Here is a 57,671-nt window from a genome sequence, read left to right as displayed (position 1 = left end):
CGGTGGTCGCGCCGTGCGATCCGGCCTCCGCCAGCATCTCGACCGTCTCGCGGGTCTGGCCGGTGTGCGAGATGCCCAGCGCGACGTCGCCGGAGCGCAGCAGCGCGGCGCTGGCCAGGCCGTTGTGCACGTCGGGCCAGGTCCACGCGGCGATGCCGATGCGGTGCAGCGAGAACTGCATCTCGGCACCGACCAGGGCCGAGCCGGAGGCGCCGTAGATGTCGACCCGGTTCGCGGCGGCGATGGCGTCGGCGGCGCGCTCGACCTCGCCGAGGTCGAGCATGGCGGCGGTGTCGCGCATGGCCTGGGTGTCGGCGGCCATGATCTGGCCGAGCACGCGCTCCAGCGGGTCACCGGGCTCGATGGCCCGGCCGATGTCCTCGGCCCAGCCCGCCGAGCGGGCGGCGCGGCCGGTCTCCCCGGCGATGGCCAGCCGCAGGTCGGCGTAGCCCTCGAAGCCCAGGGCGCGGCAGAAGCGGGTGATGGTGGCGGGCGAGGTGCTGGAGCGCTCGGCCAGCTCCACGATGGTGGCGCGGGCGGCGCCGGCTGGATCGGTGAGGACCTGCTCGGCCACGCGCTGCAGGGCGCCGGTGAACTCGGGCAGCTGCGCGCGCACCCGCACCAGGACGCTGTCGGGGCGGTCCAGACTGAGCCAGGACGGCGCATGCTCCAGCGTCGCGGCTTCGGCCGCGGCCGGTTCCATGCGGTCACCCATTGACTCGCTCCTACAGCTCAGAGTCTGAACAGTTAGCCGAAAGGTAGTTAACTGTTAGTGGTAAAAGTTCTTACTGATGACCCCTGGTTGTCAAGTCTGCGGGCGAATTTTTTAAGTTCGTTACCGCACCGGAACATTGCCGAAGGTGCCACGGTGGCCTGGCTCACCGCCACTGAGCAGGCAAAATGGCCGCGTACGCCACACCGGCGGAGGCATTTCAGGAACGTGGCGGCATTTAACTCTCGAAAAGGACAATCGACGTGAGGGAGGCGCCGCCGCGCCTCGGCCCGATTGGTCCGTATAACCTCGTCGAGTGCGCCGCCGGGCCGGCCGGGCGCGCCCCAGCCGCCGCCGACGACGAGGGAGAACGCTGCGATGAACGCGGTCGAGGTCCGCGCCGCCGGAGACGCCCGCTGCGGCAGCTGCACCGAGCGGCTCTACCTCACGGCCAGCATCCCGGTCCCCCAGTCCCGGCGCAGCCGCGTCGTGCAGCTGTGCCCCGGCTGCGACGCGGGACGGCCCGAGGCGCAGGGGCTGCTGGCGTACTTCGCCGAGCACCAGCAGGTGCGGCCGGAGGACATGCAGCGGGTCTCCGACCTCGTCGGGCGCTGGCTGGAGGCGGCGACCCGGCCCGATCCGCACGAGAGCTCGCTGGCCGCCGACGTCGCGGCGTGGTGGTCCGGGCGCGGCTGACGCGTTCGGGTAAACGTGTTGCCGACCGGCGGAGCGGCCGATATGAAGCAACCATGGTGACTTACCGCACTGCCGAGCCGCAGGACTGGGCCGCGATCCTCCGTACCGTCCGGCGCACGTTCCTCAACGAGGACGACCAGGGCACCCCGGTCGACGAGGCGCTGTTCGAGCCCGCACGCGCCGTCGTGGCGCTCGACGGTCCGGACGTCGTCGCGCACGCCGGCACCTACAGTCGCGAGCTGAGCGTCCCCGGCGGCGCCGTCCCCGCCGGCTTCGTCACCGCGGTCGTCGTCGCCGGCACCCACCGCCGCCGCGGCGTCGCCTCGACGATGCTCACCCGCCAGTTGGAGGAGATCCGCGACCACGGCGACCCGCTGGCGGTGCTGTGGGCCAGCGAGGCGGGCATCTACCGCCGCTTCGGCTACGGCCAGGCCAGCCATCGCATCGGCTTCACCATCGACCGCCGCGAGGTGCAGGTGGTCGGCGCGGGCAAGCACACGCTGTCGCTGCGCGTCGGCACCCCCGCCGAGCTGCGCGCGGAGCTCGGCACGGTGTACGAGCGCGTCCGCCCCACCCGCCCCGGCTACGCCTCCCGGGACGACCGCTGGTGGACCTGGCGGCTGCACGACGACCCGGGCCACCGGTCCGGCGCCGGACCGCTGCTGGCGCTGGTGTGCCGGGACGGGGACGCCGTGCTCGGGTACGCCCTCCACCGCACCCGCAGCGAGTGGGACAACCTCGGCCCCAAGGGCGAAGTGAACGTCATGGAGGTCGTCACCGACTCCCCCGCGGCGTACGCGGCGATGTGGGACCACCTGCTCAACGTCGACCTGACCCGGCAGGTGAGCTACTGGCTGGCCGCCGTGGACGAGCCGCTGCTGCACATCGCCAGCGACACCCGGCGCCTCGGCGGCCGGTACGGCGACGGCCTGTGGGCCCGCCTGCTGGACATCCCGGCCGCCCTGTCCGCCCGCCGCTACGCCGCGCCCGTCGACGTCGTGCTCGAGGTGGAGGACACCGTCCTGCCCGGCACCGGCGGCCGGTTCCGCCTGGCCGGCTCGCTCGACGGCGCCGCCTGCGTACGCACCGACGACGCCCCCGACCTGCGCCTGGACGTCGCCACCCTGGGCACGGTGTACCTCGGCGGCAACAGCCTCGGCTCCCTGGCCGCCGCCGGCCGCGTGGAAGAACTGACCTCCGGCGCCCTGGCCGCCGCCGACCCCGCCTTCCGCTGGCACCGCGCCCCGGTATCGATCGAAATCTTCTGACGCGCTGGAAAGATGGGGGCATGCGCTTCGCTGAGTTGGCTGCCACGTCCGCCGCCGTCGCCGCCGTGCCGGGGCGCAAGGCCAAGATCGAGCTGCTGGCGGGGGCGCTGCGGACGCTGGCGGCGGGCGGGGACCCGGTCGAGCTCGCGGCGGGGGCGGCGTACCTGAGCGGGGAGCTGCGGCAGCGGCAGATCGGGGTGGGGTACGCGGCACTGCGCGACCTGCCGCCGCCCGCCTCGACCGCCACGCTGAGCGTGCGGGAGGTCGACCGGGCGCTGGCGGCGATGGGCGAGATCGCCGGGCAGGGGTCGCAGGCGCGGCGCCGGGACGCGGTCGCCGCCCTGTACGGTGCCGCCACCGCCGACGAGCAGCGGCTGCTGACCGGCCTGATCGGCGGCGAGCTGCGCCAGGGCGCGCAGGCCGGGCTGCTGGCCGACGCGGTCGCCCGGGCGGCCGACGTGCCGGTCGCCTCGGTACGGCGCGCGCTGCTGCTCACCGGGGAGCTGAAGGCGGTGGCGGTGACCGCGCTGACCGGCGGCGAGGCGGCGCTGGGTGAGCTGAGGCTCGCCGTCGGCCGGGGGCTGGCGCCGATGCTGGCCCAGTCCGCGCCCGACCCGGCCCAGGCCCTGGCCGCGACGGGAGTGCCCGCGGCGGTCGACGCCAAGCTCGACGGCGTACGGGTGCAGGCGCACCGCGACGGTGACGACGTGGTGCTGTTCAGCCGCAGCCTGGACGACCTGACCGGGCGGATGCCCGAGATCGTGGCGGCGGTGCGGGCGCTGCCGGTGCGCTCGGCGGTGCTCGACGGCGAGGTGATCGCGGTGGACGGCGCCGGACGGCCGCGGCCGTTCCAGGAGACGTCGGGGCGGGCCGCGCAGCGGGCCTCGGGGCTGCTCACGCCGTACTTCTTCGACCTGCTGCACCTGGACGGGACGGACCTGATCGACGAGCCGGGGACCGTGCGCTGGGCGGCGCTGGACGCGCTGCTGCCCGACCCGATGCGGGTGGACCGGGTGCTGGTCGACGGGCCGGAGGTGGCGCAGGAGGCGTTCGCGGCCGCGCTGGCCGCCGGGCACGAGGGCGTGGTGGTGAAGGCCGCCGGGGCGCCGTACGAGGTGGGGCGGCGCGGGGCGGGCTGGGTGAAGGTGAAGCCCCGGCACACGCTGGACCTGGTGATCCTGGGGGCCGAGTGGGGCCACGGGCGGCGGCGCGGCTGGCTGTCCAACCTGCACCTGGGCGCTCGTGACCCCGACGGCGGGTTCGTGATGCTGGGCAAGACGTTCAAGGGCCTGACGGACGCCATGCTGGCCTGGCAGACGGAGCGCCTGCTCGGCCTGGCGGTGAGCCGGGACGACTTCATGGTGGCGGTGCGGCCGGAGCTGGTGGTCGAGATCGCGTTCGACGGGGTGCAGCGCAGCACCCGCTACCCAGGTGGCGTGGCGCTGCGCTTCGCGCGGGTGCTGGGCTACCGCGAGGACAAGCCGGCCGCTGAGGCCGACACCATCGGCGCGGTCAGAGCCCTGGGCACACCCTGATCAGTAGCTGTCCTCCGGAATCATGATCCACAGGATGATGTAGACGATGAACTGCGGGCCGGGGAGCAGGCACGACAGTACGAACAGGAAGCGGACGAGCCAGGCGGGCAGGCCGAAGCGCACCCCGAGACCGGCGCAGACGCCGGCGATCCAACGGCCGTGGCGCGGGCGGGTCAGTCGGTGCGACTGGCTGGCCATGCGATCAACTCCTCGGTACGTGGCGGCGGAGCGTTCCGCCGCGGCTGTCTTCGACGGTAGGAGTGCCGCGCACCCCGTCCCTCGGCCGCGGGGACGATTCGCGGCCGACCCCGCCCTACGGGCATCCCCGATGGCGCGGGTGTGCTAACGCGAAAGGACCCGGTGAGAATTTTCACCGGGTCCTCCGAACGTACTATCGCGGCGTCAGTGCTGGGTCGGGAAGCCCAGGTTGACGCCGCCGTGGCGCGGGTCGAGCCAGCGGCTGGTGACGACCTTGCCCCGGGTGAAGAAGTGCACGCCCTCGGCGCCGTGGGCGTGGGTGTCGCCGAACAACGACGCCTTCCAGCCGCCGAAGGAGTAGTACGCCATCGGCACCGGGATGGGCACGTTGACGCCGATCATGCCGACCTCGACCTCGTGCTGGAAGCGCCGGGCGGCGCCGCCGTCGTTGGTGAAGATCGCCGTGCCGTTGCCGTACGGGTTGCCGTTGACCAGCGCCAGCGCCTCGTCGTACGACCCGACCCGGGCCACGCTGAGCACCGGCCCGAAGATCTCGTCGGTGTAGACCGACATCTGCGGCGTGACGTGGTCGAACAGCGTCGGCCCGAGCCAGAAGCCGTCGGCCTCGCCGTCGGCGTCCACGGCCCGCCCGTCGACCACGAGCTTGGCCCCGGCCCGCTCCCCCGCGTCCACGTACGACGACACCTTGTCCCGGTGCGCCTTCGTGACCAGCGGGCCCATGTCGCAGTCGCGGCGGCCGTCGCCGGTGCGGATCCCCGCCACCCGCTCGGCGATCTTGTCGACCAGCACGTCGCCGACCGGGTCCACCGCCACCACCACCGAAATGGCCATGCAGCGCTCGCCGGCCGAGCCGAAGCCCGCGCTGACGGCCGCGTCGGCGGCCAGGTCGAGATCCGCGTCGGGCAGCACCACCATGTGGTTCTTCGCCCCGCCGAGCGCCTGCACCCGCTTGCCGTGCGCGGTGCCGGTCTCGTAGACGTACCGGGCGATCGGGGTGGAGCCGACGAATGACACCGCCCTGACCAGCGGGTGCGTCAGCAGGCCGTCGACGGCCTCCTTGTCGCCGTGCACCACGTTGAACACGCCGTCGGGCAGGCCCGCCTCGGCGAACCACTGCGCCAGCAGCACCGCCGCGCTCGGGTCCTTCTCACTGGGCTTGAGCACCACCGCGTTGCCGCAGGCGATCGCGATCGGCACGAACCACAGCGGCACCATCGCCGGGAAGTTGAACGGCGAGATCACCGCCACCACGCCCAGCGGCTGCCGGATCGAGTACGAGTCCACCTCGGTCGACACGTTCTCGCTGAAGAAGCCCCGCTGCGAACTGGGGATGCCGCAGGCGAACTCGACCACCTCCAGCCCGCGCTGCACCTCCCCGGCCGCGTCGGAGAGCACCTTGCCGTGCTCGGCGGTGATCGCGGCGGCCAGCTCTGCCCGCCGCTCGTGGATCAGCTGCCGGACGGCGAACATGACCGCCGTCCGCTTGGCCAGCGACGCGTCCCGCCAGGCCCGCGCGGCCCGGTCGGCGGCGCGCACGACCGCGTCCACGTCGGAGGCCGACGCGAAGTCGACCAGGGCGGCGACCCGCCCGGTGGCCGGGTCGAAGACCTCGCCCTGCCGGGTGGCGCCGTGCTCCCACGGCTTGCCGTCGACGAAGTGGGTGATGTATCCGAGCTCGCTCATGTCGTACCCCCTCAGGCCTGGCGCTGCGCGGCGGCGATGGCGCCGGCCAGGATGTCCAGGCCCTCCTTGGCCTCGGCCTCGGACAGGGTCAGCGGCGGACCCATCCGGATCACGTTGCCGTAGAGGCCGCCCTTGCCCACCAGCAGGCCGTTGGCCTTGGTCTCCTCCAGCACCCTCAGCGCCAGCTCCGGGGCCGGGTCCAGGGTGCCGGGCCGGACGAACTCCAGGGCCAGCATCAGGCCCTTGCCGCGCACCTCGGCCACGATCGGGCTGTGCAGCCCGCGCAGCCCCGCGTGCAGCAGGTCGCCCAGCCGGGCCGCGTTGGCCTGGAGATCGTGGTCGAGCACGTAGTCCAGCACCGCCGACCCGGCCGAGGCGCTGACCGGGTTGCCGCCGAAGGTGTTGAACGAGATCGCGCCCAGGCAGTCCATCACCTCGGCGCGGGCGACCACGCCGCCCAGCGCGAAGCCGTTGCCGACGCCCTTGGCGAAGGTCAGCATGTCCGGTACGGCGTCGTGCGCCTGGTAGCCCCAGAAGTGCTCGCCGGTACGGCCCCAGCCGGTCTGCACCTCGTCGGAGACCCAGAGGATGCCGTACTCGTCGAGGACCTCCTTGACCGCGGCGAAGTAGCCGTCGGGCGGGGCGACGAAGCCGCCGACGCCCTGGATCGGCTCGGCGATCAGGCAGGCCACGTCCCCGGCGGTGGTGGTCGCCAGCACCTCGCGCAGGTCGGCCACGGCGCGCCGGATGTACTCGGCGTCGGGCAGGCCCGCGAACACGCCGCGCAGCCGGTCGCCGGAGTGCAGGTAGCTGACGTTGACCGGCGACAGCGACGTCGCCGACCAGCTGCGCTGCCCGGTCACGCCGAGCGCGGCGAAGCTGCGGCCGTGGTAGCTGTTGCGCATCGCCAGGATCTGGTTGCTGCGCCGGAACTGGGTCGCCAGCAGCAGCGCGGTGTCGTTGGCCTCGGTGCCGGAGTTGGCCAGGAACACCTTCGGGTTCGGGATGCCCGACACCTTGGCGATCTTCTCGGCCAGCTCGACCTGCTTGCGGATCAGGTACAGCGTCGAGGAGTGCGCGATGCCCCGGTCCAGCTGCCGGCGTACCGCGTCGGAGATCTCCGGGATGTCGTAGCCGATCATCGTGGTGAGCACGCCGCCGAAGAAATCAAGGTACGTGCGTCCGTCGGCGTCGGTTACCCGGCAGCCGGTGCCCGAGACCAGCTCGATCGGCTCGGCGTAGAGCGGGTTGATCCAGTTCGGGAGCACCGCGCGGTGCCGGGCGAGCAGTTCTTCGGTGGTCATCAGCAGACACGTCCTTCAACGGTTTCCGCGATTGTGCGCCAGGTCACCACGACGTTGTCAGCCCGCCGCCGACCGATCAAGCTACATCCTGCCAGGTGCCGCCGCGCCGACCTGACAGGTCGTCAACCCGTCACCACATGTCGCCGACAGTTGACCTACGAATCGAAGGTACGGGCTCAGTCCCGCAACGCATCCCTCGCCAGCAGCGCCACGTGCAGTGACAGGCACGACTGCACCGAATCCAGGTCTACTCCGAGAATCCGCTCGATGCGAGCCAGCCGCTCGTAGAACGCCGGGCGGGACAGGTGCGCCGCGCTCGCCGCGATCGACTTGTTGCGCCCGCACTCCAGGAACACCCGCAGCGTCGGCAGCAGCACATCCTTCGGATGCGCGTCGTCGTAGGCCAGCAGCGCCCCGAGCTGCCGCTCCACGAACGTCTGCAGCCGCGGCTCGTCCCGCAGCAGGTGCAGCAGCCCGGCCAGGCCCAGGTTCGGCAGCCGGTGCACCAGCGCCCCGCCCAGGTCGTGCCGGGCCGCCTCGGCCACCTGCCGCGCCTCCACCAGCGAACGCCGGGCGTCGCGCGGGCTGTCCACCCCGGTACCCGCCGCGACCAGCAGCTCCGGCCGCCCCCGGTGCAGCGCGGTCGCGAACGCCTCCAGCGCCTGCTGCTCCTCGCCCCGGATCGCCAGCAGCGCCCCGACCGCGTGGTCGTCGATGGTGCTGGTCAGTGCGGACAGCTTCGCGTCCCGCAACGCCTGGGACACCGCGTCGGCCAGGTCGCGCAGCCGCGTCTGCGCCGCCTCGGTGCCCGCCGGGAACGGCTCCTCGCGGTGGCGTACCACCACGCCGACCAGGCGGCGCCGCTCCAGCGTCACCCCCAGCGCACCCGCGCGCAGCGCCACCTCCGACACGGGCAGGCTGTGGTCCAGCAGCGCCGACAGCAGCGTCGCGTGCAGCTGCCGCGCCAGCCCCTCCGCGTCGCGCCGGATCAGGCGGCCCAGCGCCAGCGTCGATGCGGCGCGCTCCAGCAGGATCACCAGCCGCGTCGGCGGCTGCGGCCGGGCGGCGGATGCGACGGGTACGGCGTCCGGAGCGCCCGCGTCGTCGCGTACCCCCGCCTCGTCGACGGCCCGGTCCCCCTCGCTGCCGGAGGCGGGCCAGCGCAGCATGAGCCGCCCCCAGTCCTGCCCCCGCGCGCCCACGGTCGTGACCAGCCACCCGGTGTCCGGGTCGTAACCGGTGCGGCCCGCGCCCGCCTGCTGCGGCCGGACCCGGCGCGAGTGCTGCTCCCAGCTCTCCAGCAGCAGCTCCGCCCGGTCCCCGGCCGCGTCGTAGGCCAGCACCTGGCGGGCCAGGTTCTCCAGCACCACCGGGCAGCCCGCCAGCTGCGCCGCCTGGTGCACCACCTCGGCCGGCTCGGCACCCTCCACGCTCAGCTCGGTGAACCGCTGGTGGATCTCCTCGGTCGCGCGCAGCTCCGCCAGCTGCGCGTCCACGATCAGCGCGTGCACCGCCTCGGTGATCCGCACGAACGGCGTGGGGCGGCGCAGCTCGATCAGCGGCAGGCCCGCCTTCTGCGCGGCGGCCGCCATCACCCGGGGCACGCTCGCCGTGTACCGCCGCCCCAGCTCCACCACCAGGCCGGACACGCCCACCTCGGCCAGGTCGTTGACGAACGCGCGCACCCCGGCGTCGTCGGCGGGCAGGCCGATGCCGGTGGTCAGCACCAGCTCGCCGCCGCGCAGCAGGGTCGCGATGTCGGGCACCTCCGCCGAGTGCACCCAGCGCACCGGCCGGTCCAGCCCGGCCTCCCCCGCCACCAGGCGCGGCGCACCCACCCGGACCGGATCCAGCGCGATCACCTCGCGCACGGTCGGGAAGACAGCGGCCACCTCAGCCCCGGTCCTCGCCGCCGAGCAGCAGCTCCCGCCCGCGCCCCGGCTCGGCCTCGGCCTCGGCCCGCCACCTCGTGGCGAGCAGGTGCTCGGCGTCGGCCGCCGCGATCCGCTCCGCCCGGTCCTCGTCCGGCACGCGCCAGGCCGCCCTGGCGGCCGCCTGCCGTGCGTCCTCGGCGGCCGCCTCAGGTGCGGCCCCGTGCCGCCCGGCGGGCATCTCGGCGCCCGCCTCGTGGCGGCCCTCGTAGGAGTCGGCCGGCATCGCGTGCGCGCCCGCCCCCCGCGGTTCGAGTTCGTCCTCACGGCTCAGCTCCCAGCAGGCCACCGCCGTCGCCGCCGCGACGTTCAGCGAGTCGACGCCGCGCCGCATGGGCAGCTTCACGCGCAGGTCGCTGGCGGCCAGCGCCTGCCGGGAGAGGCCGGGCCCCTCGGCACCCATCAGCAGCGCCGGACGCATCCGCTGGTCCGCGGTCAGGTGCTGCATCGGCACGGCGTCCTCGGCCGGGGTCATCGCCATGATCGTGTAACCGGCGTCGCGGACCTGCGACAGCGCGTCCGGCCAGGGCTCCAGCTTCGCGTACGGGATCGCGAACACCTCGCCCATGCTGACCCGCACACTTCTCCGGTACAGCGGATCGGCGCAGGTCGGCGACAGCAGCACGGCGTCGACGCCGAGCGCCGCCACCCCCCGGAAGATCGCGCCCAGATTCGTGTGGTTGTTGATGTCCTCGAGGATCACCACGCGGCGCGCCTGCGCCAGCACCTCCGACGCCGGGGGCAGCGGGCGGCGGTGGAAGCTGGCCAGCACGCCCCGGTGCACGTGGAAGCCGGTCACCTGCTCCAGCACATCCGGGTCGGCGCCGTACACGGGTGCGCCGGTGAGGTCGGCCACCTGGTCGGCGCGCTTGGCCTCGACCAGGAACGAGCGCGGGCGGTAGCCGGCCCGCAGCGCCCGGCGCAGGACCAGCTCGCCCTCGGCGATGAACAGCCCGTGCGGGGGCTCCCACCTGGTACGCAGCTCGACATCGGTCAGCGCCCGGTAGTCGGCGATGCGCTCGTCCCCCGGATCGGTGATCAGCTCCACGGTGTCGATTCTGCCGGACGGGGTTTCAAGGTCATTCAAGTTGCCCGGCAATCGCGCGTAACTTGGACCGTCTTCCCCCCGATTGCCTGGCAACTCGAACGGCTGAGGGCCGGAGCGCGTAGCGCTCCGGCCCTCAGCCGTCGAACCCGTCCGTCACTCCTTGGGGAGGCGGCTGGCTTCCATCTCGATCTCCTTGGCCGCCTGGGCGGCCTGCTCGGCCACCCGCCGCACCTCGGCCTCGACCTCGGCACTCGAGTCCTTCGCCGCGGCGGCCGCGCTCGGGTCGGGCACCAGCCCGCCGAACGTGGAGGCGATGCCGTCCAGCGCCCGGGTGAGCTCGGCCGGGACGATCCACAGCTTGTTCGACGCGCCGGCGGCGATCTGCGGCAGCGCCTGCAGGTACTGCCACGCCATCACCTTGTTGTCCGGCGCCGACACGTGGATCGCGTCGACGACCAGCTTGATCGCCTTGGCCTGACCCTCGGCCTGCAGGATGCGGGCCTGGCGCTCACCGTCGGCGCGCAGCACGGCCGCCTGCTTCTCGCCCTCGGCCGTGAGGATCTGCGACTGCTTTTGGCCCTCGGCGTTCAGGATCGCGGCGCGGCGGTCACGCTCGGCGCGCATCTGCTTCTCCATGGAGTCGCGGATGCTCGGCGGCGGCTCGATCGCCTTGATCTCGACGCGGGTCACCTTCACGCCCCAGCGGCCGGTGTTCTCGTCGAGCACCGCCGACAGCTGCCGGTTGACCTCCTCGCGGCTGGTCAGCGACCGCTCCAGGTCCATCGAGCCGATGACGTTGCGCAGGGTGGTGACGGTCAGCTGCTCGATCGCCTGCAGGAAGTTGGCGATCTCGTAGGTGGCGCGCACCGGGTCGATGACCTTGAAGTACAGCACGGTGTCGATCGAGACCACCAGGTTGTCCGAGGTGATCACCGGCTGCGGCGGGAAGCTGACCACCTGCTCGCGCAGGTCCACCTTGGTACGGATGGCGTCGATGAACGGCACCAGGATGTTCAGACCGGGCGTCAGCGTGCGGTTGTACTTGCCCAGTCGCTCGACCACGTCGTTGCGCTGCTGCGGCACGATCTTGACCATCTTGATCAGGGTGATCAGGACGATCAGCGCCACGATGGCGACGAATGCCGTGATGATTGGTTCCATCAATCCCTCCAGACCAGCGCCGTGGCGCCGTCCACTTTCACTACTCGGACCCGGTCACCCGGGACATAGGACTTGGTGCCGTCGTACGGCCGGGCGCGCCACAGTTCGCCCCCGATCTTCACGAGGCCGTTCTCGCTGTCGACCCGCTCGACCACCAGCGCGTCGGCGCCTTCGATGGCGGACAGGCCCATCGTGACGTTGTCGGCGTCGCCCCGGAACCAGCGGGTCTTCAGCCAGGGCCGCACCACGACCAGCGACAGCGTGGAGACGACGATGAAAACGATGCCCTGGACCCAGCCCTGCAGTCCGACCAGGCCCGTCAGTGAGGCCGCGAACGCTCCGGCTGCGATCATCAGCAGCACGAAGGTCATCGTGAACAGCTCTGCGATCACGAGCGCGGCGGCGAGGAGGAGCCACCACATCCAATCTTCCACGTGCTGATCGTGTCACGTTCGCGCCAGTGGTGGGGGGTGTGGATCAGGTCGTACGTTCGGACACATCGAGACGTCCGTAGGGCCGACGGCGGTAACGGACCCAGCGGGGCGGCGTTGTCCGGATAGGTTGGCGAGCACCACTGACCGCCGGAGGTTTAGCACGTCATGTCACTGCTGGCACATACCGCGGCCCACGTCGACGAGCTGGTGGCCCGAGCGCAGGCGCAGGGGCGTACCCCCTGCCTGGCCGCGGCCGTGCTGCGCGACGGCCGGTCGCTGCACCTGGCCGCCGCCGGGACCGACCCGGCGACCGGCGCCGTGCCCGGCGCCGACACCCAGTTCCGGATCGGCTCCATCACCAAGACCATGACCGCGGTACTGCTCCTGCAGCTGCGCGACGAGGGCCACCTGTCCCTGGACGACCTGCTCTACCGGCACCTGCCCGGCACGCCGGTGGGCAGCGCGATCACGCTACGGCAGCTGCTCGGGCACGTGTCGGGCCTGCAGCGCGAGCCGGACGGCCCGTGGTGGGAGCGGCACGACGGCGGCGACCTGGACAGCCTGCTGGCGGCGCTGACCCCGGACAAGATCGCCTACCCGCCGCACCGGAGCTACCACTACTCCAACCTGGCGTACGGCCTGCTCGGCGGCGTCGCCCAGCGCATCACCGGCCTGAGCTGGCCGGAACTGGTCACCAAGCGGCTGCTGGAGCCGCTGGGCATGCGCCGCACCAGCTACGCCGCGACCGAGCCGTACGTACGCGGCTACGTCGTCCACCCCTGGACCGGCGTGCTGCGCGAGGAGCCGCGCACCGACACCGGCGCGATGGCCCCCGCCGGGCAGCTCTGGTCGACCGTCGAGGACCTCGCGGTATGGGCCGCGTTCCTCGCCGACCCGGACCCGGACGTCCTCGCCCCGGCGACGCTGGCCGAGATGTGCGCCCCGGTCGTCATCAGCGATCTCGACGCCTGGACCACCGGGCACGGCCTCGGCCTGGAGCTGATGCGCCACGGCGAGCGGGTGTACGTCGGCCACGGCGGCTCGATGCCCGGCTACCAGGCGCACCTCATCGTGCACCGGCCCAGCCGCACCGGCAGCGTCGTCTTCGGCAACGCGTACACGCTGCACGGCACCAGGACGTCGGAGCTCAACCAGCGCCTGCTCAGCGGCGTACTGGACGCCGAGCCGGTGCGCCCGGCGCCGTGGCGCGCGGCGGTGCTCGCCGAGCCGCACGAGCTGGAAGGCGCCTGGTGGTGGATGGGGCGCGAGTTCGCCGCCCGCTACGACGCGGTCGCGGGCGAGCTCGTCGTCAGCCCGGTGACCGTGCCCGCGACGCCGTGGCGCTTCACCACCGACGGCGCCGACCTGTGGCGCTGCCACAGCGGCAGCAACGACGGCGAGCTGCTCCGGGTCCGCCGCGACCCCGACGGCACCCCGGTCGAACTCGACATCGCCACCTTCCTCCACACCCGCCGCCCCTGACCGCGGCCCGGGTTCGAGTTGCCGGGCAATCGGGCGTATCTTGGCCGCCCGAGTGCCCGGCAACTTCAACGCGATCTTGAGGGACCGGGACCGGCGGGTCAGTCCTCGGCGGGGGTGGTGACGAAGTCGATGAGGCGTTCCACCGAGTTGACCAGCGGGGTCTCCAGGTCGTGGTAGGTGTTGACCCGGCCCAGCAGGCGGCGCCAGAACCGGGCCGGGTGGTCCACGCCCAGCGCGGCGCAGACGCCCTCCTTCCACGGCTGCCCGTGCGGCACCACCGGCCACTCCTCGATGCCCAGCCGGGACGGCTTCACCGCCTGCCACACGTCCACGTACGGATGCCCGGCCACCAGCGCGTACCGGCTGTCCACCGCCGCCGCGATCCGCGCCTCCTTCGTGCCGGTGACCAGGTGGTCCACCAGCACGCCCAGCCGCCGCCCCGGCCCGGGGGCGAACCGGTGCACCTCGGCAGCCAGATCGTCCACCCCGTGCAGCGGCTCCACCACCACGGCCTCGGCCCGCAGGTCGTCGCCCCAGATCCGCTCCAGCAGCTCGGCGTCGTGCACGCCCTCGACCCAGATCCGGCTCGCGCGGGCCACCTGGGCGCGCGTCGGCGCCGCCGCGACCGAGCCCGAGGCGGTACGCCGGGGTGCCACCGCCCCGGCGGACGGCTTCGGGCGGCGCAGCGTGACCACGGCGCCCTCCAGCAGGAAGGCGGCCGGTTCCAGCGGGAACAGGCGGCGCTTGCCGTGCCGGTCCTCCAGCACCACCAGGCCGTGCTCGAAGCCCACGATCTCGCCGCAGAAGCCGCTGTCGGCGTCCTCCACCACCAGTCCCGGCTCCGCGTCGTGCTCGGGCACGACCCGGCGCGGGGAGTTGCGGTGGAATCCGGACAGCACATCGTCGCCGTAGCGCATGGGTCGGCACCTTAGCCGCAGCGGAGCGGCCGCGCGGCATGACGCGCCGGTTCGGGACAAACCCGTGGTGCTGCACGTACGCTGGTCGGCATGTCCCCCGCAGCGCAAGCGGTGACCCTGACCGCGCGCCGGTCCGCCCGGTTGGTGACCTGGGCCCGCGCGTGGCGCGCCGGCCTGGTCTCCTTTGACGAGATCGTTGACGACCTCACCGCCGAGGAAGAGCAACACGTACGCGACCTGCCCGGCACCTGGCGGGAAGAGGTCGAACTGCGCGAGGCGCTGCCCGTGCTCGCCAAGCTGCACCCCGACGAGATCCGGCTGGTCCTGCCCGCCCCCGGCGACCCGCGCGGGCTGCCCGGCCCCGGCCCGTTCACCAGCCACGCACTGCTGGCCGGGGAGGGCGTCATCGCCAGCAGGCTCGGGCTGGTGCCGGAGGCCCGCCAGCACGTGTCCGGCTCCGGGGTCAGCTTCACCACCGTGGTGTGGCGGGCCTTCGAGCTGCCCGAGGCACCGGCGGGGTACCAGATCGGGGTACGGGAGGCCGACGGGGCGCTGAGCATCGCGCTGACCGAGACGACCAGCCGACTGGTCCGGCTCGACGTGGCGCAGTGGCGCCCCGAGCTGGCCGGGGCGCTGGCGGCGCTGCGCAAGCCGGACTCGGAGACGGACCTGCCGCCGGGGTACGACCCGCGCGCCCGGCGCCTGTACGCCCGCGCCTGCGTCGTCGACCGGGTGCTGTCGCTGGCCGGGCAGGCCGCCCCGGGCGGGGCGCTGAACAGCCACGAGGCGCAGCAGCGGGACGAGGCCCTGCGGCCGCTGGCCGTGGCCTGCCGCAACGCGCTGGTGGCGGCCTGCAACTCCCCCTTCGGGGCGTGACAACGCCGCCCAGCTGCCCTGGCCCGCCCCGTTCCCGCTCCGCCTTGAATTGACGCTGGCCTATCTAGAAGACGGATCCCGACGATCCGTGCTCTGGATAGGCCAGCGTCTATGCCAAGCCACTGGATAGGCCAGCGTCTATTACGGGCGGCGGCGGCGGGGGCGGCGGCCCCGTCGGTCAGATCTCGTCGGTCAGGTCCGCCACGGAGTTGACCACGCGGGACGGCAGGTACGGGTAGCGCTCCAGGTCCGACTTCGTGGAGATGCCGGTCAGCACCAGGATGGTGTGCAGCCCGGCCTCCAGGCCGCAGAGCACGTCGGTGTCCATCCGGTCGCCGATCATCGCGGTCGACTCCGAGTGCGCCCCGATCCGGTTCAGCGCCGAGCGCATCATCATCGGGTTCGGCTTGCCCACGAAGTACGGCTCGATCCCGGTCGCCTTGGTGATCAGCGCCGCCACCGAACCCGCCGCGGGCAGCGCGCCCTCGTTCGACGGGCCGGTCGCGTCCGGGTTGGTGCAGATGAACCGCGCGCCCTTGTTGATCAGCCGGATCGCGGTGGTGATCGCCTCGAAGCTGTAGTTGCGGGTCTCGCCCAGCACCACGTAGTCGGGGTCGAAGTCGGTCATGATGTAGCCCGCCGCGTGCATGGCCGTGGTCAGGCCCGCCTCGCCGATGACGTACGCGCTACCGCCGGGCCGCTGGTCGGCCAGGAACTGCGCGGTGGCCAGCGCCGACGTCCAGATCGCGCTCTCGGGCAGGTCGAAGCCGAGCCGGGTCAGCCGGGCCTGGAGGTCGCGCGGGGTGTAGATCGAGTTGTTGGTCAGCACCAGGAACGGCACCCCGGCCGCACGCAGCCGCCCGATGAACTCCGGCGCGCCGGGCACCGGCTCGCCCTCGTGCACCAGTACGCCGTCCATATCGGTGAGCCAGGCGGCGATCGGCTTGCGCTCGGTCATCGGGTTACCTTTCTCGAACTGCCCGTGCGGGCGGCGGGCAGCAGTTGCTGGGGCAGACGTCCCAGTGACCGAGGGTACCGAGCGCGGCGCGCGGCTGCGTGCCGGGCTCCATCCGTTCCAGCACCAGTTCCCGCACCATCGCGACGAAGCGCGGATCGGCGCCGGGGGTGCCCGCGCGGGCGAAGCCGAGCCCGAGCTGGCGCGCGGTCGCCGCCGCCTCCTCGTCGAGGTCCCAGAGCACCTCCAGGTGGTCGGAGACGAACCCGATCGGGCTCACCACCACCTGGGTCACCCCCTCCTTGGCCAGCACCTTGAGGTGGTCGTTGACGTCGGGCTCCAGCCACGGGATGTGCGGGGCGCCGGAGCGGCTCTGCCACACCAGGTCCCAGGCCAGCCCGGGGGCGCCCCGCGCGGCGACCAGGCGGGCGGTCTCGCGCAGCTGCGCCTCGTACCGGCCGCCGGTGGGACCGCTGGACTCGGCCATCGACACCGGGATCGAGTGCGCCGTGAAGACCAGCCGGGTGGTGGCGTGCGCGGCGACGTCCAGGCCCGCCAGCGCCCGCGCGACCGCGTCGGCGAACGGCTCGACGTACCCGGGATGGTCGTGGAAGTGCCGCAGCTTGTCCACGACCGGCGCCCGCGGCCCGACCGCGGCCCGCGCCGACGCGATGTCCTGCAGATACTGCCGGCACGACGAGTACGACCCGAACCCGCTGGTCGCCAGCGCGACCGCCCGCTGGATCCCGTGATCGCGCATCTGCGCCAGCGTGTCGGCCAGCATCGGCCGCCAGTTCCGGTTCCCCCAGTACACGGGCAGGTCCACCCCGTTGGCCGCGAAGTCCCCCCGGATCGCGGCCACCAGCTCCCGGCACTGCGCGTTGATCGGCGACACCCCGCCGAACCGCTGATAGTGCTCAGCCACCTCAGCCAGCCGCTCCGGCGGCACCCCCCGACCCCGAGTCACGTTGTGCAGAAACGGCAACACCTCATCCGGGTGCTCCGGCCCCCCAAACGACAGCAGCAAAAAGCCGTCATACATGCGAAAAGCCTAGATCCCGCCCCACCTGCCCCGCACCCGCCCCCATGCCCCTGTGGACAACCCCACCCCGGCACCGTGATCAGCGCGGCGGAAAGGCGCGGGCCCGGCCGCCCGTGGTGGGGTGGCCGGGCCCGCGGCGGGCAGGCGGGGTCAGGCGCCGGTGGCGTGGTAGCCGCCGTCGACGTGGATGATCTCGCCGGTGGTGGCCGGGAACCAGTCGGACAGCAGGGCGAGCACGGCCTTGGCGGTCGGCTCGGTGTCGGCGAGGTCCCAGCCCAGCGGGGCACGGTCGGACCAGGACTCCTCGAACGCCTTGAACCCGGGGATCGACTTGGCGGCCATGGTACGCAGCGGGCCGGCCGACACCAGGTTGGTGCGGATGCCCTGCTCACCAAGGTAGCGCGCCAGGTAGCGGGAGGTGGACTCGAGACCGGCCTTGGCCACGCCCATCCAGTCGTACACGGGCCAGGCGACGGTGGCGTCGAAGGTCAGGCCGACCACCGAACCGCCGCGCTGCATCAGCGGCAGCGCGGCCATGGCCAGCGCCTTGTACGAGTACGTCGACACGTGCACCGCCGTGGCCACGTCCTCCCACGGCGTCTCCAGGAAGGTCCCGCCCAGCGCGGTCGCCGGGGCGAAGCCGATCGAGTGGACCACGCCGTCGAGGCCGTCGACGTGCTCGCGCACCTTGTCGGCCAGGCCGGTCAGGTGCTCGGTGTTGGTCACGTCGAGCTCGATCACCGGGGCGGCCTGCGGCAGCCGCTTGGCGATCCGCTCGACCAGCGACAGCCGCCCGAAGCCGGTGAGCACGACCGTGGCCCCCTGCTCCTGGGCCAGCTTCGCGACGTTGAACGCGATCGACTGCTCCGTGATCACCCCAGTGACCAGGATCCGCTTGCCTTCCAGCAGCACGTCTCTTACTCCTCTACTCACATCTGTTGTTGATCACGGCACCAAGGTGGTGACACACCGTCGAACACGTCCATAAGTTCATGATCAACGGGAATGGGGTCGGGCCGGGCCGGGCGGGCCGGGGCGTCAGTGGCCCATGCCGAGGCCGCCGTCGACCGGGATGACGGCGCCGGTGATGTAGCCGGCGGCGTCGCTCGCCAGCCAGGTGACCACGCCCGCGACCTCGTCGACCGCGGCGATGCGGCCCGCCGGGATGGCCTTGCGGATCTCGGCCTTGCGGTCGTCCGTGAGCTTGTCGGTCATGTCGGTCTCGATGAAACCGGGGGCGACCACGTTGGCCGTGATGTTGCGCGAGCCCAGTTCGCGGGTGACCGAGCGGGCCACACCGACCAGCCCGGCCTTGCTCGCGGCGTAGTTGACCTGGCCCGCGCCGCCGTACAGCCCGACGACCGAGGAGATGAAGATCATGCGGCCCCAGCGCCCGCGCACCATCTTGGTGGCGGCGCGGCGCGAGCAGCGCCAGGCGCCGGTCAGGTTGGTGTCCAGCACCCGCGTGAACTGCTCCTCCGACATGCGCATCAGCAGCGTGTCGTCGGTGATGCCCGCGTTGGCGACGAGCACCTCGACCGGGCCGAGTTCGTTCTCGACCGTCGTGAAAGCCGCGTCGACCGCCTCGGAGTCGGTGACGTCGCAGGTGACGCCGAGGATCTCCGGCGCGAGCGCGGGGTCGAAGCTGCCCCGGTGCGTGATCGCCACCCGGTCGCCCTGCTTGACGAAAGCCTGCGCGATCGCCAGGCCGATACCCCGGTTGCCGCCGGTGACCAGGACGGTGCGTGCCACGGTTACTCCTTCTCGCGTCAGTGTCTTCGGCCTGAGCCTAGGACGCCGGTCAGGGCCTGCCGGGTACGGCCCCAGCACCAAATCCGACTAACATCTTTAGAGGAAACCTCCAAACCATGATGGCGTACCCCGACCGGGTGGACACCATCGGCATGGCGGGTCGGCCGATGCGGGACCGCCGCGCCGCTGCTGTACGATCGCTGCGGTCGGGGACTGAGCCCCGGCGGTCGGACCCCGGCTTAAGGAGGTGATCGCTATGCGAGATAGCGATCCTCCGAGTCATGCCCGGGTCCTGCGAAGCGCCACCGACTGACACGCGCTTGCCCCTGCCAGCCCTGCGGTCCACCTGACCGCTGCGGTGGGCGCCCCGCGTGCCTCGCGCCTTCGCCAGTTGTTCTTTCCCGGTCATGACTCTGAACCCGCGTGCCCCTCTGTTGCCCCGAAACGACAGCAGCCACCGGAGATTCATCATGAGCCGCTACGTAGCGCCCTTGGGCTTCACCCTTGCCGCGACCTGGGTAGGCGCCCTGTTCATCCTGCTCAGCAAGTGATCCGCTGAGCCCCGCCACGGCAGCGCCGCCGCGGCCGCACGACCGCAGTTGCCTGGCAATCGGGCGTATCACCCACCCGGGTACGCCCGATTGCCAGGCAAACGGTCAGCCTGCCACCTCAGGGCAGGCGCGAGGTCCACAGCAGACTGAGCGCGCCGGCGCCTAGGCAGCACAGCAGCGCCGCGGCACCGAACCACTGTCCGATCTCGCGCGGCACGGTCCGGTAGCCGATGGACGAGCCCATGTCCTGGTACACCTGGGTCAGCTCGGCCGCCGACGCCGCCTCGTAGAAGAAGCCGCCGGTCGTCTCGGCCAGCCCCGCCAGCGCCTGCCGGTCCACCGGCACCCGCTGCAGCTGACCGGCGATGTCGACCACGCCGGCGTCGGTGCCGAACGCGATCGTGGTGACCGGCACGTTCGCCTCCACCGCGGCCGCCGCCGCCTCGTCGATCGAGCGCCCGTACGTCCGGTACCCGTCCGACAGCAGCACGATCCGCGCCGGCGGCGGCTCGTCGGCGCCGTTGTCGGGCACCGACCGGATCGCGTCCAGCGCCGTGAACACCGCCTCCCCGGTCGCGGTCGCCTCGGCCAGCTGCAGCCCGTCGACGGCCTCGCGTACCGCCGCCCGGTCCTTGGTCGGCGCCACCAGCACGTTGGCCGACTTCGCGAAAGACACCAACCCCAGGTTGTACGAGACCGGCAGCTCGTCCACGAACGACTTGGCCGACTCCTGCGCCGCCTCGATCCGGGTCGGCGCCACGTCGTCGGCCTGCATGGACAGTGACACGTCGATGGCCAGGATCACGGTCGCCCGCTCCAGCGGCTCCTCGGTCTGCACCGACGGCCGCGCCAGCGCGGTGACCAGTGCGAACAGCCCCAACAGGAACAGCCCGGCGGCCACGTGGCGGCGCCAGCCCAGCCCGCGCGGCACCAGCGAGCGCAGCAGCTCCAGGTTGCTGAACGGCACCGCGGTGTCGCGGCGCCACCGGCGCAGCAGGTGCCGCCCCAGGTACGCCGCGGCCAGGCCCAGCACCGGCAGCAGCGCCAGCAGCCACCCCGGCGACAGGAACGTGATCATCGGCTGCCTCCCCCGGTCCGGCGGTGCCGCTGCGCGGCCACGAAGCGCACCAGGTCCAGCAGCCAGTCCGAGTCGGTACGCAGCCGCACCTGCCGCGCCCCCGCCGCCCGGATCGCGGCGGCCACCCGTTCGCGCTGCGCGGCGGCGGCCACCCGGTAGCGCTCACGCAGCCGCGCGTTGCCGGTCTGCACCTCGTGCCGCCGGCCGGTCTCCGGATCGACCAGCTCCAGCACGCCCGCGTCGGGCAGCTCCAGCTCGCACGGGTCCAGCACCTCGATCGCCAGCACCTCGTGCCGTACCGCCAGCTTGCGCAGCGGCCAGCCCCACCGCTCCGGCGGATCGAGGAAGTCCGAGACCACCACCGCCAGCCCTCGCCGCCGGGGCGGACTGTTCAACGCCTCGATCAGCCCCGCCAAACCGTCCGCCGCTCGAGTCGCCGCGCGACTGGGCGTATCTTGCGAGGCCGTTGGCCCGATTGCCTGGCAACTCGAGCGGGTCGCGGCGGCCGGCCGGTCGCCGTTCGCGGCCTCGATAAGGCGTGCGACGGTGCGGAGCAGTCCTTGGGCCTCGCGACGGCCGGGCAGGGCGGGACGGCGGACCAGGTAGCCGCCGCGGGTGGCGATGACGGCGCCGACGCGGTTGCCGCCCCGTACCGTCAGATGCGTCATCGCGGCGGTGGCGGCCAGCACCAGGTCGCGTTTGAGCAGGCGGGCGGTGCCGAAGTCGAGGCTCGGCGACAGGTCCAGCGCCAGCCACGTCTCCAGCTCCCGGTCGGCGACGGTCAGCCGCACGTGCGGGACCGTGGTGCGCGCGGTGACCGGCCAGTCCATCCGGCGCACGTCGTCGCCGGTGCGGTACTCCCGCGACTCCCCCGCCTCGCTGCCCGGCCCCGGCAGCAGCCCCAGGTAGTCGCCCTGCAGCAGCCCGTCCAGGCGCCGGTTGACCAGCAGCTGCAACCGGCTGAGCGCCGCCGAGCCGGTGTCGCCCGCGGCCGGGGCGGCCGTGCCGGTCATGTCGCCTGCTGGCGCGGCGCGACCGCGGGCAGCGGCACCGCCGACAGCACCCGGTCGACCACGTAGTCGGCGGGCACCTCGTCGGCGAGCGCGTCGTACGACAGCACCAGCCGGTGGCGCAGGATGTCCGGGGCGATGTCCTGCACGTCCTGCGGCAGGGCGTAGTCGCGCCCGCGCAGCAGCGCCAGCGCGCGGGTCGCCCGGACGAGGCCGAGCGAGGCGCGCGGGCTGGCGCCGTACTGGATCAGCCGGGCGACGTCGGGCATGCCGTGCTCGCCGGGGTCGCGGGTGGCCAGCACGAGCCGTACCGCGTAGTCGACCAGGGCGTTGTGCACGAACACCTGGTCGGCCCGTTGCTGCAGGCCGACCAGGTCGGTGGTGGTCAGGATGGGGGCCGCGCGCGGCGGCGTCACCCCCATCCGGTACACGATCTCGCGCTCCTCGACGTCGGTCGGGTAACCCACCAGCACCTTGAGCAGGAAGCGGTCGCGCTGCGCCTCCGGCAGCGGATACACCCCCTCCTGCTCGATCGGGTTCTGCGTCGCCATCACCAGGAACGGATCCGGTACGGCATGGGTCCGGCCGCCCAGCGACACGTGCCGCTCGGCCATCACCTCCAGCAGCGCCGACTGCACCTTCGCCGGCGCCCGGTTGATCTCGTCGGCGAGCAGGAAGTTCACGAACACCGGCCCCAGCTCGACGTCGAACGTCTCGCTGCTGGCCCGGTAGATCCGGGTGCCGACGATGTCGGCGGGCACCAGGTCCGGGGTGAACTGCACCCGCGCGAACGAGCCGCCGACGACCGTCGCGAGCGTCTCCACGGCCAGCGTCTTGGCCACCCCCGGTACGCCCTCCAGCAGGCAGTGCCCGCGCGCCAGCAGGGCCACGAACATGCGCTCGACCAGCCGGTCCTGGCCGACGATCACCTTCTTCACCTCGAACAGGGCCCGTTCGAGGTGGGTGGCGTCCTGGGCGGGACTGACCGGCGCCGCCACGGTCGGCGGCGGCGGGATGTCGACGGGGTCGTCGTAGGTGGTCGGGTGCACCACGGCTCCTTACATGCTGTCCGGACGCGGTCCAGCCGCCCGCCGGCCGCGCCGTACCAGCGGCTGGGGCCCAGCCTGGCACGTCAAGCCGACGTATGCGGCAAATACGTGTGAAAACCGCTTATGACAGCATCACAGACACTGATCTTTCCGGTCCGGGATTTCATCCGAATGGATGCGCTCCGCGCTCTTCCCTCGGCGCCCGGCGCGTGGTTAATATTTCGGCGTTGCCGGGCGGCTTCCCCCGTGGCCGCCCGGCACGCCAAACACCTCGGCCGAGCCCCGCTCGGCCGTTTCGCATTTCCACCCAGCCCCAGCCCCAGCCCCTGCGCCATCACCCCAGCCCAGCGCCAGGACCCGCACCAGCGCCAGGGCCAGCGCTACGGTCTGCGCCAGCGCTAGGGCCAGCGCCAGCGCTAGAACCTGCGCTAGCGCTATGGTCTGCGCCAGCGATAGAGCCAGCGGCAGCGGCAGTGCATCCAGCCCGGTGAGCCTGCCTCGGCCAGCCCGGCTGACGCCGGAGGCGGCTCGCGGAAGCGGCGAGTACCGCAGCCGGCTGCAGGACCGGAAGCGGCTCGCGGAGGCGGCTCGCGGAAGCGGCGAGAACCGCAGCCGGCTGCAGGAGTGGCGGCTGGCGGTGATCGCCGTCTGGGGTCACCACCTCGGGTCAAGGTTTCCTGATCGCCGTTTGCGGTCATAACCTCATCTGGAGACGGTCATTTTGACCGAGGAACGCGATCATCGGCCGAAACAAGCCCCAAGATCACGACTTCCGGTCACTTCGCTACGCGAACACCGGCCGAAACGCCATCTTTAGCCCCGGAACGCCGATCACCACCGGCAGCGCGCACGGAAGATCGCGACCTAGGGTCGGTTTCCTGCACACCCCGCCGCCTAAACCACCACTCCGACCGCAACCGGCGATCACTCCGCACTAGCAGCGCCCACACCGACCGAATCCGATGCGCCCGCCCCGCCGGGGCCGCCGACTTGCCCGTGCGCACGCCCCGCCGGGGCCGCCGACTTGCCCGTGCGCACGCCCCGCCGGGGCCGCCGACTTCCCGATGCGCACGCACGCCCCGCCGGGGCCGCCGACCGAATCCGGTGCGCCGCCCTGCCCGGTACGCTGCCAGCCGTGACTGAGGAAGCAGCCCCGCTGATCTGCTCGCGCAAGGGCTGCCGCGCCCCCGCCACCTGGGAACTGCGCTGGAACAACCCGAAGCTGCACACCCCCGACCGGCGCAAATCCTGGCTGGCCTGCGACGAGCACCGCGAGAACCTGTCGGAGTTCCTGTCCGTCCGAGGCTTCCTCCGCGAAGTGCTGCCCCTCCAGCCCTCTTGATCCCTCCGCACCACTGTCGCTTCCAGTCCCCCTCTTTCCCGGTCCCGCTTACCCGCCCGGCTCCGCCCGCCCGGCTCCGCCTCGCCCGCCCGATCCCGCCTCGCCTGCCCGGTCGCGCCTCCCCTGCCCGGTCGTGCTCATTCCGCCGGACCGGCGAAGGCGGTCGGCAAGACGGTCAGTGACTTCGGTGGTGGGCGGTCGGTGGGATCGGCGGTTGAAGGTGGGCGGTCGGAGGTGGGCGGGCGGAGGTGGGTGGGCGGAGGTGGGTGGTGATCGGCTCGGGGCGCTGGCCGTGACCTGATCGTCTATCGTCGAACGCGTGAGCGAGCCGTCAGCCGCACTTCCCGTCGGTGAGCCGGTGACGTCCGGCAACCCAGTGACCAGCGCCCTGGACCCGGGGCCGCAGCGGGGCTGGCACCCGGTCTCGCCCCGGCTGGCGTGGCTGGAACTGACCCGGATCGCCATCGACACCGCGCTGCTGGTCGGTGCGTGCGGGGTGGCCTGGTCGTTCCTCGGCTACCGCTGGCTGCCGGTGGCGGCGGTGGCGCTGCTGGCCCTCAACACCTTCCGCGCCGTCGTCTCGGTGCGGGCCGCCCGCTCCTACGGCTATGCCGAGCGCGAGCGCGACCTGCTGGTGCGGCACGGCCGGATGGTGCGCCACCTGTCGATCGTGCCGTACGCCCGGATGCAGTTCGTCGATGTCACCGCCGGTCCGCTGGAGCGGATGTTCGGCCTGGCCACGGTGCAGTTGCACACCGCGGCGGCGGCCAGCGACGCGACCGTGCCGGGCCTGGCCCCGGCCGAGGCGGTCCGGCTGCGCGACCGCCTGGCCGCGCTCGGCGAGAACGCCGGTGAGGGCCTGTGACCGAGCCCGGCCCGTCCGGCACGACCCCGGCCCCGCCCGGCGGCACCTCACTCGGGTCGCCCGCCGACGACCCGGGCCGCGTGCAGGACGCCACCGCGCGCTTCGGCGACCTGCGCGACGCACCGGGCGGCACAGCCCGCCCCGACAGCCTGAGCGACGCACAGGACCCCACTGCTCACCCCGATGACCTGAACGGCGCGCCTGCTGCCACGGCACACTCCGATGACCTGAGCGGCGCGCCTGCTGCCACGGCACACTCCGACGACCCGAGCGGCGCGCGGGGCGCCACGGCACGCCCCGGCGAACCCGGCGGCGGGCGGGGTGGGGCGGCGGCGGGTGGGGAGCCGCGTACGCGGTTGCATCCGCTGACGCCGGTGCTCAAGAGTGTGCGGACGCTGGCGCTGATCGTGGCTGCGGTGTCGTGGCGCGGCCTGCAGAACCTCGGGCCGGCGCACTATGCCGAGGCGCTGCTGGCGCTGCTGGTGCTGGTGCTGCTCTACTCGGCGCTGGCGTGGCGCTTCACCGGGTACGAGGTGGTGGGCCGGGAGTTGCGGGTGCACGAGGGGGTGCTGTCGCGGCGGGTGCGGGCGGTGCCGCTGGAGCGGTTGCAGTCGATCGAGGTGGTGCAGCCGCTGCTGGCGCGCCTGGCGGGCCTGGCCGAGCTGCGGCTGGACATGGCCGGGGGCGCCAAGTCGGAGGCGCCGCTGGCGTTCCTGCCGCTGGCGGAGGCGACCGCGCTGCGGGCGAGGCTGCTGGCGATGGCCGCCGCCGCGCCGGGTCACCCGCCCGCTGCGGCCGCGAGCAGCAGCGCCGACGAGCCGGCCGCCGAGGCCGAACCCGCCGACGTGTTCCGGGTCGACAACACCGACGTGCTGCGCAGTCAGCTGCTCACCCCGCCGGTGATGTTCACGCCGCTGGCGGTGCTGTTCATCGTCGGGCAGCTGATGTTCAACAGCGACTTCGGGATCTTCGCGCTGGCGAGCATGGTCACCGCGGTGGCCGGTACCGTCGGCGCGCCCGCGATGCGGGTGCTGAACTTCTGGAACTTCCGGCTGGGGCTTGCCGCCGACGGCCGCCTGCGCATCCGGCACGGGCTGCTGGAGACGCGCAGCCAGCTGGTGGCGCCGCACCGGGTGCAGTCGCTGACGGTGACCTGGCCGCTGCTGTGGCGGGCCAAGGGCTGGCTGCGGGTGACGCTGGCGGTGGCGGGTCAGCGCGGGCGCGAGCCGGGCCAGGAGAGCCGCGCCGAGACCGACCGGCTGCTGCCGGTGGCCACCGTCGACACGGCCCGGTCGCTGATTCCGCTGGCGGTGCCGGGGGTGGATCTGCTGGCGCTGCCGCTGGTGCCGGTCCCGGCCGCGGCCGGGTGGCTAGCGCCGCTGCGGCGGCAGGTGCTGCGGGCGGGGCTGCTGGACGGCGCGTTCGCCTCGGTGGACGGGCTGGCGACGCGGGTGCTGACCGTGGTGCCGTACGCGCGGATCCAGAGCGTGCGGCTGCGCCAGGGCCCGCTGCAGCGCCGGCTCGGGCTGGCCACGGTGCTGGTCGACGTGGCGGGCGGGGCACCGGCCACGGCCGCGCACCGCGAGCTGGCGCAGGCGGTCGCCTGGGCCGACGAGTTGACCGCGCGGGCGCGGGCGGCGAGGGAGGCCGGATGACGGGCGAGGACGCGCCGACGCCGTGGGTCGTCTGGCGGCAGGACGACAACGGCAACCGGTTCGTGGTGCGGCGCTGCGCGACCCGGGCCGAGGCCGACGAGCTGGCCGAGACGATGGAGGCCCGCGGCCACAAGCAGCTCTACTGGGTCGCCGAGGCCTGACCCGTCCGGAAAGGATCATGGTCGCGCGCGGCGCGGGCGGGCGGGGCAGGCCTTAGGCTGGGGCACATGGCTGCGCAGCTCACAGCGGGACTCACGGCGAAGGTGCAGTTGACTGTCGGTGACGCCGACACGGCCCAGGCGCTGGGCTCCGGCGACGTGCCGGTGCTCGCGACGCCGCGGGTGGTCGCGCTGGCCGAGGCGGCCACGGTCGCGGCGACGGCGCGGGCGCTGGAGTCGGGCCAGACCACCGTGGGGGTACGGGTGGAGCTCGACCACCGCGCCGCCACCCCGATCGGCCGCCTGGTGACCGCCGAGGCCCTGCTGGCGAAGGTCGACGGCCGCCGCCTGTTCTTCGAGGTGACGGTGCGCGACGGCGATACGGTCGCCGCCGAGGCGAAAGTGGAGCGGGTGCTGGTCGACCGGCACCGCTTCCTGGAGAAGGCGATGCAGCCATGACCGACTTCACCGAGGTGGCCGACGGCGTCTTCGTGCTGGTGTATCCGACGCTGCGGGTCAACTGCACCCTGATCGTCGGCGACACCGGCGCGCTGCTGGTCGACACGCTGTCGACCCGTGCCCAGGCGCGCGAGCTCGGCGACGCCGCCGCGCGGATCACCGCCAAGCCGCTGGGCCTGGTGAACACCCACTTCCACTACGACCACTGCCTGGGCAACGCCACCCTGGCCGGGCCCTCGACCCCGATCTGGGGCCACCCGGACTGCGTGCGCGAGCTGCGCGACCACGGCACCGCCTGGCAGCGGGCCTGGGAGCAGGAGCTGCTGCCCGAGGACGAGGCGCTGGCCCGCGAGGTGGGCCGTACGCCGATCCTGCCGCCGAACCGGCCGGTGCCGCACCGCGACGTGGTGGATGTGGGCGGACGGACGGTGACGCTGCAGTGGCACGGGCGCGGGCACACCGCGGGCGACCTGGTCGCCACCACCGGTTCCGTGGTGGTCGCGGGCGACCTGGTCGAGGAGGGCGCGCCGCCCGCGTTCGGCGACGCGTTCCCGCTGGACTGGCCGGAGACGCTGGCGTCGCTGGCCCGGGCCGTGCCCGCCGACGCGATGATCGTGCCGGGCCACGGAGAGCTGGTCGACACCGAGTTCCTCGGCATCGCGCACGAGGAGCTGGCCGCGCTGGACTGGCTGATCCGCGAGGCGCACGGCGACGGCGCCGACGTGGCGAAGGTGGCCGCGGCGAGCTCGCTGGCCCGCTGGGGCGGCCCGGGGCTGCGCGAGGCCGAGCTGGCGGTCCGCCGCGGCTACGCCCAGCTGGACGCATCCACGGCGAACACGCTCGGGTGACCTACTTGATGGCGTAGCCCCGCTTGAGCAGCTGGTACGCGTCGCCCTTCAAACCCTTGTCGTCGGGCACGGCGAAGTCGACCGCGTCGGCGATGCGGTTGATGGTGCAGAAGATGCCGCAGATGTGGATCACGTCGCGCACCCCCTGTTCGGTGACGCCCGCGTCGTACGCCGCCTCGACCAGCTCCGGCCCCGTCTCGTCCGGCTTGAGGGTCAGGGTCTCCAGCAGCGCGAACGCGGCCCGCAGGCCGGGGCGCAGCGGCGCGGTGCGCCAGTCGGCGAGCGCCGCCCGGGTCAGCTCCGCGCCCAGCGTCGCGTCGACGACCGCGGCGTGGCTGCCCTCGCAGAACCGGCACTGGTTGAGGTGCGACACGAACGAGGCCATCAGCTCCCGCTCGCCGATGCTCCACTCCGAGGGCCCGCGCAGCACCTGGTGCACCCACTCGGTGAACGGCTCGCCGAAGAACTCGCGCCGGTAGTGCAGGATGTGCAGGATGTCCGCCGGGGGGCGGCCGCTGGCGAGCCGGATGAGTTTGAGTTTCACCCGGTCGCTGAAGCGCCAGGATCGGGACAGGCTAGGCAACCGCACTGCGCACCGCCCCGGTCACGGCCGGGCGGGCCTGCGGCGGCACCCGGGGCGGCGAGGCGGTGGCCAGGCGGGCCTCGGCGCGGGCCAGCGCGGCCAGCCCGGCGTCGACGCGGCGCTGGCCGGCGCCCACCGACACGGCGACGGTCAGCTCGTACACCTGGTCCTCGGACCAGCCCGCGGCGAGCAGCTCCCGCACCTGCTCGTCGGTGCTGCGCCAGGCGTGTTCGCGCAGCGTGGCGACGTAGTCGCGCAGTTCCCGCGACACCTCGTCGAGTTTGGCGGCGGCGACCGCCTGGCGCACCCGCGCCGGGGTCGAACCTGGTCCTTCGAGGACCGCGTGCCGCAGCACGGCGAAAAGGTCCTCCGGGCGTGCGGATTCATCGTTTTGCAGGGGCACGAGGGCACCTTAGGTCGCGTTGGCCTTGTCCGCCAGATCCAACCACCCGGTCGCGTCCAACGGCACACCCTCGCGGGCCAACGCCGCCTGAAGCTGGGCTGTCGAGGGCGTGACCGCCAGTCCGAACAGGATGTCGGACGGCCCGTCGGCCCTGATCCGGCCGGACGGGTCGTCGCAGATGAGCACCGAGACGCCGCCGGCGGACGGCGCCGGGCAGCGCAGCAGCACCGCGCCGCTGCCGCTGGCGCGCAGCCGGCGGGCCGGCCGCAGTGGTGGAACCGTCGGGCCGTACAGGGCGGCGAGGTCGGTGCTGGAGATCAGGAGCAGGTCGGCCCGCCAGGCGAACTCCTCGACCAGCTCGCGCAGGTACGGCAGCGCCGCCGCCGGGGCCGCGCTGACGTCGGCGTCGAACAGCCGCGGCGGCCCCGGCACCTGCCAGGACCCGCGGGCGGTGACGAGCAGGTCCGGCCTGAGCAGCGACGACACTCCACACAGGATCACCTGCGTCACTGCGCCTCCCCGGCCGGTATGGGTACCGAGGCTCAGCATGGCACGCTGTTCACTGTTAGGAAACCATCGATCCGACCACCGGCTTGGTGAGCAGCGCCGAGGCGTTGCGGCCCACGCCCGGGTCGAGTGTGCGGGCCACGAAGACGGCGTGCCACACGCAGAACACCAGCACGGTCCAGATCTTGCGCGAGTTGTCGGCCGCCCCGGCCCGGTGCGCCTTGAGCAGCCCGTCGACGTAGGTCAGGTCGAGCAGGTCGTCGGCGCCGGAGGTGTGCAGCATTTCGCGGGCCCAGTCGTACATCTCGCCGGCCAGCCAGACGCGGGTGGGGGTCGGGAAGCCGAGCTTCGGGCGGTGCACGATGGCGGGCGGGACGATCCCGGCCAGGGCCTGGCGCAGCGCGTACTTGGTGGTGTGCGAGCGGGGCGGCACCTTCAGCTCGCGCGGGATCTTCGCGGCGACGTCGAACACCGCGCGGTCCAGGAACGGCACCCGCAGCTCCAGCGAGTGCGCCATCGACATCCGGTCGGCCTTGACCAGGATGTCGCCGCGCAGCCAGGTGTGGATGTCGACGTACTGCATGGTGGCGACGTCGTCGAGGCCGTCGGCGCGGGCCTGGGCGAAGTAGGGCGCGGTGATGTCGGTGTACTTCGCGGCGGCCTCGACCGCCTCGGGGCGGCGCAGCAGGCGGCGCAGTTCGGCCTCGTCGGTGAAGATGCGCGAGTTGCCGCAGAACCGCTCGGTGAGCGGGGTGGTGCCGCGTTCGAGGTAGCTCTTGCCGCGTACGCCCTGCGGGATGGCCTTGGAGATGGCGCGCAGCCCGCGGCGCATCCCGGCGGGCAGCCGGGTCACCGGGGCCAGCGACAGCGGCTCGCGGTAGATGCCGTACCCGCCGAAGAACTCGTCGGCGCCCTCGCCCGACAGCACCACGGTGACGTGCTCGGCGGCGGTCTGGGCCACGTGGTAGAGCGGGACCAGCGACGGGTCGGCGACCGGGTCGTCCAGGTGCCAGACGATGCGCGGCAGCGCCTTCATCATGTCCTGCGCGGTGATCTTCGTCGGGATGGTGGTGACGTCCAGGGCCCGCGCCGAGTCCTGGGCCACCTCGATCTCGGAGTAGCCGGGCACGTCGAAGCCGACGGTGAAGGTCAGGATCTCCGGGTTCCACTCCCGGGCCAGGGCGACCACGGCGGTGGAGTCGATGCCGCTGGACAGGAAGGCGCCGACAGGCACGTCGGAGCGCATGTGCAGCCGTACGCTCTCGCGCAGCGTCTCGCGGATCTCGGCGAACAGCCGCTGCTCGTCGGAGACCGGGGTCGGGCGCAGCACCGGGCGGAACCAGCGGCGCACGGTCAGCTCCCCGCCGGTACGCGCCCCCGGGTCGGCCCCCGGCCGCCAGGTCAGGCACTCCCCCGAGCCGATCCGCTCGATGCCCCGGTGCAGGGTGTGCGGCTCGGGGACGTACTGGAAGGTCAGCAGGTGCGACAGCTCGACCGGGCCGATGCCCGCGTTGCCGGCGGTGGCGCTGGCCGCGAACGGCAGCAGCGACTTCTTCTCGCTGGCCAGGTACAGGCCGTCGACGGTCTGCAGGTAGTGCATGGGCTTGATGCCGAACGGGTCGCGGGCGCCGAACGCGACCCGCTCCTGCCGGTCCCAGATGACGAAGGCGAACATGCCGCGCAGCCGGTCCAGCACCGCCTCGCCCCAGTAGTGGTACCCCGCCACGACAGTCTCACCGTCGCCGAGCGTCGCGAACGGGGCGCCGAACTCGGCGGCCAGCTCCTCGCGCAGCTCGACGTAGTTGTAGATCTCGCCGTTGAAGGTGAGCACGTACCGGCCGGGCTCGGCCCCGTCGACCGCCGACTCGGCGGGGGGCCAGGGCAGCGGCTCCTTGGAGAACTCGACGTCGATGATGGCCAGCCGCTTGTGCGCGAAGATCGCGTCGCGGTCGACGACCTCCAGGCCGGTGTCGTCGGGGCCGCGGTGGTGCATCCTTTCCAGCGCCTCGGCGAGCGGTCTGGCGAAGGCATCAACCGTGGCATGGCTGCTGAAAAAGGCTAAAAGTCCACACACGTGGGCAATCATGCCACCCGCGAGCGGGCGATAGGCTTCAAACACACAAGGAGGCAGTCAGATGAACGACCAAGAGAAGAAGGGCACCGAGTCGCACGACCCCGCGTACCCGGAGAAGTTCCTTCAGTTCATGCGGTCCGGCTGGAGCGACACCGAGCTCCCGGTCACGCTCAGTGACGGCGCACCGAACCACGCCAAGCGGCGGGCGGCGCTGTCGGCGGCGTTCACCGGCGAGACGCTGGTCATCCCGTCGGGCCACGAGATGGTGCGCGCCAACGACACCGACTTCCCGTTCCGCCCCGGCAGCGACTTCGTCTACCTGACCGGCGAGCACGACCCGGAGAGCGTGCTGGTCCTGCGCCCGAACGGCGCCGGCCACGACGCCGTGCTGTACGTGCGCCCCCGCTCCCCGCGCGACACCGACGAGTTCTTCAAGGACCGCCGCTACGGCGAGCTGTGGATCGGCCGCCGCCACACGCTGCGGGAGAAGGCCACCGAGCTGGGCATCGAGACCGCCCACCTGGACACCCTGCCGGGCGTGCTGGACGAGCTGGCCCCGTCGCGCACCCGGGTGCTGCGCAACCTCGACCCCAGCGTGGACGCGGCGGTGCGGCAGACCAGCCCCGACCGCGACCGCGAGCTGGCCTACGTCATCTCCGAGATGAAGCTCGTCAAGGACGAGTGGGAGATCGCGCAACTGCAGGACGCCATCGACGCCACCATCCGCGGCTTCGAGGACGTCGCCCGGATCATCCCGGCCGACCGGCCGGTCTCCGAGCGCCTCATCGACGGCGTGTTCGGCCTGCGCGCCCGCCACGACGGCAACACGGTCGGCTACAGCTCGATCGTGGGCAACGGCGCGCACGCGGCGATCCTGCACTGGATCCGCAACGACGGGCGCACCAAGCCCGGCGAGCTGCTGCTGATGGACATGGGTGTGGAGAACCGCAACCTCTACACCGCCGACGTCACCCGCACCATCCCGGTCAGCGGCGCGTTCACGCCGCTGCAGCGCCAGGTCTACGACGTGGTGTTCAAGTCGCAGCAGGCCGGCATGGACTTCATCAAGCCCGGCGTGAAGTTCCACGACGTACACGTGACCTGCATGCGGGTGCTCGCGGAGGGCCTGTCCGACCTGGGCATCCTGCCGTGCAGTGTGGACGAGGCGATGGACAAGGACTCCGGCGTCTACCGCCGCTGGACCCTGCACGGCTTCGGCCACATGCTCGGCATCGACGTGCACGACTGCGCGCACGCTCGCAACGAGAAGTACCGCGACGGCGAGCTGGCCGAGGGCTACGTCCTCACCGTCGAGCCCGGCCTGTACTTCCAGCCCGAGGACGAGATGGTCCCGGCGGAGCTGCGCGGCATCGGCATCCGCATCGAGGACGACGTCCAGGTGACGGCCACCGGCTGCCGCAACCTCTCCGCCGGCCTCCCCCGCACCAGCGCCGACGTCGAGTCCTGGCTGGCCGCCCAGCGCGAGTCCGGCCCCCGCCTCCCCGGCTGACGCCCCCACCCACCCCGTCGATCATGAACTTATGGACGTGTTCGACGGCGTGTCTCCACCCTGGCACCGTGATCAACGAGAAGGGGCGGCCCGCCGACAGCGGGCCGCCCCTTCGCCGTCGCGCCTAGCGGGTGGTGAAGACCGCCACGGTGCGGGCCGGGACCGTGAAGGTGCCGGTGGCGGCGGTGAAGGTGGACTGGCGGACGGCCGGGTCGGCCGAGGTCGCCAGGACCGGGTGCAGGGCCAGGTGGGCGCCGCGCAGGGCGGCGACCGTCTGGGTGGTGGACGCCGGGGTCGCGTTGAACACGACCACGATCGTCTCGCCGCCCCGCTTGAGCTGCATGGTGATCACGCCGGGGGTCTCGGTGGAGCCGGACAGCGGGAAGGACACGTACCGCTGCACGTCTTCGGCCGTACCCAGGCTGAAGAGGCCGCTGGACGCGCGGACCCGCAGCAGTTCGGCGAAGCGCGCGCCCGCCAGGTCGATCGCCTGGCAGGTGGGCACCAGCGACGCGTCGGCCAGCAGCGGCCTGGCGTACGGCCACTTGCTCGAGTTGTCCGCCGCGGGCGGCAGCCCGCGCCCGAACCCGTTGCCGTCCGCGCAGTCCCACTGGATCGCGTTGAACCAGTCACCGGAGTTGAACGAGTTGCGGTCCAGCGACTTCGACCGCAGCCGGTCCGAACCGGCCGTGACGAACCCGGTGCCCTGGCTGAACACCACGGTCGACAGGGCCAGCACCTGCATCCGCGCCCGGTCCAGCGCCCCGGTGCCAGCGGGCAGCTTGTACGCCAGCGCGTCGAACAGGATCTCGTTGTCGTGCGCGTCGACGTAGGTCACCGCCTCGCCCGGCGCCCTGGTGTATCCGGCCGGCGAGCCGTTGTAATCCACCTCGGCGCCGGTCACCTCCGCCCCCGACGAGTCGGTGAAGGAGAACCCGGCCAGGTTGCCGGCCAGCCCGACCTTGATCTGGTCCTGCTGGTGCAGCAGCCGCGCCCGCTGCGCCGCCGCGTTGCCGTTCACGGCGTCGCCGTTGGGGTCGGTGAACAGCCCCGAGGCGAAGCCCTGGATGCGCGGGTTGTCGTCGAACGGGCCGCCGCCGCGGACCGCGTCGCGCAGCCGGTCGTTGAAGGTGCCGATGCCGGTACCGGCCATCTCGGCCTGGGTGGCCTGGACGAACCGGGCGTTGTTCGCGACCTCGCCGAAGTTCCAGCCCTCGCCGTAGAGCAGGACCGCCTTGCCGTCCACCCCGTCACGGGACACGGTGAGCTTGTCCAGCGCGGCCCGCACGTCGAGCAGGTTCTGCTTCGGGTGGTGGCCCATCAGGTCGAACCGGAAGCCGTCCACCTTGTACTGCTTGGCCCAGGTGACGACCGAGTCGACGACGAGCTTGCCCATCATCGTGTGCTCGGGCGCGGTGTTGGCGCAGCAGGTGGAGTTGGCGACGGTGCCGTCGTCGAGCAGCCGCTGGTAGTAGCCGGGCACGATCTGGTCCAGCACCGAGTGCGGGTCGGTGCCCGCGGCCGAGGTGTGGTTGTAGACCACGTCCAGGACCACGCGCAGGCCCGACTTGTGGATGCCGTCCACCATGGACCGGAACTCGGCATTGCGCGCCGTACCGGTCGGATCGACGGCGTAGCCGCCCTCGGGCACGGTGTAGTGCAGCGGGTCGTACCCCCAGTTGTAGCCGTCGGTGGCCGCGACCGCGCCGACGCACTCCTGCTGGGTCTGCGCGTCACGGGGCAGCGACGGCAGGTCGCAGGCGGGCTGCTGCTGGTCGGCGCGCAGCTCGGGGATGGTGGCGAAGTCGAACACCGGCAGCAGGTGCAGGTGGGTGACCCCGGCCTGAGCCAGCGACTTCAGGTGCTTCATCCCGGCGGTGGACGGGTCGGTGAAGGCGGCGTAGGTGCCGCGCTTACCGGCCGCGACCGTGTCGTCGGCGACGGAGAAGTCCCGCACCGACAGCTCCTGGATCTGCGCCCGGCCCGTGTACGACGGGCTGCGCACCGCCCCGGCGGGCAGCGTCGTGCCCAGATCCACCAGCAGGCTGTGCGTCGAGTTCGCCGCCAGCGCCACCGAGTACGGGTCGGTCACCGAAGCCGTGACCACCTGCTTCGTGGCAGGCTGCCACGCGGTCACCTTGAACCGGTAGTACTTGCCGGTCCAGCTCGCCGGACCCGACGCCTTCCACACGCCGGTGGCGTCGTCGCGGTCCATCTCGACGGTCTGCGGCTGCGCCGACGGGTTGTCGAACAGCTCCAGCGCGACCTGCGTGGCCGTCGGCGCCCACACCGACACGCTCGCCTTGCCCTTGCCGACGACCGGCCCGAGGACGGCCTTGGCCGCACCGGCGTACACGTCGTCGAGCGCGCCCGGGATCTGCACCCCGGTCGCCGAGATCAGCTTGCCGGTGTGGTCGCTCTCGGTCACCACGAGCTGCCCGCGCAGCGCCGCCTTGACCGCGGCCAGGTCCGCCCCGGTCAGCCCGAACGCGCCGTACGCCCACAGCTGCGGGAACGCCTGGCGCTGCCGCTCGGTCAGCCAGCCGCGCGCGGCCAACCGGATCCGGGTGAAGTCGCCGGCGATCGCCCCGTCCACCACCGACAGCCCGCCGTGCGGGGCCGCCAGCAGCTCGTAGACGTGCCCGTCGGTGTCGCGCTTGTTCCAGGCGACGGTGCCCCGGTCGATCCACTGCGCGTACGACTTCGTCAGATCGATGTCGAGCGCGGCGGCCTTCTCGCCCGGACGCAGGTACTTCTGCTGACCGGACAGCATCCAGACCTCGTGCCCACTCTTGGCGAAGTCGAGCCGCTGGTCGCTGGGCAGGTCCTTCTCGTCGCCCCGGTGCACGATGTAGTTCAGCCCGGTCGCCCCGTCGACCAGCGGCACCCGCCAGTACGCGCCGTACGCGTCGGTGCCGGTCGGCAGCATCGGGCTGCCCCAGTCCACCGGGTCGGCGTTGCCGTCCCACAGGTGCAGGCCCCAGCCGGTGTAGTTCCCGTCCTCGCGGCGCAGGTGCAGCACCGCGGTGTGCTCGGCGGCGGCCCGGGTCGGGTGCACGGCCGCGTCACCGGACGCGATCCACGCCTCACCGATGCCCATGTCCACAGCCTGGTCCGCGCCGGGGTCCTTGGCGTCCCCGTTGTGGATGATGAAGTTGACCGACTTCGTCGGGTCGCCGACAGGCACGTTCCAGTATGCGCCGAACGCGTCGGTGCCGTCCGGCTGCCGCGGGCTGCCCCAGTCGGTGCCCGCCCCGGACGCCAGGCCGTCGCCCCACAGGTGCAGGCCCCAGCCGGAGTACGCCCCGTCGGGGCGCTTGTAGTGGATGCTGACGTGCCCGGTGGCCGCCGCGAGCGAGGAGTACACCGCCGCGTCGCCGGACTTCAGCCAGATCTCGCCGACCCGGCTGGGGTCGAAGCTGCGGTCGGCCTCGACGTCCTTGGCACCGGACCCGTCGACCACCAGGAAGCCGACGTTGGTCGCGCCCGGCTTGACCTTCACCCAGGCGAACCGGCCGTACGCGTCCTCGCCCGCGAAGGGCTGGCCCTGCGGCCACGGGTGCTGACTGTCGCTGTCACCCCAGGTGTAGACGCCCCAGGGGGCGTAGTCGCCGTCGCCGCGCTGGTAGTGCACCAGCACGTACTCGCGCTGCGCGGCCTGCTGCGGGGAGGCGACCGTGATCGCCGAGGTGGCGGCCGCGGTGCGGCCCTCGCTGTCGCGGACGACGGCCTTGTAGTGCACCGCCGTGCCGCCGGCCAGCCCGGTCAGGTCGTGCTGGACCGTGTACGGCGCGTGCGTCGCGGTGCCGAGCACCTTCCAGGCACCGGTGCCGGCCTGCGCCGCGAACGTCACCGTCGCGGTCGGGTCGCCGCTGACCTGCGCGGTGACCGTGGCCAGGGTCGCCACGGCGGCACCGTCGGCCGGGGCCGCGATCGAGACCTGGGGCGCGCCGGCGGACGGCAGCGGCCGGTCGGCCCGCAGCACCACGCTGGACAGCGCCGGGACCTCGATCGTCAGCTTGCCGTCGGCCCCGGCGGCCGGACCGGCGCCGATCGCCGGGTAGATCTTCCCGAAGCTCGCGCCGGGGGTCGCCGTGTCGACGGTGACGGTGCGGGCCTCGGTGGCCGAGTTGGTCGCCACCACGTACTCGACGCGCTCGCTCGGCAGGATGCGGGAGAAGGCGAAGACGCCGTCCCCGGCGTGCCGGGTGAGCTGGACGCCCTCGCGCAGGGCCGGGTGCGCCTTGCGCAGCGCGGCCAGGTCGGCGATGGCGCGGTAGAGCGGGTGGGTGGTGTCGTACTGGTCGACCGCGTGGGTGCGGTCGGTGCCGAGCAGGTCGTCGTCGAGGTAGTCGGCGGCCTGGCTGGCGAACATGTCCTGGCGGGCGTCCTTGTCGCCGCCCGCGCCGGTGAAGCCCTGCTCATCACCGGAGTAGACGACGGGCTGGCCCCGGGTCAGGAACATCAGCTCGTGGGCGAGCCGGTCGCGCAGCAGCGCGCTGTCGGCGTCCGCGCCGCTGCTGCGGATGAACGTGCCGATGCGGCCCATGTCGTGGTTGCCCAGGAAGGTGGGCAGGCTGCTCGCGTCGGTGCCGCGGCTGGTGTACGCGCCGTCGGCGGCGTACAGGTCGGCCAGGCCCTGGCCGGAGCCGCCGGTGACGAAGCCCTGCGCGGCGGCCTGGAAGCCGAAGTCGAGCGTGGCGGGCAGCTGACCCTGGCGCACGAAGCTGGAGGTGATCGCCGGGTCGGCCGAGTAGACCTCGCCGAACATGAAGAAGTCCGGCTTGCCGGCCTTCGCCGCCGCTCGGGCGATGCCCCGGCTGAACTGCGGCCAGAAGTCCATGTCGACGTGCTTGACGGTGTCTAGCCGGTAGCCGTCGATGCCGGTCTGCGAGATCCAGTCGCTGTAGATCTTCGTCATGCCCCGCACGACCTCGGGCCGCTCGGTCCACAGGTCGTCCAGGCCGGAGAAGTCGCCGTAGGTGCTGTTCTCACCGGAGAACGTGGAGTTGCCCCGGTTGTGGTACATGGTCGGGTCGTTGAGCCAGCCGGGCACCTTCACCTTCGCGTCGGCCGGGCTGGCGAACGTCGGCGTGTACGGGAACGACGCCCCGCTCACCGCCGGGAAGCCCTTGCCGCCCGCCGCGTAGTTGGCGTCCTCGAAGCTGCGCCCCTGCGCGTCGGTGTACGGGCTGGTCTTCTTGTCCACGTACGAGTACTGGTTCTCCTCGTACTTGATGACGTCGGCCGTGTGATTGACGATCACGTCGAGGTAGATCTTGATGCCCCGCTGGTGCGCGAGCTTGACCAGCTTCTTCAGGTCCGCGTTCGTCCCGAAGTGCGGGTCCACCTGGGTGAAGTCGGTGATCCAGTAGCCGTGGTACCCGGCCGAGGCGTCCGCGCCCGTGCCCTGCACCGGCCGGTTCTTGAACACCGGCGCCAGCCAGATCGCCGTGGTGCCCAGGCCCTGGATGTAGTCGAGCTTGTCGATCACGCCGGCCAGGTCGCCGCCGTGGTAGAAACCCTTGTCCGCCTTGTCCAGGCCGGTGCGGAGCCGGTCGCCGGCCAGTCCGCCCCTGTCGTTGCGCGGGTCGCCGTTGGCGAACCGGTCGGGCAGTACGAAGTAGAACTGCTCGGCCCGGCGCGCGGCGGACGAGCCAGCCGCGGCGGCCAGGGCGGCGTCGGTGGGTTCGTCGCTGAACCAGACCTCGCCGGCCTCGGTCCACTGCCGGGCGGGGTCGTTCAGCGCGCGGATCACCACGATCGGCGCGGCGCCGACGAGCAGCGCGAGGAGTCCTATCAGGAGGTAGCGGCCGTGCCGTGAGGTGCGGCGGTGCACCGCCGCCACGGCACGCGCGGCCAAGGCGCGAAGGGGTGTCATGGGGGCTTCTTCCGTGTGGGTATCGAGGGTCACACGAGCATCAGGCGCAACATACGGGTAACTGAAATGTTTCCGCAAGAGGTTGCAAGATATGACAGCACCCGGCAACTGAGCGCAACGACATCCACCGCCGCAGGCAAAAGGAAGGGCCCCTTCTTATCGCTTAGCGACGTAGAAGGGGCCCTTCTTAACGGAGCCGAGGTCAGAGCACGTCGTGGCCGGGGTGGTCGGCGTCGCCGACGTCGACCCGGCGCGGCCCGCTCGGGATCACGCCGAGCCTGCCCGCCTGGTAGTCCTCGAACGCCTGGATCAGCTCGGCCTTGTTGTTCATCACGAACGGTCCGTACGCCGCGACCGGCTCGCGGATCGGCTGACCCCCCAGGATCAGTACGTCCATCCCGGCCGCGTTGCGGCTGTCCTGGGTCGGGTCGGCCGTCACGGTGATCACGTCACCGGCCCCGAACACGGCCAGGTTGCCCAGCTTGACCGGCCGCTTCTCCTCACCCACGGTGCCCGCACCCGCCAGGGTGTAGACGAGGGCGTTGAAGTCGGCCCGCCAGGGCAGCCGCAGCTGGGCACCCGGCGCCAGCGTGGCGTGCACCAGCGCGATCGGCGTGTGGGTGATGCCCGGCCCGCTGTGTCCGCCCACGTCACCGGCGATGACGCGCAGCAGCACGCCGCCGTCCGGGGAGCTGAGCAGCGACACCTGCCCGGCCCGGATGTCCTGGTAGCGCGGCGGCGACATCTTCTGCCGCGCGGGCAGGTTGACCCACAGCTGGAATCCGTGGAACAGTCCACCTGATACCACAAGCTCCTCTGGCGGGGCTTCTATGTGGAGAAGTCCGCTTCCGGCAGTCATCCACTGGGTGTCGCCGTCGCTGATCAGCCCGCCGCCACCGTGCGAGTCCTGGTGGCGGAAGGTGCCGTCGAGCAGGTACGTGACGGTCTCGAAGCCGCGGTGCGGGTGCCACGGCGTGCCCTTCGGCTCGCCGGGCGCGTACTCCACCTCGCCCATCTGGTCCATGTGGATGAACGGGTCGAGGGCGCGCAGATCCACGCCCGCGAAGGCGCGGCGCACCGGGAACCCCTCGCCCTCGAAGCCGGATGGGGCGGTGGTGACGGAAGTGACCTGACGGGGCACGGCCGCCGCACCGGGCTCGGGGACCCGGGGCAGCACTAGCAGGTCGTCCACGGTGACAGCGGGCATCACTTGCCTCCTCTAGTCGTTTACGTCTTGCACAATAGTTGAACCGTCAACGACTCTCCACCATTCCCAGCCCCGAGTTGTCGGCGCCACACGCAGAACCTCCGCGCGGCGCCAGAGTGAGCGGGGTCAGGCGGGTGGGTTGAGGAATTCGAGGCGGTTGCCGTGGGGGTCCTCGGTGTGGAAGCGGGGGGTGCCGGGGATCTCGGTGGGATCGGGCCAGGTGACGGGGTGGCCGGCGGCCGTGAGGCGGGCGGCGAGAGCGTCTAGGTCGGGGCGGATGATGGCCGGGTGCGCCTTGCGGGCGGGGCGGAAGTCGGCCTCGACGCCGAGGTGCAGCTCAGCGCCGTACGGGTCGACGAACCAGCACCCGCCGCGGGCCGCGAGCTTGGGCGGTTTGGGCTTCTCGACCATGCCGAGGACCCCGACGTAGAAGGCCCGCAGCACGTCCTCACTGCCCTCCGGGCAGGCGATCTGCACGTGGTGAAGCATGCCCCGCAGTCTGGCACGCCACCCCGAGCAAAACAAGACGGACGTACGGTTTGCGGCAGGCTGTCGTGCCGAACGGCTGCCCACGATGCGGGTTCGGCTTGCGCCAAAAACAAGACGGACGTACGGTTTAGTGGCGGGCCACCCGGAGTAAGCCTTGCCTTACCTGCGGGTGCCCAGACCTCTGCGAAAGACTTCAGCTTGTAACAGACCTGCTGTGAAGGAGTACGACGTGGCGAGCCTCGACACGTTCGGTGCCAAGAGCCAGCTGGCCGTCGGCGACGCCAGCTACGAGATCTTCACGATCGACAAGGTGAAGGGGCACGAGCGCCTGCCCTTCAGCCTGAAGATCCTGCTGGAGAACCTGCTCCGCACCGAGGACGGCGCGAACATCACCGCCGACCACATCAACGCCCTCGGCGGCTGGGACCCCACCGCCGAGCCCAGCGTGGAGATCCAGTTCACGCCCGCCCGCGTCCTGATGCAGGACTTCACCGGCGTGCCGTGCGTCGTCGACCTCGCCACCATGCGCGAGGCCGTCCGCGACCTGGGCGGCGACGCCTCCAAGGTCAACCCCCTGGCCCCCGCCGAGCTGGTCATCGACCACTCGGTGATCGCCGACGTGTTCGGGCGCCCCGACGCCTTCGAGCGCAACGTCGAGATCGAGTACGGGCGCAACCAGGAGCGCTACCAGTTCCTGCGCTGGGGCCAGACCGCGTTCAACGAGTTCAAGGTCGTGCCCCCGGGCACCGGCATCGTGCACCAGGTGAACATCGAGCACCTGGCCCGCGTGGTCATGCCGCGCAACGGCCAGGCCTACCCCGACACCGTCGTGGGCACCGACTCGCACACCACCATGGTCAACGGCCTGGGCGTGCTGGGCTGGGGCGTCGGCGGCATCGAGGCCGAGGCCGCGATGCTCGGCCAGCCGGTCAGCATGCTGATCCCGAAGGTCGTCGGCTTCAAGCTGCACGGCGAGCTGCCCTCGGGCGCCACCGCCACCGACCTGGTGCTGACCATCACCCAGCAGCTGCGCAAGCACGGCGTGGTGGGCAAGTTCGTCGAGTTCTACGGCCCCGGCGTCACCTCGGTGCCGCTGGCCAACCGGGCGACCATCGGCAACATGAGCCCCGAGTTCGGCTCCACCTGCGCGATCTTCCCGATCGACGCGGAGACCATCGCGTACCTGCAGCTCACCGGCCGCTCCGAGGCGCAGATCGCGCTGGTCGAGGCGTACGCCAAGGCGCAGGGCCTGTGGCACGACCCGTCGGTCGAGCCGGTCTACTCCGAGTACCTGGAGCTGGACCTGTCGACCGTGGTGCCGAGCATCGCCGGACCGAAGCGCCCGCAGGACCGGGTCGAGCTGACCAACGCCAAGACCGCGTTCCGGTCCGCGCTGCCCGACTACGTCAAGGACGACGAGACCGACGAGGAGGGCGAGGAGAGCTTCCCCGCCTCCGACGCCCCGGCCTCCAACGCCCGCGCGAGCATGGGCCGGGCCAGCAACCCGACCGTGGTCAAGGCCGCCGACGGCAGCGAGTACCAGCTGGACCACGGCGCCGTGGTGATCGCCTCGATCACCTCCTGCACCAACACGTCCAACCCGCAGGTGATGCTGGGCGCGGCGCTGCTGGCCAAGAAGGCCGTGGAGCGCGGCCTGCACGCCAAGCCGTGGGTGAAGACCACGCTGGCGCCGGGCTCCAAGGTCGTCATGGACTACTACGCCAAGGCCGGGCTCGTGCCGTACCTGGAGAAGCTGGGCTTCCACCTGGTCGGCTACGGCTGCGTGACCTGCATCGGCAACTCCGGCCCGCTGCCGGAGGAGATCAGCGCCGCGGTCAACCACAGCGACCTGGCCGTGGTGTCGGTGCTGTCCGGCAACCGCAACTTCGAGGGCCGGATCAACCCGGACGTCAAGATGAACTACCTGGCGTCCCCGCCGCTCGTGGTCGCGTACGCGATCGCCGGCACGATGGACATCGACCTGGCCCGCGATCCGCTGGGCACCGACGCCGACGGCAACCCGGTGTTCCTCGGCGACATCTGGCCGACCCCGGCCGAGGTGCAGGAGACCATCAACGGCGCGATCTCGGCCGAGATGTTCACCAAGGACTACGCCGACGTGTTCGCCGGCGACGAGCGCTGGCAGGGCCTGCCGACCCCGACCGGCGACACGTTCGCCTGGGCCGGCGAGTCGACGTACGTGCGCAAGCCCCCGTACTTCGAGGGCATGGCGGCGCAGCCGGGTCCGGTGAGCGACATCGCCGGGGCGCGGGTGCTGGCCAAGCTGGGCGACTCGGTCACCACCGACCACATCTCCCCGGCCGGTTCCATCAAGGCCGACTCGCCCGCCGGCAAGTACCTGGCCGAGCACGGCGTCGACCGCAAGGACTTCAACTCGTACGGCTCGCGCCGGGGCAACCACGAGGTGATGATCCGCGGCACGTTCGCCAACATCCGCCTGCGCAACCAGGTCGCGCCGGGCACCGAGGGCGGCTTCACCCGCGACTTCACCGCCGCGGACGCCCCGGTCAGCACGATCTACGACGCCAGCGTCAACTACCAGGCCGCCGGCATCCCGCTGGTGATCCTGTCGGGCAAGGAGTACGGCTCCGGCTCCTCGCGCGACTGGGCCGCCAAGGGCACCGCGCTGCTGGGCGTCAAGGCCGTCATCGCCGAGTCGTACGAGCGGATCCACCGCTCCAACCTCATCGGCATGGGCGTGCTCCCGCTGCAGTACCCGGCCGGGCAGAACGCCGACTCGCTCGGTCTGACCGGCGAGGAGACCTTCACCATCACCGGTGTGGAGGCCCTGAACGAGGGCACCACCCCGAAGACGGTCAAGGTCGTCACCGACAGCGGCGTGGCGTTCGACGCGGTCGTCCGCATCGACACGCCCGGTGAGGCGGACTACTACCGCCACGGCGGCATCCTGCAGTACGTCCTGCGCAAGATGCTCGAGAGCTGAGCGGTAAGCGAACACCACGCGGGGCCGGTCACATGGTGACCGGCCCCGTGTCGCGTCCGGCGTAGGGTCGCTTGCATGAGCAACGTGGAGACGGCACCGGTCGAGATCGAGTGCGGGCGCGAGGAGCAGCCCGAGGGTGCGGTGCACGAGCTGCTGCCCGGCCGGGAGGTGGTGCTGGGCGGGGTGCGGGGCATGGCGGTCAGCCGTACGCTGCCGCACCGCGACCGGCGCATGGTCGGCGCGTGGTGCTTCGTCGACCAGTACGGCCCCGCCGACCACGACATGCGCGTGCCGCCCCACCCGCACACCGGCCTGCAGACGGTCACCTGGCTGCTCGCCGGCGACGTGCTGCACCGCGACAGCCTGGGCAGCGAGGCGCTGGTCCGCCCCGGCCAGCTCAACCTGATGACGGCCGGGCACGGCATCGCGCACTCCGAGGAGTCCCCCGCCGGGCGTACCGGCCCGCTGCACGGGGTGCAGCTCTGGGTGGCCCTGCCCGAGCACGCGCGGAGCGCCGCGCCGCACTTCGAGAGCCACCGCGAGCTGCCGGTGCTGTCGCTGCCGGGGGCGACCGTGACGGTACTGATGGGTGAGCTGGGCGGGGCGATCTCACCGGCGAAGGCGTACACCCCGATCGTGGGCGCCGAGGCCTCCGTCTTCGCCGACACCACCGCGTTCCTGCCGCTGCGACCCGATTTCGAGTACGCCGCCCTGGTGCTCGACGGCGCCGCCGCCGTCGACGGGGTCGACCTCACCTGCGGCACCCTGCTCTACCTCGGCCACGGCCGGGACTGCCTGGAGATCCGGACCGGTGCCCCGGCCCGGGTGCTGCTGCTGGGCGGCGAGCCGTTCGCCGAGGAGATCGTCATGTGGTGGAACTTCGTCGGCCGCAGCCACGACGACGTCGCCGCCGCGCGCGAGCAGTGGATGGCCGCCGATGCCCGCTTCGGCGAGGTCACCGGGTACGACGGCGAGCCGCTGCCCGCCCCGGTCCTTCCCGCGACCCCGCTCAAGCCCCGCGGCCGCGTCCGCTGACGCGGACGCGGACGGGGGCTCCGCGGGTCAGTCGGCCCGGGGCATGCCCGCCGGGGCCTGGCCCACGGCGACTCCGGTGACGTCGATGACGAGCAGGCCAGGCGCGTGCGCGGCGACCGCCGCGGTGAACGCCTCCCGGTCCAGCCGGTAGCCGTAGGTCGGGCGGCTGGCCAGCACCACTTCCAGCGGGATGTGCCAGATGGTGCTCGCGATGCTCTCCGGCAGCACCGGGCGCAGCGGCGCGGGTGCACCGTCGGGCCCGCTCAGCCCGATGTACGTCGCCCGCACGACCAGGTGGTCGACGCGGAACAGGGTGATCTCGCCGATGCCCGACCACGGCACGAACGCCGACGTGCGGGCCTGGATCGGCGGGCGGCCGCCGAACATGATCCCGTTCTCGTCCACCCGCAGCGCCTCGCGGCGCAGCAGGATGAGGGGGCCGTACAGCGCCAGGATGGTGACGGACAGCGCGAGCCCGCCCGCTACCAGCACCACCTGCGGATCCTCGGGCAGGTCGAGCAGCAGCCCGGCCGCGGCCGCGATCAGGCCGACCGCGATGGCGGTGCGGGTGATCGGCCCGAGCCGGTAGTACGCGACATAGGTCGTCGAAGACACCGCGTGATCATGGCGCCCCGACCCCCGCCGCGCAACCCCCTCCCCCACCGGACCCGGTCGCGCTCAAGCTGCCGGGCGATCGGGCGTATCCGAGCACCTGATACGCCCGATCGCCCGGCGACTTCGACCCGGTGACGGGTCAACGGAGGCCGGCCTCCGCGAGGAGGTCGGCCGTGAGGGCGGCCTCGTCCAGGTTGGGGAGGCCGCGGGCGGTGAACCAGGTCGCGACGTTGTGGACGTCGCGGGCCAGGAACCGCTTGCCCTGCGGGTTGGCGACCATGTCCACGATCTGCGGCAGGTCGATGATGACCAGCCGCCCCTCGTGCACCAGGATGTTGTACGGCGACAGGTCGCCGTGGGCGTACCCGGCGCGGGCCAGCACGGTCAGGCCCAGCACCAGCTGCCGCCACAGGTCGGCCAGCTCCTTCTCGTCCGCGCGCACCTGCGCCAGCCGGGGCGCCGCCGTGCCGTCGGGTTTGCCGATGAACTCCTGCAGCACCTCGGTGCCCAGGATCTGCACCGGGTACGGCGTGAACGCCGGCACGTCCAGCTGCTTGGCGATCTCCCACAGCCGCACCAGGGCGTTGAACTCCGCCCCGGCCCAGGTGCCGGCGATCGCCTCCTTGCCGAACGAGCTGCGGCTGGCCATGGCCCGGTTGACCCGCGACTCCTTGACCCGCCGCCCCTCCAGGTAGCCCGCGTCGCGGTGGAACATGCGGTGGTCGTGGCTGCGGTAGCGCTTGGCGGCCAGCAGGCAGCCCCGCCCGGTGTGCGGAATGTGCCGGTGCAGCAGGAAGACGTCGGCCTCCTTGCCGGTCTTCAGCACGCCGCGCTCGACATCCACCGCCGCCAGCTCGGTGACGAGCCAGTCCGGGTGCGGCTCAGGGCCGCGTTCCAGCGGGGTGGAGAGGTCCCAGGTGGACCAGCGATCGCCGAACTCCGGTTTGTCGGGAGTCTCGTCCCACTCGGGTTCTTCGTCGAAGTACTTCTCGTAGGTCAGTTCGTCGTCGTCGAAACGGTTCCGGCTCTTGCCACGGCCGGTACGCGGGAAGTCGTGCTCTCGCACTGGAAGGGCTCCTTGACGGATACGAAGTCAATGAAGAAGGAAGAAGACGGGCAGCACACAGCGACGGCAACCATCACGACTCGACCTCCTTCAGACTCCGCCCGGCATCCAGCCAGGCCCTACGGCACAACGCGACCGATTCTGCCAGCCCCGCCCCTGCTGGTGTCAACTCTTTTTCCGTCACCCGCGCATGCGATGGGGCGGGTCGGCGGCCAGGACGGCGGCGACGGCCTGGATCGCGCCGTCGGCGATGCGGGTGGGGCCGAAGCGGCGCTCGGTCCACTTGCGGCCGCGGTGGATCCACACACTGGGGATGCCGATGGTGGTGGCGCCGCCGATGTCGGCCTCGGGGCTGTCGCCGATCATCCAGGCTCCGCGCAGGCGCATCCGGGCCCGCTCGGCCGCGATCTCGAAGATGCGCGGGTTGGGCTTGCGGCAGTCGACCTCCTGGGACACCACCCAGTCGGCGACGAACCGGTCCAGCCCGGTACGGCGGATCTTGCCCTCCTGCTGGCGGGTCTCGCCGTTGGTGACGATCACCGGGATCCACCCGGCGTCGGCGGCGATCCGCAGCGCCGCACCGACCATCGGGTCGAGCCGGGTGGCCTCGATCTGGCCCTCGTGCAGCTCGTCGACCAGGTCCACCACCGAGTTGCGCAGCCGGTAGCGGTCCCGAATGGCGTCGGCCAGGTCCCAGCGCGAGGTCAGGCCGTCGGCGTCGGCGTCGATGAGCCAGTCGATGTCGTACGGCGGGGCGGCTATCTCGGACAGGAACCGAGAACCCCAGGTCCGGAAAGCGCCCGCGCGGTCGACCAAGGTGTTGTCGAGGTCCAACAGCAACAGAGGCACGCGGGCACCTTACGTGACGGGGGACACGCTGGTGAAGCCCCCTGCGGTACGGGAAACCTGCCAGAAACGAAATCTACTCGGATCACACGAGGTCTGCATCGACGCCGAACGTGTCGCGGGACCGGGCTGCCTTGATCTGCTGGCGGGCCCAGTTCTCGCTCGGCGTCCGGCCGTACTCCCGGGTGGCCCACTCGCGTACGCCGCCCACGGTGACCTCCTCGCCACGGGCCAGCGCGGCGGCGATCATCTGCTGCACCGGCTCCTGGATGTGGTTGAGCATCCCGCGCGCGGTGATCTCGGAGGTGTCCGACAGCGGCCGGTGGCCCATCGGCTCCCGACCGGCCGGGGCGCTCCACACCGACTCCAGCGTGGCCCGCAGCTCCGGGTCGAGGAACGAGCCGCGCTCGTCGCGCTCGGGCACCAGCTCCTGGCTCGGCGGCTGCGGCTGCGGCTCCGGCTGGAGCGGCGCGGGCGGAGGCGGGGGCGGCGGTGCGACCTGGGCGACCGGTGCGACGGGGGCGGGCTGGTGCAGGACCGGCTGGTGGTGCTGCACCGGGACGCCGTTGCGGCCCGGCTCGCCGCCGCGCCAGGCGGCGGTGCGGGCCCGGCGCACCTCGGCGCGCGCCTGCACCTCGACCAGCTTGGCCTGCTGCTCCTCGCGCACCAGCAGGGCGCCGTGCAGGCGGCGCTGGCGCTTGGCCTCGCGGATGTCCTCCAGGTGCGCCAGCGCGTTGCGCACGGTGGGGCGGACGCCCTCCAGCGGCGGGTAGACCACCCAGGCGCGGCGGGCGGAGAAGGTCGACAGCGGCGCGTACAGCCAGCGCTGGCCGAAGCGCGGGTAGCGGGTCTTGAGCGCCACCTCGTCGTCGTAGGCGGCCATGAACTGGTCCAGCAGCTCGTGGAACATCGCCATGCCGGCGAAGGAGAGGAACGCCAGGTAGAGGCCGGCCCACAGGGACCACTCGTCGCGGCCGTGCACGAAGTTGAGCGTCGCCGACACCGTCGCGGCGGCGAGCACGATCTTGTATGCCCGGCCGGGGTGCCGGCCGCGCTTGACCGCCACGAACGCCCACGCGCCGAAGGAGATGCTGATGCCGTCCAGGCTCAGCGGCACCAGGATGTTCGTCCAGTGGTCCCACGACATCACGTCGCGGGCGAACCCGGTCAGGCCGATGAAGGACACGCCCATCACCGACAGCCAGACCAGCACGGTCGGGATCAGCGCGGCCAGGAAGGTGGCGGTGTCCTTGGCCTTCTCCCGGCGCGTGGTGAACGCGCCCTGGTTGGCCAGCCGGTGGCCGCGCCGCCGTCCGGCGGCCCGCGCCAGCGGCAGGCCGACGATGAGCGACAGTGTCAGCACCGACACCACGAGCACCATCACCCAGGTCGGCACCCAGGTCGTCGTCAACTGGTTGAGATCCACAGCGCGCACCCTCCCCGGTGAACCGGGCGTGCGGCGTCCACCGCCCACCCGACCGCTTCCGTCGCGCGTCGCGGCGGGAGCCGCGAGGATTCTTCCATGCCCGCGTGCCGAGCGCGACGCGTCGCAGCGACATCACCCATGGTCAAGCCGTACGTACGGATTGCATGTGGCGGGGCGACCTGCGAAGATCGCTTTGTGCCCAGGGTGAGTCAGGACCAGCTCGACGCCCGCCGCCACGAGATCCTCGCGGCGGCCCGCGCGTGCTTCGCCCGCTACGGCTACGAGGGCGCCACGGTGCGCCGCCTGGAGCAGGCCACCGGGCTGTCCCGGGGCGCGATCTTCCACCACTTCCGGGACAAGGACTCGCTGTTCCTGGCCGTGGCCGAGGACGACGCGGTGGAGATGGCCGCGACCGTGGCCGCCAACGGCCTGGTGCAGGTCATGCGCGACCTGCTGACCCACGCCGAGGACCCGGACGCGGCGGGCTGGCTGGGCACCCAGCTGGAGGTGGCCCGGCGGCTGCGTACCGACCCGGCCTTCGCCAAGCGGTGGGCGCAGCACTCCGACGCGATCGACCGCGCCACCCGCGAGCGCCTGCAGCGCCAGGCCGGGGCGGGCGTGCTGCGCGAGGACGTGCCGCTGGACGTGCTCACGCACTTCCTGGAGCTGGCGTACGACGGGCTGGTCAAGCGGTTGGCGATGGGCGGCTCGGCCGACGCCTTCGGGCCGGTGCTGGACCTGATCGAGGAGACGGTCCGCCGCCGCTGAAACGGGCACGGCGCGCGTCCGTACCCGGACATGACGAACCCCGGGGTTCCGCGCGGGTGCGCGGGCCGGTCGGACAAACCGGACATCCCCCGGGGCTCGGGTGGCCACCTGGAATTCGCCGGACCGCTGACACACGGCCTCGACCATTCCATCGGACCTGATGGTCTCGACGAAGATCAGTCGATGACAGCCGCCTAGCGGGCAGCCACCTCACGTGTCCTGTAGCTACTCAAAGCTGGACCACCTCCTTTCCCGTGTACCGCGAATCTATCCACGTGATCGAGGCGTCGGCAAGGGTATTTTCCGCCGTGGCGGGCCGGGGCTAACGTACGGCGGCATGACAACATCTCTGCAACCATGGCACGTGCTGCTGCTCGGGTGCCTCTGCGCGGTCATCGTGGCCGCCGCCGTGGTCCTCACGGCCGTGGTCGTCATCCACAACAACAAGAAGAAGTGATCGCTTGACCGGCACCGCACTGCTGCGCCGCCCCGGCCGCCTCCTGGCCGAGGGCATCGTCACCCACATCGACCGCTCCCCCGTCGACCTCGACCTGGCCCTGGCCCAGCACGAGGCCTACGGGCGGGCGCTGGCCGAGCACGGCTGGACCCCGCGCTACGCGCCGGAGGCCGACGACTGCCCCGACGCCGTCTTCATCGAGGACCAGGTCATCGTCGTCGACGACCTGGCGGTGCTGGCCAACTCCGGCGCGCCGCAGCGCCGGGCGGAGGCGGCCGGAGCCGAGGCGGCGGTGCGCGAACTCGGGCTGCGCGTGGCGCGCGTCGCCGCGCCGGGCACCCTCGACGGCGGCGACGTGCTGCAGGTCGGCTCGACCGTCTACGTCGGACGCGGCGGGCGCACCAACGGCGAGGCCATCCGGCAGCTGCGCCAACTGCTGGCGCCGCTGGGCCGCACCGTGGTGGCGGTGCCGCTGGGCGAGGTGCTGCACCTCAAGTCGGCGGTGACCGCGCTGCCCGACGGCACGTTCCTGGCCCTGCCGGACCTGGTGCCCACCGGCCTGTTCCCGGCCGTGCGCCCGGTACGGGAGGAGGGCGGCTGCCACGTGGTGCCGCTGGGCGGCGACCGGATCCTGCTGGCGGCGTCCGCGCCGCGTACCGCCGAACTGCTGGTGGATCTGGGTTTCGCGCCGGTGGTCGTCGACATCGGCGAGTTCGAGAAGCTCGAGGGCTGCGTGACCTGCCTGTCGGTCCTGGTTCCCGGCCGGTAGCACGCAGGGCGCATCATGAAGGCCCCTCTTCTACGAAGGAGACCTTCATGGACGACGGTGCCACCTGGGGCATCCCGGGGCCCACGTTCCTGTGGCTCTATCTCGGCCTGATCGCGGTGGTGCTGGTCGGCACGCTGATCCACCGGAAGCGGCTGTTCGCCGGACCGGACTCGGTGCGCGTCGACCAGCTCACCCCGCAGCAGGTCGCCTACCTCAGCGACGGACCGCGCCTGGTCGTGTACGCGTCGCTGACGTTCCTGCGCCAGTCGCTGGCGATCGAGACCGGCCCCGACGGCCGGCTGCGCCGCAGCGGCGGCCTGCCCGCCGGGGCGACCTCGCTGGACGCGGCGGTGCTGCACGCGGCGGGCAACGGCGCCCGGGTCAGCGAGCTGAGCGCCGACCGGTCGGTGGCCGCGGCCCTGGAGGAGCTGCGCTCCTCGCTGGAGCGGGCCGGGCTGGTGGTCGGCCCCGACGTCGCCCGCACCGCCCGGCGCGGGGCGTACCTGCTGCTCGCGGTGCTGGCGCTGGGCCTGTTCCGGGTCTGGGCGGGCGTGCGGAACGACCGGCCCGTCGGGAACCTGATCGCGATCATGGTCCCGCTGCTCATCGTCAGCCTGGTCATGCTGGTGGTCCGCCGGACCCGCACCCGGGCCGCGACCAACGCGCTCTACGACGCCAAGAAGCAGTACTTCCACCTGTCGCCCACCCAGCGCCCATCCTGGGCCACGTACGGCGCGGCCGGGGCCGCCATGGGCGTGGGCCTGTTCGGGGCCGCCGCGCTGTGGAGCGCCGACCCGGCGTTCGCCGCCGACGCCGGGATCGACCAGGTCCGGCAGCGGGTCGGCGACGACGGCAGCACCACGTACTCGTGCAGCACCGGATCGTCGTGCAGCGGCGGCTCCTCCGACAGCGGCGGCGGCTCGTCCTGCGGCGGCGGGTCCTCGTGCGGCGGTGGCGGCGGGTGCGGGGGATGACCCCGCTGGCCGGGCGCGGTGTCGGCATCGGCTGGCGGCCCGAGATCGCCGGGTTCGTGGCCCAGCTGCCCGGACTGCGCTTCGTCGAGGTCGTCGCCGAGTCGGTGCCGCACCGGGGCCACGGCGAACCGCACCCGGCGCTGGCCGAGCTGGCCGGCGCCGGGGTCGCGGTGGTGCCGCACGGGGTGAAGCTGTCCCTGGGCGGCGCCGAGCCGGTCGACCCGCACCGGGTCGAGCACCTGGCCCACTGCGCGCGGGTGCTGCGGGCGCCGCTGGTCAGCGAGCACATCGCGTACGTGCGCGCGGGCGGGCTGGAGGCCGGGCACCTGCTGCCGGTGCCGCGCAGCCGGGCGGCGGTCGCCGCGATCGCCGCCAACGTCGCCCGGACCACCGCCGAACTGGACGTGCCGCTGGCGCTGGAGCCGATCGCGGCCCTGTTCGACTGGCCCGACGACGAGCTCACCGAGGCGCAGTTCCTGACCGAGGTGCTGGACCGCACCGACGCGCTGCTGCTGCTCGACATCGCCAACGTGTACGCCAACGCCCGCAACCGCGGCACCGACCCGCTGGCCCTGCTCGCCGAGCTCCCCCTCGACCGGGTGGCGTACGTGCACGTCGCGGGCGGCTCCGAGCGCGGCGGCCACTACCACGACACGCACACCGACCCCGTGCCGGTCGAGGTCCTGGAACTGCTGCGCGAGCTCTGCGACCGCACCCGGCCCCCCGCCCTGCTGCTGGAGCGCGACGGCGACTACCCGCCCGCCGCCGCCCTGCGCGCCGACCTCGACGCCATCTCCCACGCCTCCGGCTACCCGGTGATCACATGACGCCACTCGGGCGCCGCGGGTGCGTGCAGTTTCGGGGAAACTGCCGGAATCTTGGCCCGCATTCGTGCACTTTCCCGGAAACTGCACGCTCCGCCGACGCCCGCGGCGGCGCGGCCGACGGCGCGCGTGGCGGCGCGCGAGGTGGCGCGCGAGGTGGCGCGTGACGGCGGAGGGCTGGCGCGACGAGCTCGCGCGGCGGCAGGAGGAGCTGGTCCGGGCGCTGGTCGGCGGAGGTGCCCTGCCGGGCGGGTTCAACCCGCGCGACGTCGGGGCGACGCGGGACGCGCTGCTGCGCAAGCGGGCCGGTGAGGTGGCCCGGGTGTGGCCGCGGCTGGCCACCTCGGTCGGGCCGGGCCGCTGGGCGGCGGAGTTCGGCGCCTGGGCGGCGGGGCGGCCGCCGCAGGGTTCGCTGCGCGACGGCTGGGACTACGCGCGGGCCCATCCGCCGACCGGTGCGGCCGTGCTGGAGCTGGCAGAGCGGGAGCTGCTGTGGTCGTACGACAGCAGCTCCGCGCCCCGTCCCCGCCGAGGACTCGGCCTGCGCCGGGTCGACGGGGTGTTCCTGGTCCGCTTCCGCGGACGGATCCACCGCTGGTCACGGTAGTCCACGCCAACGTTAGCCCAGCACGGCGGCCTGTGGATCAGCCGCCAGTTCCGGCCGGACCGGCGACTCGGTCACGCTGAACTGCGTCCGGTACAGGTCGGCGTACAGCCCGCCCTCGGCGAGCAGCTGCTCGTGGGTGCCCCGCTGGACGATGCGGCCCCCGTCGAGCACCAGGATCTGGTCGGCCTCGCGCACGGTCGACAGCCGGTGCGCGATGACCAGCGAGGTGCGGCCGGTCAGCGCGGTGGTGAGCGCCTGCTGCACCGCGGCCTCGCTCTCGGAGTCCAGGTGCGCGGTGGCCTCGTCCAGGATGACGATCGACGGGGCCTTGAGCAGCAGCCGGGCGATGGCGATGCGCTGCTTCTCGCCGCCGGAGAAGCGGTAGCCGCGCTCGCCGACGACGGTCTCCAGCCCGTCGGGGGTGTTGCGGACCAGGGTGTCGATCTGCGCGGCGCGCAGCGCGGCCCACAGCTCGTCGTCGGTGGCGTCGGGCTTGGCGTAGCGCAGGTTCTCGGCGATGGTCTCGTGGAACAGGTGGGCGTCCTGGGTGACCACACCGATGGTGTCGCGCAGCGACTGCTGGGTCGCCTCGCGTACGTCGACGCCGCCGACGAGGACGCTGCCGGAGGTGGCGTCGTACATCCGGCTGACCAGCATCGAGGTGGTGGATTTGCCCGCGCCGGACGGCCCGACCAGCGCGACCAGCTGGCCCGGCTCGACGGTGAAGGAGACCCCGCGCAGCACCGGCTCGGTGGCGGCCCGGTCCAGCACCGCCACATCCTCCAGCGAGGCCAGCGACACCTCGCTGGCGGTCGGGTAGCGGAACACCACGTCGCGGAACTCGACGCGGGCCGATCGCGGCGGCAGGTCGACCGCGCCGGGCTTCTCGGCGATGGCCGGCTCCAGGTCGAGGATCTCGAAGACGCGGTCGAAGGAGACCAGGGCGCCCATCACGTCGACGCGGACGTTGGACAGGGCGGTGATGGGGCCGTACAGCCGGGTGAGCAGCAGGGCCAGGGCGACCACGGTGCCGGCCTCGATCCGGCCCTGCACCGCGTACCAGCCGCCCAGGCCGTAGACCAGGGCTGTGGCCAGCGACGCGACCAGCATCATGGCGGCGAAGAAGGTGCGCGAGAACATCGCGCTCTCCACGCCGATGTCGCGCACCCGGCCGGCCCGCCGCGCGAACCGGTCGGCCTCCACCTCGGGGCGGCCGAACAGCTTGACCAGCAGCGCCCCGGCCACGCCGAACCGCTCGGTCATGGTGGCCTGCATCCGCGCGTTGAGGTCGTACGACTCCTTGGTGATCTCCGCCAGCCGGTGCCCGACCCGGCGCGCGGGCAGGATGAAGACCGGCAGCAGGACCAGCGACAGCGCGGTGATCTGCCAGCTCAGCGTGAACATCACGGCCGCGGTCAGGATGAGCTGGATGATGTTGCCGACCACGCCGGACAGCGTGCTGGTGAAGGCGCGCTGGGCGCCGAGCACGTCGTTGTTGAGCCGGCTGACCAGGGCACCGGTCTGGGCGCGGGTGAAGAACTGGACCGGCAGGCGCTGGACGTGGTCGTACACCCTGGTGCGCAGGTCGTAGATGAGGCCCTCGCCGATGCGGGCGGAGTAGTAGCGCTCGACCAGCGACAGCACCGCGCTGACCACGGCCAGGCCGGCGATGTACAGCGCGATCCGGACGACCGTGGCGCCCGCGTCGTCGTCGCGGGCGCCGCCGGGCGGCGGCGCGATCACGTCGACGACCTTGCCCGCCAGCAGCGGGGTCACCACGCCGATCACCGCACCGAGCACGATGGTCACCAGGAACACCGTGATCTCGGTCCGGTACGGGCGGGCGAAGCCGAGGATCCGCTTGGCGGTCTGCCGACCTATCTTTCGGTCCTCGACGCTCTGCCCTCTTCGCATGGAACGCATGAGCTGTTCCATGCCCCCCGCGCCACCTGGATGCATTACGCGCCTCTCGCTATTCCGTCGGTCAGCCCGATTTAACGCGACTGCGAAACGGAAAATTCCTTAGCGGGGCTAATGATATGCCGACGTCATTCGGAGAGGAAAGGCGGGAATGGCTACTCGCCCAGTCCCGCCAGATCCCGAATACGGCGGGTCTGCGCTTCGCGCTCGGCCCGTTCCTGTTCCGGATAGCTTCGCCCGGAGGCGCCGGACAGCAATGCCTTGATTTCGACGACCGCGTCGCGCGGCCCCGCGAGCACCGCCTGCGCCAGATCGGCGGCGGCCGCGTCCAGCTCGTCCCGGGCCACGACCAGGTTCACCAGGCCGATCCGCTCGGCCTCGGCCGCGCCGACCTTCCGGCCGGTCACGCACAGCTCCAGCGCCCGGCCGTAGCCGACCAGCTCGACCAGCCGCTTCGTGCCGGTGAGGTCGGGCACCAGCCCGAGGGTCACCTCGGCCATCGCGAACACCGCGTCGTCGGCGGCGATGCGCAGGTCGCAGGCCAGCGCCAGCTGGAAACCGGCGCCGATGGCGTGCCCCTGCACCGCCGCGACGGTGACCAGGTCGGGCCGCCGCAGCCACGAGAACGCCTGCTGGAACTCCGCGATCCGGTCCGCGCACGCCTCCGGGCTGACCCGGGCCAGCTCCTGGAACTCGCCGCCGGCCACCACGCTCAGGTCCAGGCCCGCGGAGAACGACCGCCCCTCACCGCGCAGGACCACCACCCGCACGTCGCCGGGCAGGCTGCGGGCGAACTCGCTCAGCGCCGCCCACAGGGCCGGGGTCTGCGCGTTGCGCACCTGCGGACGGTCCAATGTGACCGTCGCGACCGGACCCTCGACAAGAACGCGAAAGCCGGTCGCTGTCTCGTCAGACATCGGCCGGCCCCCACTGCTGCTTTGGTGCAAGCGGAATCATGCCTTCTTCCGCCGCCTGGCTCCGCCGCGCTGCCGCAGGGCCACACCGGACTCGGTGAGCACGCGGTGGATGAATCCGTAAGAGCGACCAGTAGACGCTGCCAGCGCGCGGATGCTCTCACCCGACGTGTAGCGCTTCACGAGGTCCTTGGCGAGCGTCTGGCGTTCGGTGCCGACGATCCGGCGACCCTTCTCGGTGGCGGTAGCTGTACCGGTGGCTGCCATGTTGACTTCCTCACGTCCCGGACGATGCGGTTGCGGTCCCACCTATTAGACCGCCTCCGACGATCATGCGCTAGATATCAATTCCATGCCAACCGACACGCAAGGTGCTGTCGGGTACCCGATAGCCCGCATATAGCGTATGGCGCCATGACGGCTGAACCTCCGAGCGACCGCGCCAGGCAGTGCCGCGACCTGTTGGGCTGGTCGCTGCTCGTCGCCATCGGCCTGCTCGCGACCTGGGTGGCGGTGCGCGCCGGGGCCCGGCTCGGCACCGCCAGCGCACCGTTCCTCGGCAGCTACCGGCTGAAGGTGTCCCCGCTGTCGGTGCTCGCGCCGATGGTCGCCGGGGCCGTCCTGGTGGCCGCCTGGCGCGGATGGATCCATCGACTGCCGTGGTGGGCGATCAGCTCCGGCTCGGCGGTCGCGATGTTCGCCTGGGCGGCCGCGCTGGCTCTGGTCGACGGGGCCGACGGATTCACCCGTTCGCTGTCGCCGGACAGCTACCTGGGCGACGTGCAGGAGGTCGGCGACCATCCGCTGGACTATCTGCGTACTTTCACCAGCCGCTCGGCCGAGCACACCACCGCCACCCGCGGGCATCCACCGGCGCCCGTACTGCTGCTGTGGGCCGTGCAGCGGCTCGGCGTGACCAGTCACCTGACGTTGGCGCTGCTGGTCACCGCGGTCGGGGCGCTGTCGCTGCCGCTGATCCTGGCGGCGGTGCGGGACATGGGCGGCGAGGTGACCGCGCGGGCGTACGCGCCGGTGCTCGTGCTCGCGCCGTACGCGGTGTGGGTGGCGGTGTCGATGGACGCCGTGGTCGCCACGATCGGGGCCGCGATGACGCTGGCCGGGGTACGCGCCACCCGGCGGCACGGCTGGCGCGCGGCGCTGTGGGCGGTGGCGGCGGGGCTGCTGCTCGGGGTGGCGGCGCTGTTCTCGTACGCGGCGGCGTGGCTGGGACTGTCGGTGGTGTGCCTGTACTTCGCGCGCCGGCGGGCCGCCCTCAACCTGTTCAGCGGGCTGGGTGCGCTGCTGCCGGTGCTGGGCGCGGCCCGGCTCGGGTTCGTCTGGGCCGACGGGCTGGGCGCGGCCTACGACGACTTCAACCAGCGCATCGAGCCGCACCGGTCGGTGCTGTGGTGGAGCCTGATCAGCGTGTGCGCGCTGCTGCTGGCGGCCGGGCCCGCGCTGTACGCGAGCCTGCGCAAGGTGCGCAACACCCCGGGCTGGCCGTTCCTGGTCGGCGCGGGTGCGGCGGTGCTGTTCTCGATCGGGGCGGGGCTGGCGCGCGGCGGGATCGAGCACGCGTGGCTGCCGTACTTCCCCTGGCTGACCCTGGCCGCCGTGGCCCCGGAACGCCCCGGTGGCGAGCCGGTGGCGTCTCCGCTGCTCCTGGTCGCCGTCGGCGCCGCCTCCGCGATGGTGATCGAGGCGGTGCTCGCCACGCCGTGGTGACACCGAACGGCGTCGGGACGGCGTCGAGGGCCCACCCTTAGCATCGACAGTGGCCTATCCAGAGGACGGATTCCGC

General features: G+C 72.4%; 49 protein-coding genes and 1 pseudogene (1 of these 50 running past the window's edge). 20 read left to right on the top strand and 30 right to left on the bottom strand.

The window, feature by feature from the left end; all coding sequences use genetic code 11:
• A protein-coding gene (locus tag QEZ54_RS32880) for a MurR/RpiR family transcriptional regulator (protein ID WP_281308659.1) crosses the window boundary here: on the bottom strand, positions 1–715 show its 5' portion. 254 nt of this gene lie to the left of the window's left edge; 715 of the gene's 969 nt are visible here — the first part of the coding sequence; its start codon is at positions 713–715; its stop codon lies beyond the left edge, outside the window.
• A 375-nt stretch (positions 716–1,090) separates the two neighbouring features.
• Here QEZ54_RS32880 and QEZ54_RS32875 point away from each other — a divergent pair, with 375 nt between their 5' ends.
• From QEZ54_RS32875 to QEZ54_RS32865, 3 genes are read left to right on the top strand one after another with little or no spacing between them, the layout of a single operon-like run.
• On the top strand, positions 1,091–1,408 hold the full coding sequence (locus QEZ54_RS32875) for a DUF6300 family protein (protein ID WP_281308658.1): 318 nt from the start codon (positions 1,091–1,093) through the stop codon (positions 1,406–1,408).
• A 53-nt stretch (positions 1,409–1,461) separates the two neighbouring features.
• Entirely contained in the window at positions 1,462–2,676 is a 1,215-nt protein-coding gene (locus QEZ54_RS32870) for a GNAT family N-acetyltransferase (protein ID WP_281308657.1), read from the top strand.
• A gap of 20 nt (positions 2,677–2,696) precedes the next feature.
• Positions 2,697–4,211: an ATP-dependent DNA ligase gene (locus tag QEZ54_RS32865; RefSeq protein ID WP_281308656.1), complete on the top strand. Its 1,515-nt coding sequence runs from the start codon at positions 2,697–2,699 to the stop codon at positions 4,209–4,211.
• Here the strand turns inward: QEZ54_RS32865 and QEZ54_RS32860 are convergent, their stop codons facing one another.
• The 7 genes and pseudogenes from QEZ54_RS32860 to QEZ54_RS32830 form a co-directional block, all read right to left on the bottom strand.
• Entirely contained in the window at positions 4,212–4,409 is a 198-nt protein-coding gene (locus tag QEZ54_RS32860; protein WP_281308655.1) for a PspC domain-containing protein, read from the bottom strand.
• Between the two features lie 204 nt (positions 4,410–4,613).
• Entirely contained in the window at positions 4,614–6,113 is a 1,500-nt protein-coding gene (locus tag QEZ54_RS32855; protein WP_281308654.1) for a CoA-acylating methylmalonate-semialdehyde dehydrogenase, read from the bottom strand.
• Positions 6,114–6,124: 11 nt separating this feature from the next.
• A complete protein-coding gene (locus QEZ54_RS32850) occupies positions 6,125–7,417 on the bottom strand; it encodes an aspartate aminotransferase family protein (RefSeq protein WP_281308653.1) in 1,293 nt (430 codons plus the stop codon).
• A 176-nt stretch (positions 7,418–7,593) separates the two neighbouring features.
• The gene (locus QEZ54_RS32845; protein ID WP_281308652.1) at positions 7,594–9,309 is read right to left on the bottom strand and encodes a PucR family transcriptional regulator ligand-binding domain-containing protein; all 1,716 of its coding nucleotides are present in this window, start codon (positions 9,307–9,309) and stop codon (positions 7,594–7,596) included.
• A 292-nt stretch (positions 9,310–9,601) separates the two neighbouring features.
• Positions 9,602–10,396 (bottom strand): annotated as a pseudogene (locus QEZ54_RS32840) (RNA methyltransferase); the annotation flags it as partial.
• Between the two features lie 153 nt (positions 10,397–10,549).
• Positions 10,550–11,557 carry an SPFH domain-containing protein gene (locus QEZ54_RS32835; protein WP_348650598.1) on the bottom strand — a complete coding sequence of 336 codons (1,008 nt, stop codon included), beginning with the start codon at positions 11,555–11,557 and terminating at the stop codon, positions 10,550–10,552.
• Entirely contained in the window at positions 11,557–11,991 is a 435-nt protein-coding gene (locus tag QEZ54_RS32830) for an NfeD family protein (RefSeq protein WP_281308651.1), read from the bottom strand. Before QEZ54_RS32830 ends, QEZ54_RS32835 begins: the two co-directional genes overlap by 1 nt.
• Before the next feature lie 165 nt (positions 11,992–12,156).
• Between QEZ54_RS32830 and QEZ54_RS32825 the strand changes: the two genes are divergently transcribed.
• Positions 12,157–13,473, top strand: a complete 1,317-nt coding sequence (locus QEZ54_RS32825) for a serine hydrolase domain-containing protein (RefSeq protein ID WP_281308650.1) — start codon at positions 12,157–12,159, stop codon at positions 13,471–13,473.
• Between the two features lie 98 nt (positions 13,474–13,571).
• Here QEZ54_RS32825 and QEZ54_RS32820 read toward each other — a convergent pair whose 3' ends face one another.
• Positions 13,572–14,390: a DUF3097 domain-containing protein gene (locus QEZ54_RS32820; RefSeq protein ID WP_281308649.1), complete on the bottom strand. Its 819-nt coding sequence runs from the start codon at positions 14,388–14,390 to the stop codon at positions 13,572–13,574.
• Positions 14,391–14,480: 90 nt separating this feature from the next.
• Between QEZ54_RS32820 and QEZ54_RS32815 the strand changes: the two genes are divergently transcribed.
• The gene (locus tag QEZ54_RS32815) at positions 14,481–15,266 is read left to right on the top strand and encodes a hypothetical protein (protein ID WP_281308648.1); all 786 of its coding nucleotides are present in this window, start codon (positions 14,481–14,483) and stop codon (positions 15,264–15,266) included.
• A gap of 178 nt (positions 15,267–15,444) precedes the next feature.
• On the opposite strand, the gene QEZ54_RS32810 is transcribed toward QEZ54_RS32815, so the two are convergent.
• The 7 genes from QEZ54_RS32810 to QEZ54_RS32780 all read right to left on the bottom strand — a co-directional run bounded on the left by QEZ54_RS32810 (position 15,445) and on the right by QEZ54_RS32780 (position 22,670).
• The gene (locus QEZ54_RS32810; RefSeq protein ID WP_281308647.1) at positions 15,445–16,224 is read right to left on the bottom strand and encodes an HAD-IIA family hydrolase; all 780 of its coding nucleotides are present in this window, start codon (positions 16,222–16,224) and stop codon (positions 15,445–15,447) included.
• A gap of 4 nt (positions 16,225–16,228) precedes the next feature.
• Positions 16,229–17,263 (bottom strand): ferrochelatase, encoded by a 1,035-nt coding sequence (locus tag QEZ54_RS32805; protein ID WP_281308646.1) that lies wholly within the window; start codon positions 17,261–17,263, stop codon positions 16,229–16,231.
• 150 nt (positions 17,264–17,413) lie between these two features.
• Entirely contained in the window at positions 17,414–18,175 is a 762-nt protein-coding gene (gene fabI, locus QEZ54_RS32800) for an enoyl-ACP reductase FabI (RefSeq protein WP_281308645.1), read from the bottom strand.
• A gap of 126 nt (positions 18,176–18,301) precedes the next feature.
• Positions 18,302–19,015 (bottom strand): 3-oxoacyl-ACP reductase FabG, encoded by a 714-nt coding sequence (gene fabG, locus QEZ54_RS32795; RefSeq protein ID WP_281308644.1) that lies wholly within the window; start codon positions 19,013–19,015, stop codon positions 18,302–18,304.
• 669 nt (positions 19,016–19,684) lie between these two features.
• A complete protein-coding gene (locus QEZ54_RS32790) occupies positions 19,685–20,644 on the bottom strand; it encodes a VWA domain-containing protein (RefSeq protein ID WP_281308643.1) in 960 nt (319 codons plus the stop codon).
• A complete protein-coding gene (locus tag QEZ54_RS32785) occupies positions 20,641–21,657 on the bottom strand; it encodes a DUF58 domain-containing protein (protein ID WP_281308642.1) in 1,017 nt (338 codons plus the stop codon). Before QEZ54_RS32785 ends, QEZ54_RS32790 begins: the two co-directional genes overlap by 4 nt.
• A complete protein-coding gene (locus tag QEZ54_RS32780) occupies positions 21,654–22,670 on the bottom strand; it encodes a MoxR family ATPase (protein ID WP_281308664.1) in 1,017 nt (338 codons plus the stop codon). Before QEZ54_RS32780 ends, QEZ54_RS32785 begins: the two co-directional genes overlap by 4 nt.
• Before the next feature lie 1,168 nt (positions 22,671–23,838).
• Between QEZ54_RS32780 and QEZ54_RS32775 the strand changes: the two genes are divergently transcribed.
• The 6 genes from QEZ54_RS32775 (at position 23,839) to QEZ54_RS32750 (ending at position 28,030) form a co-directional block, all read left to right on the top strand.
• The gene (locus tag QEZ54_RS32775) at positions 23,839–24,045 is read left to right on the top strand and encodes an acetone carboxylase (RefSeq protein WP_281308641.1); all 207 of its coding nucleotides are present in this window, start codon (positions 23,839–23,841) and stop codon (positions 24,043–24,045) included.
• Positions 24,046–24,421: 376 nt separating this feature from the next.
• Entirely contained in the window at positions 24,422–24,910 is a 489-nt protein-coding gene (locus tag QEZ54_RS32770; protein WP_281308663.1) for a PH domain-containing protein, read from the top strand.
• A complete protein-coding gene (locus tag QEZ54_RS32765; RefSeq protein WP_281308640.1) occupies positions 24,907–26,565 on the top strand; it encodes a PH domain-containing protein in 1,659 nt (552 codons plus the stop codon). Before QEZ54_RS32770 ends, QEZ54_RS32765 begins: the two co-directional genes overlap by 4 nt.
• Positions 26,562–26,726: a hypothetical protein gene (locus QEZ54_RS32760; RefSeq protein ID WP_281308639.1), complete on the top strand. Its 165-nt coding sequence runs from the start codon at positions 26,562–26,564 to the stop codon at positions 26,724–26,726. Before QEZ54_RS32765 ends, QEZ54_RS32760 begins: the two co-directional genes overlap by 4 nt.
• Positions 26,727–26,792: 66 nt before the next feature.
• Positions 26,793–27,182: a hotdog domain-containing protein gene (locus tag QEZ54_RS32755; RefSeq protein WP_281308638.1), complete on the top strand. Its 390-nt coding sequence runs from the start codon at positions 26,793–26,795 to the stop codon at positions 27,180–27,182.
• Positions 27,179–28,030, top strand: a complete 852-nt coding sequence (locus QEZ54_RS32750; protein WP_281308637.1) for an MBL fold metallo-hydrolase — start codon at positions 27,179–27,181, stop codon at positions 28,028–28,030. The genes QEZ54_RS32755 and QEZ54_RS32750 overlap by 4 nt, the downstream gene beginning before the upstream one ends.
• A gap of 1 nt (position 28,031) precedes the next feature.
• On the opposite strand, the gene QEZ54_RS32745 is transcribed toward QEZ54_RS32750, so the two are convergent.
• From QEZ54_RS32745 to asnB, 4 genes are read right to left on the bottom strand one after another with little or no spacing between them, the layout of a single operon-like run.
• Complete coding sequence (locus QEZ54_RS32745; protein WP_281308636.1) at positions 28,032–28,574, bottom strand: hypothetical protein; 543 nt, start codon at positions 28,572–28,574, stop codon at positions 28,032–28,034.
• Between the two features lie 31 nt (positions 28,575–28,605).
• The gene (locus QEZ54_RS32740; protein ID WP_281308635.1) at positions 28,606–29,016 is read right to left on the bottom strand and encodes a hypothetical protein; all 411 of its coding nucleotides are present in this window, start codon (positions 29,014–29,016) and stop codon (positions 28,606–28,608) included.
• A 9-nt stretch (positions 29,017–29,025) separates the two neighbouring features.
• Positions 29,026–29,526, bottom strand: coding sequence for a hypothetical protein (locus tag QEZ54_RS32735; RefSeq protein ID WP_281308634.1), 501 nt, complete (start codon positions 29,524–29,526; stop codon positions 29,026–29,028).
• A gap of 55 nt (positions 29,527–29,581) precedes the next feature.
• Complete coding sequence (gene asnB / locus QEZ54_RS32730; RefSeq protein ID WP_281308633.1) at positions 29,582–31,597, bottom strand: asparagine synthase (glutamine-hydrolyzing); 2,016 nt, start codon at positions 31,595–31,597, stop codon at positions 29,582–29,584.
• A 61-nt stretch (positions 31,598–31,658) separates the two neighbouring features.
• Between asnB and QEZ54_RS32725 the strand changes: the two genes are divergently transcribed.
• Positions 31,659–33,107 carry an aminopeptidase P family protein gene (locus tag QEZ54_RS32725; protein WP_281308632.1) on the top strand — a complete coding sequence of 483 codons (1,449 nt, stop codon included), beginning with the start codon at positions 31,659–31,661 and terminating at the stop codon, positions 33,105–33,107.
• 124 nt (positions 33,108–33,231) lie between these two features.
• Here QEZ54_RS32725 and pulA read toward each other — a convergent pair whose 3' ends face one another.
• The 3 genes from pulA to QEZ54_RS32710 all read right to left on the bottom strand — a co-directional run bounded on the left by pulA (position 33,232) and on the right by QEZ54_RS32710 (position 40,684).
• Positions 33,232–38,988: a pullulanase-type alpha-1,6-glucosidase gene (gene pulA, locus QEZ54_RS32720; protein WP_281308631.1), complete on the bottom strand. Its 5,757-nt coding sequence runs from the start codon at positions 38,986–38,988 to the stop codon at positions 33,232–33,234.
• A gap of 202 nt (positions 38,989–39,190) precedes the next feature.
• Entirely contained in the window at positions 39,191–40,195 is a 1,005-nt protein-coding gene (locus QEZ54_RS32715) for a pirin family protein (RefSeq protein ID WP_281308630.1), read from the bottom strand.
• Positions 40,196–40,321: 126 nt separating this feature from the next.
• Positions 40,322–40,684 carry a VOC family protein gene (locus QEZ54_RS32710; protein ID WP_281308629.1) on the bottom strand — a complete coding sequence of 121 codons (363 nt, stop codon included), beginning with the start codon at positions 40,682–40,684 and terminating at the stop codon, positions 40,322–40,324.
• 214 nt (positions 40,685–40,898) lie between these two features.
• Here QEZ54_RS32710 and acnA point away from each other — a divergent pair, with 214 nt between their 5' ends.
• Both acnA and QEZ54_RS32700 read left to right on the top strand, forming a co-directional pair.
• The gene (gene acnA, locus QEZ54_RS32705; RefSeq protein WP_281308628.1) at positions 40,899–43,649 is read left to right on the top strand and encodes an aconitate hydratase AcnA; all 2,751 of its coding nucleotides are present in this window, start codon (positions 40,899–40,901) and stop codon (positions 43,647–43,649) included.
• Between the two features lie 75 nt (positions 43,650–43,724).
• Positions 43,725–44,684: a pirin family protein gene (locus QEZ54_RS32700; RefSeq protein ID WP_281308627.1), complete on the top strand. Its 960-nt coding sequence runs from the start codon at positions 43,725–43,727 to the stop codon at positions 44,682–44,684.
• A 27-nt stretch (positions 44,685–44,711) separates the two neighbouring features.
• On the opposite strand, the gene QEZ54_RS32695 is transcribed toward QEZ54_RS32700, so the two are convergent.
• The 4 genes from QEZ54_RS32695 to QEZ54_RS32680 all read right to left on the bottom strand — a co-directional run bounded on the left by QEZ54_RS32695 (position 44,712) and on the right by QEZ54_RS32680 (position 48,637).
• A complete protein-coding gene (locus QEZ54_RS32695; protein ID WP_281308626.1) occupies positions 44,712–45,299 on the bottom strand; it encodes a hypothetical protein in 588 nt (195 codons plus the stop codon).
• A gap of 139 nt (positions 45,300–45,438) precedes the next feature.
• Positions 45,439–46,365, bottom strand: coding sequence for an RIO1 family regulatory kinase/ATPase (locus QEZ54_RS32690; RefSeq protein WP_281308625.1), 927 nt, complete (start codon positions 46,363–46,365; stop codon positions 45,439–45,441).
• A gap of 180 nt (positions 46,366–46,545) precedes the next feature.
• Entirely contained in the window at positions 46,546–47,214 is a 669-nt protein-coding gene (locus QEZ54_RS32685; RefSeq protein WP_281308624.1) for an HAD family hydrolase, read from the bottom strand.
• A gap of 82 nt (positions 47,215–47,296) precedes the next feature.
• A complete protein-coding gene (locus QEZ54_RS32680; protein WP_281308623.1) occupies positions 47,297–48,637 on the bottom strand; it encodes a DUF2637 domain-containing protein in 1,341 nt (446 codons plus the stop codon).
• A 195-nt stretch (positions 48,638–48,832) separates the two neighbouring features.
• Between QEZ54_RS32680 and QEZ54_RS32675 the strand changes: the two genes are divergently transcribed.
• From QEZ54_RS32675 to QEZ54_RS32655, 5 genes are all read left to right on the top strand, one after another.
• Positions 48,833–49,405 (top strand): TetR/AcrR family transcriptional regulator, encoded by a 573-nt coding sequence (locus tag QEZ54_RS32675; RefSeq protein ID WP_281308622.1) that lies wholly within the window; start codon positions 48,833–48,835, stop codon positions 49,403–49,405.
• Positions 49,406–49,866: 461 nt separating this feature from the next.
• Entirely contained in the window at positions 49,867–50,631 is a 765-nt protein-coding gene (gene ddaH, locus QEZ54_RS32670; RefSeq protein WP_281308621.1) for a dimethylargininase, read from the top strand.
• Between the two features lie 47 nt (positions 50,632–50,678).
• Positions 50,679–51,605, top strand: coding sequence for a TIGR04222 domain-containing membrane protein (locus QEZ54_RS32665; RefSeq protein WP_281308620.1), 927 nt, complete (start codon positions 50,679–50,681; stop codon positions 51,603–51,605).
• Positions 51,602–52,432, top strand: a complete 831-nt coding sequence (locus QEZ54_RS32660) for a DUF692 domain-containing protein (protein ID WP_281308619.1) — start codon at positions 51,602–51,604, stop codon at positions 52,430–52,432. The genes QEZ54_RS32665 and QEZ54_RS32660 overlap by 4 nt, the downstream gene beginning before the upstream one ends.
• A gap of 160 nt (positions 52,433–52,592) precedes the next feature.
• Complete coding sequence (locus QEZ54_RS32655; protein ID WP_281308618.1) at positions 52,593–53,036, top strand: hypothetical protein; 444 nt, start codon at positions 52,593–52,595, stop codon at positions 53,034–53,036.
• A gap of 12 nt (positions 53,037–53,048) precedes the next feature.
• Here the strand turns inward: QEZ54_RS32655 and QEZ54_RS32650 are convergent, their stop codons facing one another.
• From QEZ54_RS32650 to QEZ54_RS32640, 3 genes are all read right to left on the bottom strand, one after another.
• A complete protein-coding gene (locus QEZ54_RS32650; protein ID WP_281308617.1) occupies positions 53,049–54,959 on the bottom strand; it encodes an ABC transporter ATP-binding protein in 1,911 nt (636 codons plus the stop codon).
• A 152-nt stretch (positions 54,960–55,111) separates the two neighbouring features.
• Positions 55,112–55,873, bottom strand: a complete 762-nt coding sequence (locus tag QEZ54_RS32645) for an enoyl-CoA hydratase/isomerase family protein (RefSeq protein WP_281308616.1) — start codon at positions 55,871–55,873, stop codon at positions 55,112–55,114.
• Positions 55,874–55,909: 36 nt separating this feature from the next.
• On the bottom strand, positions 55,910–56,137 hold the full coding sequence (locus QEZ54_RS32640; RefSeq protein ID WP_212825574.1) for a helix-turn-helix domain-containing protein: 228 nt from the start codon (positions 56,135–56,137) through the stop codon (positions 55,910–55,912).
• A 147-nt stretch (positions 56,138–56,284) separates the two neighbouring features.
• Here QEZ54_RS32640 and QEZ54_RS32635 point away from each other — a divergent pair, with 147 nt between their 5' ends.
• Complete coding sequence (locus QEZ54_RS32635) at positions 56,285–57,595, top strand: hypothetical protein (protein WP_281308615.1); 1,311 nt, start codon at positions 56,285–56,287, stop codon at positions 57,593–57,595.
• The last annotated feature ends 76 nt before the right edge of the window (positions 57,596–57,671 follow it).

It is taken from the genome of Catellatospora sp. KI3 (genome assembly GCF_029948125.1).
In the GTDB taxonomy this organism is placed as follows: Bacteria; Actinomycetota; Actinomycetes; order Mycobacteriales; family Micromonosporaceae; genus Catellatospora.
Note: the sequence above shows the minus strand (reverse complement) of the source record. Positions and strands in the feature narration are given on the sequence as shown.

Coding starts and splice junctions, on each gene's coding strand:
- QEZ54_RS32815 (WP_281308648.1), top strand. CDS start 14,481: ATGTCCCCCGCAGCGCAAGCGGTGACCCTGACCGCGCGCCGGTCCGCC.
- QEZ54_RS32750 (WP_281308637.1), top strand. CDS start 27,179: ATGACCGACTTCACCGAGGTGGCCGACGGCGTCTTCGTGCTGGTGTAT.
- QEZ54_RS32660 (WP_281308619.1), top strand. CDS start 51,602: ATGACCCCGCTGGCCGGGCGCGGTGTCGGCATCGGCTGGCGGCCCGAG.
- QEZ54_RS32640 (WP_212825574.1), bottom strand. CDS start 56,137: ATGGCAGCCACCGGTACAGCTACCGCCACCGAGAAGGGTCGCCGGATC.
- QEZ54_RS32875 (WP_281308658.1), top strand. CDS start 1,091: ATGAACGCGGTCGAGGTCCGCGCCGCCGGAGACGCCCGCTGCGGCAGC.
- QEZ54_RS32870 (WP_281308657.1), top strand. CDS start 1,462: ATGGTGACTTACCGCACTGCCGAGCCGCAGGACTGGGCCGCGATCCTC.
- QEZ54_RS32820 (WP_281308649.1), bottom strand. CDS start 14,390: ATGCGCTACGGCGACGATGTGCTGTCCGGATTCCACCGCAACTCCCCG.
- QEZ54_RS32650 (WP_281308617.1), bottom strand. CDS start 54,959: ATGCGTTCCATGCGAAGAGGGCAGAGCGTCGAGGACCGAAAGATAGGT.
- QEZ54_RS32855 (WP_281308654.1), bottom strand. CDS start 6,113: ATGAGCGAGCTCGGATACATCACCCACTTCGTCGACGGCAAGCCGTGG.
- QEZ54_RS32755 (WP_281308638.1), top strand. CDS start 26,793: ATGGCTGCGCAGCTCACAGCGGGACTCACGGCGAAGGTGCAGTTGACT.
- QEZ54_RS32715 (WP_281308630.1), bottom strand. CDS start 40,195: ATGCCCGCTGTCACCGTGGACGACCTGCTAGTGCTGCCCCGGGTCCCC.
- QEZ54_RS32835 (WP_348650598.1), bottom strand. CDS start 11,557: ATGGAACCAATCATCACGGCATTCGTCGCCATCGTGGCGCTGATCGTC.
- QEZ54_RS32710 (WP_281308629.1), bottom strand. CDS start 40,684: ATGCTTCACCACGTGCAGATCGCCTGCCCGGAGGGCAGTGAGGACGTG.
- QEZ54_RS32810 (WP_281308647.1), bottom strand. CDS start 16,224: ATGACCGAGCGCAAGCCGATCGCCGCCTGGCTCACCGATATGGACGGC.
- QEZ54_RS32865 (WP_281308656.1), top strand. CDS start 2,697: ATGCGCTTCGCTGAGTTGGCTGCCACGTCCGCCGCCGTCGCCGCCGTG.
- QEZ54_RS32760 (WP_281308639.1), top strand. CDS start 26,562: ATGACGGGCGAGGACGCGCCGACGCCGTGGGTCGTCTGGCGGCAGGAC.
- QEZ54_RS32825 (WP_281308650.1), top strand. CDS start 12,157: ATGTCACTGCTGGCACATACCGCGGCCCACGTCGACGAGCTGGTGGCC.
- QEZ54_RS32700 (WP_281308627.1), top strand. CDS start 43,725: ATGAGCAACGTGGAGACGGCACCGGTCGAGATCGAGTGCGGGCGCGAG.
- QEZ54_RS32785 (WP_281308642.1), bottom strand. CDS start 21,657: ATGACCGGCACGGCCGCCCCGGCCGCGGGCGACACCGGCTCGGCGGCG.
- QEZ54_RS32635 (WP_281308615.1), top strand. CDS start 56,285: ATGACGGCTGAACCTCCGAGCGACCGCGCCAGGCAGTGCCGCGACCTG.
- QEZ54_RS32725 (WP_281308632.1), top strand. CDS start 31,659: ATGAACGACCAAGAGAAGAAGGGCACCGAGTCGCACGACCCCGCGTAC.
- QEZ54_RS32790 (WP_281308643.1), bottom strand. CDS start 20,644: ATGATCACGTTCCTGTCGCCGGGGTGGCTGCTGGCGCTGCTGCCGGTG.
- QEZ54_RS32645 (WP_281308616.1), bottom strand. CDS start 55,873: ATGTCTGACGAGACAGCGACCGGCTTTCGCGTTCTTGTCGAGGGTCCG.
- pulA (WP_281308631.1), bottom strand. CDS start 38,988: ATGACACCCCTTCGCGCCTTGGCCGCGCGTGCCGTGGCGGCGGTGCAC.
- QEZ54_RS32860 (WP_281308655.1), bottom strand. CDS start 4,409: ATGGCCAGCCAGTCGCACCGACTGACCCGCCCGCGCCACGGCCGTTGG.
- QEZ54_RS32850 (WP_281308653.1), bottom strand. CDS start 7,417: ATGACCACCGAAGAACTGCTCGCCCGGCACCGCGCGGTGCTCCCGAAC.
- QEZ54_RS32665 (WP_281308620.1), top strand. CDS start 50,679: ATGGACGACGGTGCCACCTGGGGCATCCCGGGGCCCACGTTCCTGTGG.
- QEZ54_RS32805 (WP_281308646.1), bottom strand. CDS start 17,263: ATGTATGACGGCTTTTTGCTGCTGTCGTTTGGGGGGCCGGAGCACCCG.